Here is a 54,523-nt window from a genome sequence, read left to right as displayed (position 1 = left end):
TCACTTCATCGGCGGTGAGCGCCGTGCGGGCAGGCAGCGTATCTAAGCGCCCCTGCTGAATTTTTACATCGTCAGCGGTCAGCGCCGTGCCGCGCGGCACCTGGCGGGTCGCAACGAGATAGCTGCCGGTCACCTGCACCTCAACCTGAATGTAACGGCGATTCTGATCGCAGTTCGCCGCCACGCTCATCATGCCCCAGACGCGGCTGTTACCCGGCAGTGAAAACTGTGGGGCGGCGCAGGTTGGCCACTGTGAAGACGGCGACTTCACCACAACGTTCAGGGTATCGGCACGCAGACCGTTTTCACCATAGCGGTTTTTAAAAAATTGATTGAGTTGCCCGCTGAGATCGTCCGCGCTGACCGACATGGACGTCAGGCCTGCCACACAAAGCAGCAAGAAGGTGAACCCTCGCATATTTTCATCCCCTCTTAACATCATGGCAGCCATTCTATCTGACCCCTTCTCAGGTCAATGCGCAAATTAGCGACGTTTTTTAGCGCTATTCAGACAATCGCCACTTGCATTCTGCAATTAAGCTGACAGCACTGAATTCTTGTGAGTGGAGGAAACATGCTCGACAAACTGGACGCCGCATTGCGATTTAACACCGAGGCGCTGAACCTGCGGGCTCAGCGGCAGGAGGTGTTGGCATCTAACATCGCCAATGCGGATACCCCTGGCTATCAGGCGCGCGATATCGATTTCGCCAGCCAGCTGAGCAAGGTGATGGAGCAGGGGCGCGCGCAGGGATCGGGTATGTCGCTGGCGGTCACCTCGGCGCGCCATATTCCTGCGCAAACGTCACAACCTCCTTCTATTGATCTGATGTACCGCGTGCCGGATCAGCCTTCAATGGATGGCAACACGGTTGATATGGATCGCGAACGTACGCAGTTCGCGGACAACAGCCTGAAATACCAGACCGACCTGACCGTTATCAGCGGTCAGATCAAGAGCATGATGTCTGTGCTACAGGGGCAATAATTTATGGCTTTACTGAGTATTTTCGATATTGCCGGTTCGGCGATGAATGCGCAGTCGCAGCGTCTTAACGTCAGCGCCAGTAACCTGGCCAACGCCGACAGCGTGACCGGGCCTGATGGTCAGCCTTACGTGGCCAAGCAGGTGGTGTTTCAGACTGCCGCGCAGCCAGGCTCGCCAACCGGCGGCGTGCGTGTGGCGCAGGTGGTTGACGATCCCACGCCGGCCAAACTGGTTTACGAACCGGGTAATCCGATGGCGGACGCTAAAGGTTACGTGAAGATGCCAAACGTGGACGTGGTGAGCGAAACGGTAAACACCATGTCGGCTTCGCGCAGCTATCAGGCCAACGTTGAAGTGTTGAATACCGTCAAGCAATTGATGATGAAAACCCTGACATTGGGTCAATAAGGAGCACGCGGATGGGCATTGCAGTAGGCGTAAATGAGTCGTTAGACAACACGGCGATTACCTCGTCGTCTTCAACGACTGATAAAACGGCGGCGGATTTACAAAGTAACTTCCTGACGATGTTGGTGACCCAGTTAAAAAACCAGGACCCGACTAACCCGATGGACAACAACCAGTTGACCACCCAGCTGGCGCAGATCAATACCCTCAGCGGGATTGAAAAACTGAACACCACGCTGGGCTCTATTTCCGGCCAGATCAGCAGCGGACAGTCGTTGCAGGCTTCAACGCTGATCGGTCATGGCGTGATGGTGGATGGCAGTCAGGTTCTGGTAGGCAGCGGGCAGACCACGCCGTTCGGCGTCAGCCTGGAGCAGGCGTCAAGCGCCACTACCGCAACCATTACCGACGCATCGGGCAAAGTGGTGCAAACCATTAACCTGGGCGGCCTGAGTTCGGGCGTACATACCTTCTCCTGGGACGGTAGCACGCTGGATGGCACTACGGCAGCAGACGGTAAATACAAAGTTTCAATCAGCGCCAGCAATGCAGCCGGTCAGCTGGTTGCGCAGCCGCTGAACTATGCGTTGGTATCGGGTGTGACCAACAATAGCAGCGGCGCCCTGTTAGATCTGGGCACGATGGGATCGACTACCGTTGAGAAAGTTCGGCAGATTATTTAACACATTAACCTTTTTTCTGGAGTGAACACATGGCATTTTCACAGGCAGTCAGTGGCTTAAACGCCGCCGCCAGCAATCTCGACGTTATCGGCAACAACATCGCTAACTCTGCGACGGTGGGCTTTAAATCCGCTACCGTTTCCTTCGCTGACATGTTTGCCGACTCTAAAGTGGGCCTGGGCGTGAAAGTTGCAGCGGTAACGCAGGACTTTAACGACGGTACGACAACGTCGACCAGTCGTGGTCTGGACGTGGCAATCAGCCAGGCGGGGTTTTTCCGCATGACGGACACCAGCGGCGCGGTTTATTACAGCCGTAACGGCCAGTTCACCCTGGACCAGAACCGCAACATCGTTAACGCAAACGGCCTGCAACTGACTGGCTATCCGGCAACCGGTACGCCGCCAACGGTGCAAACCGGTGCTAACCCGGTTGCGCTGAGCGTGCCAACAACGGCGATGTCAGCCAAAGCCACCACCACGGCCGGGCTGGTAGCCAACCTGAACTCCACCGACAGCGTGCCTACCGTTACGCCGTTTGATTCCGCCAACGTCGACAGCTACAACAGCAAAGCGTCGATGACCACCTATGACTCACTGGGCAACGCGCACACGATTAACCTTTACTTCGTGAAGAATGCGTCGGATACCACCAACGCCGCTAATCCAACCACCACCTGGAACGTGCACGCCGTGGACTCCAGCACCGGTCAGAGCGCGGGCGACTTCGACATGACGTTCAACAGCAGCGGCCAGTTGACCTCTACCCCAGACCAGACGCTGAGCATGGCTTCACTGAACGGCAGCGCAGCGCAGACGTTCTCTCTGACCATGCTGAACAGCCAGCAGCAGAACACCGGCACCAGCACCTTTGGTAACCCGACGCAGGATGGTTACAAGCCGGGCGAACTGACCAGCTACCAGATCAATGACGACGGCACCGTGGTCGGCAACTACTCCAACGAGAAAACCCAGGTACTGGGACAGATCGCGCTGGCGAACTTCGCTAACCCGGAAGGCCTGAAGTCTGAAGGCAACAACGTCTGGTCCGCCACCAACTCTTCCGGCCAGGCGCTGGTTGGACTGGCCGGCACCGGTAACCTCGGCACCCTGACCGCAGGCGCGCTGGAGTCATCCAACGTGGATCTGAGTAAAGAGCTGGTCAATATGATCGTCGCGCAGCGTAACTATCAGTCCAACGCGCAGACCATCAAAACTCAGGACCAGATCCTCAATACCCTGGTCAACCTGCGCTAATACGGCTAACAGGATCGTCTTATGGATCACGCGATATATACCGCCATGGGGGCTGCCAGTCAGACCCTCGATCAGCAGGCAGTGACGGCCAGCAACCTGGCCAATGCCTCAACGCCGGGCTTCCGCGCGCAGCTTAACGCGCTGCGCGCCGTGCCGGTCGAAGGGCTTTCTCTGCCGACGCGCACGCTGGTAACGGCGTCGACGCCCGGTGCCGACATGACGCAGGGCGCACTTGATTACACCGAGCGTCCGCTGGATGTCGCGGTACGTGAAAACGGCTGGCTGGCCGTACGCGCACCGGACGGCACCGAAGCCTATACCCGCAACGGTAACATGCAGTTGGATTCAACCGGACAGCTCACCATCCAGGGAAACGTGGTGATGGGCGACGGCGGGCCGATTGCCGTGCCGCAGGGCGCAGAGGTAACCATTGCTGCTGATGGCTCCATTACCGCGCTGAACGCAGGCGATTCACCTAATGCCACCGTGCAGTTAGGTCGTCTGAAGCTGGTGAAAGCCATGGGTTCTGAAGTGACGCGCGGCGACGACGGCCTGTTCCGTCTGACTGCGAGTGCCCAGGCGCAGCGCGGCGCCGTGCTGCAAAACGATGCGACCATTCAGGTGATGCCTGGCGTGCTGGAGGGCAGCAACGTCAAGCCGGTCGATACCATGGTCGATATGATCGCCAACGCACGTCGCTTCGAGATGCAGATGAAGGTGATCTCCAGCGTCAATGAAAACGAACAGCGTGCTAACCAGCTCCTGTCAATGAGCTAAGCGCAGAGGAAACTACCATGATCCGTTCTTTATGGATTGCTAAAACCGGTCTTGATGCCCAGCAGACCAATATGGACGTCATCTCGAACAACCTGGCAAACGTCAGCACCAACGGCTTTAAACGCCAGCGCGCGGTGTTTGAGGATCTGATGTACCAGACCATCCGCCAGCCGGGTGCGCAGTCGTCCGAACAGAGCACGCTGCCGTCGGGTATGCAGTTAGGTACGGGTACGCGTCCGGTTGCCACCGAGCGCCTGCACACGCAGGGCAACCTGAACAAAACCGACTCGTCGAAAGACGTGGCGATCAGCGGTCAGGGTTACTTCCAGGTGCAGATGCCTGACGGTACGTTGGCTTATACCCGCGATGGCTCGTTTCAGACCGATCAGAACGGCCAGCTGGTGACCAACGCCGGTTTCCCGGTGCAGCCTGCGATCACCATTCCCGCTAACTCGCTGAGCATGACCATCGGTCGTGACGGCGTGGTCAGCGTCACCCAGCAGGGCCAGACGCAGCCGGTGCAGGTGGGACAACTGACCCTCAGCACCTTTATTAACGATGCGGGTCTTGAGAGCAAAGGCGAAAACCTGTACGCGGAGACGCAGTCATCCGGCGCGCCAACCGACAGCACGCCGGGCAACAACGGCGCGGGCCTGCTTTATCAGGGCTATGTCGAAACCTCCAACGTCAACGTGGCTGAGGAGCTGGTCAGCATGATCCAGACCCAGCGCGCTTACGAGATCAACAGCAAGGCAATCAGCACGTCCGATCAGATGCTGGCCAAGCTGACGCAGTTGTAATACGCGGTCTATGCCGTAGCGGCCGGGTTCGCCCGGCCCTGAATAAATAACGCTTAATGATAAAGGTCGTGATTCCATGGCGAAGCAAATCTCAATGCCTGGACGTTTGTTGGTGGCTTCAATGCTGCTGACGCTTAACGGTTGTGCTTTAGTTCCACGTACTCCGCTGGTTGATGGCTCGACAACGGCGCAGCCGCTGCCTGCTTCGCCGCCGGTGGTTAACGGCTCAGTTTTTCAGGGCGTGATGCCGATGAACTACGGCTATCAGCCGCTGTTTGAGGATCGACGTCCGCGTAATATCGGTGACACGCTCACCATCGTGCTACAGGAAAACGTCAGCGCCAGCAAAAGCTCTTCGGCTACCGCAGGACGCGACGGCAGCAGCACGCTGGGTCTGACCGCCGTCCCAAGCTCGCTGAATGGCCTGCTGGGCGGAGACAAAACCAATCTTGACGCCAGCGGCAAGACTGATTTTGCCGGTAAGGGCGGCGCCACGGCGAATAACACCTTCACCGGCACCATCACCGTCACCGTCAACCAGGTACTGCCGAACGGCAACCTGAAAGTGGTGGGTGAGAAGCAGATTGAGATCAACCAGGGAACCGAATTCATTCGCTTCTCCGGCGTGGTTAACCCGCGCACCATCAGCGGCAGCAATACCGTGATTTCGTCGCAGGTGGCGGACGCGCGCATTGAGTACGTCGGCAACGGCTACATCAATGAAGCGCAGACAATGGGCTGGCTGCAACGGTTCTTCCTGAACCTGTCACCGTTTTAAGAGGTTGTTATGCGTAAGATCATCATTCATTTTGCTCTGCTTCTGCTGGCCGGCGTCACCACGCTGGCCCAGGCGGATCGCATTCGTGACCTCACTACCGTGGGCGGCGTGCGCGACAACTCGCTGATCGGTTACGGACTGGTGGTCGGGCTGGATGGCTCGGGCGACCAGACCACGCAGACGCCGTTCACCACCCAGAGCCTGAATAACATGCTCTCTCAGTTGGGGATCACCGTACCGGCCGGCACCAATATGCAGTTGAAAAACGTCGCGGCGGTGATGGTGACCGGCAAGCTGCCCGCTTTTGGCCGCCAGGGGCAGGTGATTGACGTCGTCGTTTCCTCAATGGGTAACGCCAAAAGCCTGCGCGGCGGTACGCTGCTGATGACCCCGTTGAAGGGCGTGGACAACCAGGTTTACGCACTGGCGCAGGGTAATATTCTGGTTGGCGGCGCGGGCGCGTCGGCGGGCGGCAGCAGCGTTCAGGTCAATCAGGTCAACGGTGGACGCATCACCGGCGGCGCCACCATTGAGCGCGAACTGCCCAACAGCTTCGGCACCAGCAACGTCATTAATCTGTTCCTCAATCAAGAAGATTTCAGTATGGCGCAGCGTATCTCCGACGCGATCAACGCGCGTGGCGGCTACGGTGCTGCTCAGGCGCTGGATGGCCGCACTGTGCAGGTACAGGTTTCCGCCAACAGCAGTTCGCAGGTTCGCCTGCTGGCCGATATCCAGAATATCGATGTTTCCGTGCCGATTCAGGACGCGAAAGTGATTATTAACTCACGCACGGGTTCGGTGGTGATGAACCGCGAAGTGATGCTCAGCAGTTGTGCTATCGCGCAGGGCAACCTTTCGGTCACGGTGAACCAACAGCAGAACGTCAGCCAGCCGAACACGCCATTTGGCGGTGGTCAGACCGTCGTGACGCCACAGACTCAGATCGATCTTCGTCAGAGCGGCGGCGCGCTGCAAAGCGTCAACGCCAGCGCTAACCTGAACAGCGTTGTTCGTGCGCTGAACGCGTTGGGCGCCACGCCGATCGATCTGATGTCCATCCTGCAATCCATGCAGAGCGCAGGTTGCCTGCATGCAAAACTGGAAATTATCTGATGAGCGAGACTCCCTCTCTTTCTGGCGCGGCGTACGACAGCCGCTCACTGAACGACCTTAAGCGCCAGGTGAGCGGCGATCCCAAAGCTCACGCTAAAGAGGTTGCGAAACAGGTGGAAGGGATGTTCGTGCAGATGATGTTGAAAAGCATGCGTCAGGCGCTGCCGCAGGATGGCATGCTCAGCACCGAACAGACGCGCCTGTATACGTCGATGTACGACCAGCAGATCGGCCAGCAGATTGCCTCCAAAGGGCTGGGCCTTGCCGACATGATGGTTAAACAGATGGAGCAGGCGCAGCCGCCGGATGAGAGCGCCGGCACCGTGCCGATGATGCTGGACAAAAACTTCATCAATACGCTGCCGCCGCTGGCAATGGAGCAGATTGTGCGTCGCGCGGTGCCGCGCCTGCCGTCCTCTGACAATCCGCTCAGCGGCAGCAGCAGCGATTTCATCGCACAGCTTGCGCAGCCCGCAAAGGCGGCGAGTGCGGAGAGCGGCATTCCTCATCATCTGATCCTCGCTCAGGCAGCGCTGGAATCAGGATGGGGGCAGCGGCAAATCATGACGGCGGACGGCAGACCCAGCTACAACGTTTTCGGCATCAAGGCGAGCGGCAGCTGGCAGGGTAAAACCACCGAGATCACCACGACCGAATACGAAGGCGGCGTGGCGAAGAAAGTTAAAGCGAAATTCCGCGTTTACGACTCCTATTTCGATGCGCTGAATGACTACGTCAAGCTGATCGGCAATAACCCGCGGTATTCGGCCGTGACCACCGCAGCCAGCGCGGAGCAGGGCGCGAAAGCCCTTCAGGACGCGGGCTACGCGACCGATCCGAAATACGCACAGAAGTTAGTTGGCATGATCCAGCAATTTAAAAATATGGGTGAAAAAGTGGTGAAAGCCTACACCCAGGATATTGGCGATTTGTTCTGATTTTGGCTCAAGTTTATCGGACGTAAGCCGATAAATAGCAGAGGCCGGGGCTTCGTTAAAACGAACCGGCACCCTATTGATATCGACCCGCGCCGCGGCCTGGGTAACAAGGAACCGAGATGGCTAACTTAATTAACACCGCGATGTCCGGGTTAAGCGCTGCCCAGGCCGCGTTGAATACCACCAGCAACAACATCAGTAACTACAGCGTTGCCGGTTATTCGCGCCAGACCACTATCCTTAACCAGGCAAACAGCACTCTGGCCGGCGGCAGCTACGTGGGTAATGGTGTCTCGGTCTCGGGCGTTAATCGTGAATACGATGCGTTTATCACTAATCAGTTACGCAGCGCCAGCACGCAGTCCAGCGCGCTGTCTACGCAATACAGTCAGATTTCCAGCATTGATAATATGCTCTCCGGCACCACCAATACATTATCAACCAATATTCAGGACTTTTTCTCGTCGCTCCAGACATTGGTGAGTAACGCCTCCGATCCTTCCGCCCGCCAGACGGTGCTGGGCAAAGCCGATGGGTTGGTTAACCAGTTTCAGGTGACCGATACCTATCTGCGCAACCTTGACAGCAACCTCAACACCTCGGTCAGTTCCAGTGTTGATCAGATCAACAGCTATGCAACACAGATTGCTAACGTCAATCAGCAGATCGTGAAGCTTCAGGGCGCAGGCGGCGGCAATGCGCCGAATGACCTGCTCGATCAGCGCGATCAGTTGGTGAATCAGCTGAATACGCTGGTGGGCGTTACCGTCAGTCAGCAGGACGGGGGAAGTTACAATATCAGCATTGGTAACGGCATTTCGCTGGTGCAGGGTGACGCGGTAAACAAGCTTGCCGCCGTACCGGCTTCAAGCGATCCAACGCGTACCACTATCGCCAGCGTGGATTCAGCGACCGGCGCCAAAACCGAGATCCCGGAGAAGCTCATCACCACCGGTTCGCTGGGCGGCTTGCTGGCTTTCCGTAAAGATCTTGATTCTGCCCGTAACCAGCTTGGTCAAATGGCGATGGCGCTCGGCGACAGTTTTAACAAGCAGCATGAGGCGGGGTTTGATGCCGATGGCAATGCTGGCGAAGCCTTTTTCGCGCTGGGCAGCCCGTCGGTCACCGCCAATACCAAAAATGCCGGTACCGCTACCGTCAGTGCAGCATGGACGGACACCAGCAAGGTAGAAGCCTCAAACTATAAAGTGGACTATGACGGCACCAACTGGAGCGTGACGCGCCTCTCTGACAACGCTGCTATAACGCCGACTAAAGGTACTGATGCCAGCGGCAACGCCACGTTGAGTTTCGATGGGCTTCAGTTGAGCGTCGCCGGCACGCCGACGGCGCGTGACAGTTTTCTGGTCAAACCGGTCTCTGACGTTGTGGTTAATATGGATGTGAATATCACCGACGAGTCTAAAGTTGCGGCGGCCAGTGCCGATGATGGAGTAAGCAACAACCAGAATGCGCAGTCGCTGCTGGATTTGCAGACCAAAAAAGTGGTTTCCGGCGGCAGCACGCTGACGCAGGCCTATGCGAGCATGGTGGCAGACGTGGGTAACAAAACCAGCAGTTTGAAAACCACCAGCGCCACGCAAACTAACGTGGTAACGCAGTTAAGCAACCAGCAGCAGTCGATTTCCGGCGTAAACCTGGATGAAGAATATGGCAATCTGACGCGCTATCAGCAGTACTACATGGCAAACGCGCAGGTGCTTCAAACCGCCAGCAGTATATTTGATGCTCTTCTCAGCGCGGTGCGCTGATAACTGAATAAGGAACCTGTCATGCGTCTCAGCACTACCATGATGTACGAACAGCAGATGCGCGGCGTGACCAACTCCCAGGCGAGCTGGTTGAAGGCTGGTGAACAATTATCGTCAGGCAAGCGCGTTGTTAATCCTTCAGACGATCCGGTCGCAGCCGCGCAGGCGGTTGTGCTGGGCCAGGCTCAGTCGCAGACCAGCCAGTTTAAAACAGCGCGCACTTTTGCCACCAACAGCATTTCGCAGGAAGAAACTACGCTCCAGCAGGTAACCAGCGCCATCTCTTCAGCGCAAAGTACGCTGGTTGCCGCAGGCAGCGGCACGCTTTCAGACGATGACCGCGCTTCCTATGCTACGCAGTTAGAAGGGATCCGTGCTCAGCTCCTGAACCTTGCCAACTCAACGGATGGTAACGGACGCTACATCTTCGCAGGTTATAAAAGCGACAGCGCGCCGTTTACTGAAGATGCCAGTGGTGCAGTGGTTTATAACGGCGGCGATACCGCGATTACGCAAAAAGTGGACGCCAGCCGTACAATGGTTACCAGCCATACGGGCAGTGATATCTTTATGACGCTGACCAGCAATGCCAAGCCAGAGCCGGATGGTAGCGCCAGCGAAACAAACATTTTCAACACGCTTGATACCGCCATTGCCGCGCTCAAAACACCTGTTCAGGATGCTGATGACGCGACGAAAGCACAAGCTTCAGCAGCGTTGGATAAAACTAACCGTGGGCTTAGCAATTCCTATAACAATGTTCTGAAGGTGCGCTCTGAGCTGGGTACGCAGTTAGACGAACTGGATAAGCTTGATTCCAAAGGCGATGACACGGCATTAAATCAGGCGTCGCAGATGAGCGGGCTGGTTGATGTCGACTATACCAGCGCTATTTCCACCTATACGATGCAACAGGCGGCCCTACAGGCGTCATACAAAGTCTTTACCGATATGTCCAGCATGTCCTTGTTCAAACTGAATGCGTAAATAATTTTAAAATTTGAACGCGCTTAAACCGGGTGCGTTCAGTTTCTCCCGCTCTCAGCATTACCTGCTGATAGCGGGTTTTTTTTGCCCTGAATATACTCACCTGCGATGCTGATAGTGCCGTATAGCGGGCAATAAAAAAGCCCCGATAGCAATCGGGGCTTGTCGGAACAGCGTGGCTTACTCGCCGGGGCGGGTGGCCGGTGCCGTTGCCTGATGAGTCGCAGCGTGCCCACCGGCCGAGCCTTTGCCTTCAAAGTTGAAAGCAGGGCGCACCCAGTCGCTGTGACGTGCAGGCTCAGGCTGATACGCTGGCGCTGGCGCTTTAGTCATCGGCGCCGTAGCGTGATGTTTCCAGCGGCTTTCAGTCGATTTTGCCTCTGCAACTTCCGTTACCGGTACATCACGGGCCGGTACTGGCGCATGAGGCTCGGTGGTAGTCACCGGCGCTTCGGCGGCTTCAGGCGCGTTCAGTACTTCTTCAACCTGGCTGGCGGTTTCATCGCTGACGTCTGCCGCACTAAAGGTCGCCTGCTGGTTTACCTTATCGGCAATACGCTGCTCTTCAACCTGACGGGCTTCCTCGACGATCTCCTCAACGGCTTCAACAAAGGCTTCAACGGCCTGCCTGGGTTCTCCCGTTGGGGCAACGTCGGGATTTGCATCATCCATGGCCGCCGGTTCATCAGCTGCTACTTCTTTAGCAGGTACGGCCTCGCTGGCGACGACGTCGGCAATGGCTTCGTCAGCGGCGGAAACCACCGCAGGTTCTTCGTTGACCGGCGCCTCAATGGCGGAAACATCGTCGGCGATAACCGGCGTCGTCTCCGTTTCAGTCTGCGGCTCAGCAATCTGTACCGGCTGAGCTTCATCCTGCGCCGTTTCCGGCAGCGTATCAGCAGCGACGGCAATGGCCGCTGCTGTTTCGTGATGACCATAATCCGGCACGACGGACTCTTCAGGCTCCGCGTGCTCATCGGTAATCTGCGCCACCGGATAAGAGACCCAAACTTTGCCGGAGGCCATCTCTGGCGAGGCCGCTGCAAAGGTTAACGGCATAGGCGACTGATTTGGATAGCGTTCATCACGATAGCGACGACGGCGCTGTCCGCTTACGCGCAGATGGCGCGGCGAACGGCGTGAACGGCGCGGCATACTGTTGGTATCGCGCTCTTCCGTCTCTTCAGCTTCCGCGACAGGCGCGACGTCCTGCACCGGCTGCTCCGGCACCGCTTCCGGCTCGAAACGCCGTGCGGCGGTCTGTTCAGCCGTTTCAATGCGAACTTTTTGATTAAGCTGGCGCGGCTTGCGGCGCGGCATCACCTGCACGACTTCGTCGGCGTTTTCTGCAATATCCTGTTCAATCACGGCATCAGGAATTTTCTCTTCCTGCGGCACGCGTTTTTCATCAGGACGACGACGCGAGCGGCGTGGCTGCTGCTGTTCGCTGCGTGCTTCGTCAGTTGTCGTCAGCGTTTCTTCACGAATATCGCTCTGAGGCGCGTTATTGCGACGATTGCGGCGTGTGTCGTCGCGGCCTTCCTGCGTGGTGGTATCACGATCGCGCACCATGCGGTCGTTGCGATTGCTGTTGCGAACGCCACGGTCGTTATTTCGATCGCCACGCTCATTGCTGCGCTCGCCACGGTCGCTGCCGCGCTCATTACGTTCAGTATTGCGCGCGTTACGATCGTTATTACGATCGCTGCGGTCATTATTGTAATCACGACGATTGTTCTGGCGACGGTTGTTGCGTCGTTCGCCACGCGGTGGTGTGGCAGACGTGGCAGGCGTCGTAACGTCGGCGTCGGTTTTTTCTTCTTCAACCGCTGCTGGCTTCTCTTCGCTGGCGAAAAGATTTTTCAGGCCACGCACAAACCGTCCGAGCAGGCCTGTGCCGGAGGCGGCTGGCGCAGGCTGCTGTGGTGCAGGCGCCACGGCGACAGGTTCTTCAGCAGCGGGCTCCTGCGGTGCTGGCGGTGCGTCAGGCATGACGAAGGCCGCGAGCGCGGGTTGCTCAGGGCGTTTGCGCTCGGCGTTCTCTTCTTCAGACGGCAGCGCCATCTCCGCTTCATGCAGTTTCGGCAGATGATAGCTCAGCGTCTGCGTCTCTTCGCCGCTGCGAACGCGCAGTACGGAGTAGTGAGGCGTCTCCATGCGGTCGTCCGGCACAACGATCGCGCGGACGCCGCCCTGGCGTTTCTCGATAGCGTTTACCGCTTCGCGTTTTTCGTTAAGCAGATAGGAGGCGATCTGCACAGGGACAATCGCGTGAACTTCTTTCGTGTTTTCCTTCAGCGCTTCTTCTTCGATCAAACGCAGAATAGAAAGCGACAGCGATTCGTTATCACGGATAGTCCCGGTGCCGCTACAGCGCGGGCAGACGTGATGACTGGATTCGCCAAGGGAAGGGCTGAGACGCTGGCGTGACATCTCCAGCAGGCCAAAGCGTGAAATATGGCTGATCTGAATGCGGGCGCGATCCTGACGTACCGCTTCGCGCAGACGATTTTCAACCGCGCGCTGGTGACGTACCGGCGTCATATCGATAAAGTCGATAACGATCAGGCCGCCGAGGTCGCGCAGGCGCAACTGGCGAGCAATCTCATCGGCTGCTTCCAGGTTGGTATTGAATGCCGTCTCTTCAATATCGCCGCCGCGCGTCGCACGGGCGGAGTTGATATCGATGGCGGTCAGCGCCTCGGTGCTGTCAATGACAATTGAACCACCGGAGGGCAGACGGACTTCGCGCTGGAAAGCGGATTCAATTTGCGACTCAATTTGATAATGGCTGAACAGCGGAATTTCACCGGTGTAGAGCTTGATTTTACTGCTGAAATCGGGGCGGCCCAGCGCGGCGATATGCTGACGCGCCAGTTCCAGTACCTTTGGATTATCAATAAGTATCTCGCCGATATCCTGACGCAAATAGTCACGGAAGGCGCGGACGATAACGTTGCTCTCCTGATGGATCAGGAACGGAGCAGGGCGGTTTTCTGCCGCTTTCTTAATGGCTTCCCAGTGCTTCATGCGGAAGCTTAAATCCCACTGAAGCGCCTCTGCCGATTTACCGACGCCAGCGGTGCGGACGATCAGGCCCATGCCATCCGGCAGTTCAAGCGCAGAGAGCGCTTCTTTAAGTTCGGTGCGATCGTCGCCTTCGATACGGCGCGAAATACCGCCCGCGCGCGGGTTGTTCGGCATCAACACCAGATAGCTGCCGGCAAGGCTGATAAAGGTGGTTAACGCTGCGCCTTTGCTGCCACGCTCTTCTTTATCGATCTGGACAATAACTTCCTGTCCTTCACGCAGCACGTCTTTAATGTTCGGACGGCCATGAGAGGCGTAATTGGCGGGAAAGTATTCGCGGGAGATCTCTTTCAGAGGGAGGAAACCGTGCCTTTCGGCGCCATAGTCAACAAATGCGGCTTCGAGGCTGGGTTCAATACGGGTAATCTTGCCTTTATAAATATTCGCTTTTTTCTGCTCGTGCCCGGGGCTTTCGATGTCCAGGTCGTACAGACGCTGTCCATCCACAAGGGCAACACGCAACTCTTCCTGTTGAGTTGCGTTGATTAACATTCTTTTCATCGTAACTTACTCATTAATTTTTTCATTAGTGACAAAGCTACGGGCAATAGTAACGCTGGACGCGATCGACCGATGACCCCGTGTCTTATCGCAACGCCGTCAACCTCACGGTTGTCAGTTGCAGAAGGGGCGCAAAATCTCGGCAGCTTGTTTTACATTAGGCCAAACAACGCTTTTAAAAAGGGGAACCGTCAGTCAGTAACCAGAGTGAACCAATCCCGTCTTATCGTCCAGGCCGCAACCCGCAGCCCGCTAAATGCCTGATTGCACAATACGTCTTACGCCATTGCTGCGTGTATGAGCTATCCGGCAAAATCGTGTATTACTTTTCATTCTGCCTTACAAAAGCCATATGGCGTGGACTGTTTTCGTCCATCACCTGAAGAGGCTTTCTCCTGTACAGAACGTATTTCATGCTTCACACGTTATATACGTAGAACATTCGCATTATTCCATTGCTAAGCTTGTGATAGCAAGGTGACTTTTCCTGCTCTGTGAACTTTATTCCAGCTTTCGGCATAACCTGCGTTATCTGCAACCAAACTGCCTGAATATCGGACACAAAAAAGCATGAAAGCGCCATCGATAATCAGTTAAGCACATAAAAAGAAGTGGCGCTATGATAGCGCCCTATTTAGAATCGCCGACCATGAAAACCATGACTCCAGCCGTACGCACCGTTACCGTCACAGCCGATGAGGCCGGACAACGCATTGATAATTTTTTACGCACGCAGCTTAAAGGCGTGCCCAAGAGCATGATTTACCGTATTTTGCGCAAAGGCGAAGTGCGCGTAAATAAAGGGCGTATCAAGCCGGAATATAAGCTACAGGCCGGTGATGAAGTCCGCATTCCGCCCGTTCGCGTCGCCGAACGGGAAGACGCCGCCGTCTCGCCGAAGCTGGACAAAGTCGCCGCGCTGTCCGCAGCCATTCTCTATGAAGATGACTATCTGCTGGTGATGAATAAACCCTCCGGCACCGCGGTTCACGGCGGAAGCGGGCTGAGCTTTGGCGTCATTGAAGGACTGCGGGCGTTACGACCGGAGGCGCGCTTCCTTGAGCTGGTGCATCGTCTCGATCGCGATACCTCCGGCATTTTGCTGGTCGCAAAAAAGCGATCGGCGCTGCGCTCGCTGCATGAACAGCTGCGCGAAAAGGGCATGCAAAAGGATTATCTGGCGCTGGTGCGCGGGCAGTGGCCTTCGCATGTGAAAAGCGTTCAGGCGCCGCTGCTGAAAAACACGCTGCAAAGCGGCGAGCGGGTGGTGCGGGTGAGCAGCGAAGGCAAGCCTTCCGAGACGCGCTTCAAAGTCGAAGAGCGTTATGCGTTCGCCACGCTGGTCAAGGCCAGCCCGGTGACCGGCCGCACGCACCAGATTCGCGTGCATACCCTGCATGCCGGACATCCTATTGCTTATGACGATCGTTACGGCGAGCGCGATTTTGACGCGCAGCTGGCGGCGACCGGCCTGAAAAGACTCTTCCTGCATGCGGCGGCACTGACCTTTACCCATCCCGGCAGCGGCGAAGTCATGCGCGTTGAAGCACCGCTGGATGCCGGACTGAAGCGTTGTCTGGAAGCCTTGCGCAACGCTCAGGGAGGCTGAATGTCAGGGTGAGCTAAACGCCATACACAAGCGGATTAACCTCCCTTTCACGCAGCATCTCACCCAGAGCGATGAGGGGCAGGCCCACCAGCGCATTAGGATCACGCCCTGTCAGGCGTTCAAAAAGCATAATGCCCAATCCTTCGCTTTTGAAACTGCCCGCGCAGCCGAACGGCTTTTCTGCCGCAACGTAGCGGGCAATCTCCTGTTCGGTGAGAGGGCGAAAATCCACCTGGAAAGGCTCACAGGTCACGCTTAGCTGCTGCGTACGGCTGTCCAACAGCGCCAGACCGGTATAAAAGATAACGCTGTTGCCACTGGCGGCGCGCAGTTGCGCCCTTGCGTTCTCCTCATTATGGGGTTTGCCGGTAATATTACCGTTGAGCACGCATACCTGGTCAGAACCAATAATCAGATGATCCGGGAAGCGGTCGCGCAGCGCAGCTGCTTTCGCTGTCGCCAGGCGCCTGACCAGCGCCTCTGCGCTCTCGTGCGTCCTGGCGGACTCATCAACCTCGGGTGATGCGGTCACAAAAGGCATACCCAGTTTCTCCAGCAGCATCTTGCGGAAGGGCGAGGTAGAAGCCAGTACCAGTCGGGACATAAATTTTTCCAAATAGTGATAGCGAATTAATAACGTGCATTTTAAACTGTGCGCCGCATCGAATGCGAATAATGGGTGAAAGATGCCGTTTTCCGGCCTTTTTCTTTGACTCCATGTCGTTACAAAGTTAATATGCGCGCCCTATGCAAAAGGTAAAATTACCCTTAACTCTCGATCCGTTTCGCACCGCGCAGAAACGCCTGGACTATCAGGGCGTTTATCTGCCTGAACAGGTGGAACGCGTTGCCGAATCGGTCGTGAGTGTGGACAGTGATGTTGAGTGTTCGATGTCGTTCGCCATTGACAACCAGCGTTTAGCAGTACTGAACGGTACTGCGGCGGTTTCCGTGACGCTTAATTGTCAGCGCTGCGGCAAAGATTTCCCGCATCATGTCCAGGTGAAGTATTGCTTCAGTCCGGTCGCCAGTGACGACCAGGCAGAAGCGCTACCGGAAGCCTACGAGCCGGTCGACGTTAACGAATTCGGTGAAATCGATCTGCTGGCGGTGGTTGAAGATGAAATTATCCTCGCTCTGCCTGTAGTTCCGGTGCATGATTCTGAACACTGTGAAGTGTCCGAGGCGGACATGGTCTTTGGCAAATTGCCGCCTGAGGCGGAAAAACCAAACCCATTTGCCGTATTAGCCAGTTTAAAGCATAAGTAATAGGAGTAAGGTCCATGGCCGTACAACAGAATAAACCAACCCGTTCTAAACGTGGCATGCGTCGCTCTCACGATGCGCTGACCACCACCACTCTTTCCGTAGATAAAGTTTCTGGCGAAACGCATCTGCGTCACCACATCACTGCGGATGGTTACTACCGCGGTCGCAAGGTCATCACTAAGTAATTCCTGCGGAACAGCGCGGCAATACTTTGACAAGGTTGACCCTGGCGATTGATGCCATGGGCGGGGATTTCGGTCCCCGCATTACAGTGCCTGCTGCCTTGCAGGCACTGGCTTCGCATCCGCATCTGCAACTCCTTCTGGTCGGCGATCCCGACAAAATTACGTCATTTCTTGCAAAAGCTGATTCAGCGACTTTGGCACGTCTGGAAATTATCCCTGCCGAGTCAGTTATTGCCAGTGATGCTAAACCCTCGCAGGCCATTCGCCACAGCCGCGGCACGTCTATGCGTCTGGCGCTGGAGATGGTAAAAGAGGGGCGGGCGCAGTCCTGCATCAGCGCGGGCAATACCGGCGCGCTGATGGGGCTGTCCAAACTTTTATTGAAGCCGCTTGCGGGCATTGAGCGTCCGGCCTTGATGACCGTACTGCCGCATCAGCAAAAGGGTAAAACGGTCGTGCTGGATTTAGGCGCGAACGTGCAGGCGGATAGCGCTATGCTGGTACAGTTCGCCGTGATGGGCGCGGTGATGGCCGAAGAAGTACTGACCATCAGCCAGCCCCGTGTCGCGCTGCTGAATATTGGTCACGAAGAGACCAAAGGCGTAAGCAGTATCCATGATGCGGCGGCAGTGCTGCGAGAATCACCTGAAATTAACTATATTGGATACCTTGAAGGCAACGATCTTCTTACCGGTAAAACGGACGTGCTCGTGTGTGACGGTTTCAGCGGCAATGTGGCGCTGAAAACGATGGAGGGAGTGGTAAGAATGTTTCTTTCGCTGCTGAAATCGCAGAGTGAAGGGAAAAAAAGGGCATGGTGGCTGTCGATGCTGGGGCGTGTGATAAAAAAACGCCTTAACAAACGCTTCGGTCACCTTAATCCCGACCAGTATAACGGGGCCTGCCTGTTAGGATTACGCGATACCGTGATAAAAAGTCACGGCGCGGCCAATGAGCGCGCTTTTTTGGCCGCCATAGAACAGGCAGAGCAGGCGGTGCGGCGGCAGGTTCCTGAGCGAATTGCCGCCCGCCTTCAGGCTGTATTACCTAAAAGTGACTAAGCGTACATGTATACGAAAATTCTCGGTACGGGCAGCTATTTGCCCGAACAGGTGCGGACTAACGCCGATCTGGAAAAAATGGTAGAGACATCGGACGAGTGGATTGTCACCCGAACCGGCATTCGTGAACGCCGCATCGCCGCGCCAGAGGAAACGGTCGCGTCAATGGGGTTCCGCGCCGCTGAGAAAGCGCTGGAAATGTCCGCCGTTGATAAAAACGATATCGGGCTGATCATCGTTGCCACCACTTCATCCAGCCATGCGTTCCCCAGCTCGGCCTGCATGGTTCAGCATCTGCTGGGCATCAAAGATGCAATCTCCTTCGATCTTGCTGCGGCCTGCGCCGGTTTTACCTACGCGCTTAGCGTGGCCGATCAGTACATTAAAAATGGCGTGGTAAAAAACGCGCTGGTGGTGGGTTCAGACGTGTTGGCGAGGATGCTTGACCCGGAAGATCGCGGCACAATCATTCTGTTTGGCGATGCCGCAGGAGCCGCAGTATTGGGCGCCAGCGAAGAGCAGGGTATTATCTCCACGCATCTTCACGCCGACGGCAGCTACGGCCAACTTCTCACCCTCAGCTATCAGGATCGTCAGAATCAGGCGCAGCCTTCTTACGTCACCATGGCGGGTAATGAAGTCTTTAAAGTGGCGGTAACAGAGCTTGCCCATATCGTCGAAGAAACCCTTCAGGCGAATAATCTTGAGCGCGAGGCGATTGACTGGCTGGTGCCGCATCAGGCGAACCTGCGCATTATCAGCGCCACGGCACGCAAGCTGGGCATGGAGATGGATAAAGTGGTGGTGACGCTTGATCGTCACGGTAACACCTCTGCCGCTTCCGTTCCCTGCGCGCTGGATGAAGCGGTGCGCGACGGACGCATTCAGCGCGGTCAGCTGCTGCTGCTTGAAGCGTTTGGCGGTGGCTTCACCTGGGGATCGGCGCTGGTTCGTTTTTGATTCAAAGGAAAAAACAATGACGCAATTTGCAATGGTTTTCCCCGGACAGGGCTCGCAGACGGTGGGCATGCTGGCCGAGCTGGCGAAAGAGTACTCGTTGGTTGAAAAAACGTTCGCTGAGGCTTCTGACGCGCTGGGTTATGATCTCTGGGCGCTGGTGCAGAACGGCCCGACAGAAGAGCTGAATAAAACCTGGCAGACCCAGCCTGCGCTGCTCGCCGCCTCTGTTGCTATTTTCCGCGTTTGGCAGGAAAAAGGCGGCAAAGCGCCGGCAATGCTGGCAGGTCACAGCCTGGGCGAGTATAGTGCGCTGGTTTGCGCTGGCGTCCTCGATTTTACCGATGCCGTTAAACTGGTTGAACTGCGTGGCAAACTGATGCAGGAAGCGGTGCCGGAAGGAACGGGCGCCATGCAGGCCATTATTGGTCTTGACGATGACGCCATCGCCAAAGCGTGCGAAGACGCCGCGCAGGGCGAGGTGGTTTCGCCGGTGAATTACAACTCGCCGGGTCAGGTGGTGATCGCAGGTAACAAAGAAGCCGTTGAGCGTGCGGGCGCGGCGTGTAAAGCCGCAGGCGCTAAACGTGCGCTGCCGCTGCCGGTGAGCGTGCCTTCTCATTGCGCGCTCATGAAGCCCGCAGCGGATAAGCTGGCGAAGGCGCTTGAAGAACTGACCTTCAATGCACCGGCTATTCCGGTGGTCAACAACGTTGACGTCAAATGCGAAACCTCTGCGGAAGCCATTCGCAGCGCGTTAATCCGCCAGCTTTATAGTCCTGTTCGCTGGACGGGATGCGTGGAATACATGGCTGCGCAGGGCGTCACATCGCTGTTAGAAGTTGGGCCGGGTAAGGTTCTGACCGGACTGACTAAACGTATCGTCGACAGCCTGACCGCCAGTGCCGTTAACGATCCGGTCAGCCTGTCTGCGGCGCTTTAACTGTCAGAAGAGGATGAAGGATGAGCTTTGAAGGAAAAATCGCGCTGGTTACCGGCGCAAGCCGTGGGATCGGCCGTGCTATCGCTGAAACACTGGTGGCGCGCGGCGCAAAAGTGATCGGTACAGCGACCAGCCAGAGCGGCGCTGATGCGATTAGCGCTTATCTCGGCGACCGCGGTAAAGGGATGTTGCTGAACGTCACCGACGCGGCGTCTATTGAGAGCGTGCTTACCACCCTTCGCGCCGAATTTGGCGAAGTGGACATTTTAGTGAATAATGCCGGCATCACGCGTGATAATCTGCTGATGCGCATGAAAGACGATGAGTGGGAGGATATCCTTAACACTAATCTGACTTCCGTTTTCCGCCTGTCAAAAGCGGTAATGCGCGCTATGATGAAAAAACGCGTGGGCCGAATTATTACCATCGGTTCCGTTGTAGGAACCATGGGTAATGCGGGGCAGGCAAACTACGCGGCAGCAAAAGCGGGTTTGATTGGCTTCAGCAAGTCACTGGCGCGCGAAGTTGCGTCACGTGGTATTACCGTTAACGTTGTGGCGCCTGGTTTCATTGAAACCGACATGACGCGTGCGCTGAATGAAGATCAGCGTACGGCCATTCTGGCGGAAGTGCCAGCGGGTCGCCTCGGCGATGCGCAGGAAATCGCCAACGCCGTAGCATTTTTAGCCTCTGACGAGGCAGCGTACATCACTGGTGAGACGCTGCATGTCAACGGCGGAATGTATATGGTCTGACGATCGCGAAAATAATTTGCGTTATTTGCGGTAAAACCCGCAAAATAGCGTAAAATCGTGGTTCGACCAGCGGGTATTTAGTTGCATCTTTTTCAACATTTTATACACTACGAAAACCATCGCGAAAGCGAGTTTTGATAGGAAATTTAATAGTATGAGCACTATCGAAGAACGCGTTAAGAAAATCATTGGTGAGCAGCTTGGCGTTAAGCAGGAAGAAGTTGTTAACACTGCTTCTTTTGTAGAAGATCTGGGCGCTGATTCTCTTGATACCGTTGAGCTGGTAATGGCTCTGGAAGAAGAGTTCGACACTGAGATTCCAGACGAAGAAGCTGAGAAAATCACTACCGTTCAGGCAGCGATTGACTACATCAATGGTCATCAGGCTTAAGTGAACATCTCCAGGCGGTCGCCCGACCGCCTGCGTTTTTTTTGATTGCACCGTACCAATTTCCCTCTCTCTGGAGGACGAACGTGTCTAAGCGTCGTGTAGTTGTGACTGGTCTTGGCATGTTGTCTCCTGTCGGCAATACCGTAGAGTCTACATGGACTGCTCTTCTTGCCGGTCAGAGTGGCATCAGCCCGATTGAATATTTTGATACCAGCGCCTACGCAACGCGTTTCGCTGGCTTAGTAAAAGATTTTGACTGTGAAGAGTACATTTCGCGCAAAGATCAGCGCAAAATGGATCTCTTTATTCAGTATGGAGTTGTCGCTGGCATTCAGGCCATGCGGGATTCTGGCCTGGTCATTACCGACGAAAACGCCGATCGCATCGGCGCCGCGATTGGTTCCGGCATTGGCGGTTTAGGTCTTATTGAGGAAAACAACGCAGCGCTGGTAAACGGCGGGCCGCGTAAAATCAGCCCATTCTTCGTTCCTTCTACCATTGTGAACATGATTGCCGGACATCTGACAATTATGTACGGCATGAAGGGGCCCAGCATTGCCATCTCGACCGCCTGTACCACCGGCGTACACAATATCGGCCAGGCAGCGCGTATGATCGCCTATGACGATGCCGATGTGATGCTGGCAGGCGGCGCGGAAAAAGGCAGTACCCCACTGGGTATTGGCGGCTTTGGCGCAGCGCGCGCCCTCTCAACGCGTAACGATAATCCGCAGGCGGCGAGCCGTCCGTGGGATAAAGATCGTGACGGCTTTGTGTTGGGCGATGGCGCAGGGATCGTGGTGCTTGAAGAGTACGAGCATGCTAAAAGGCGCGGTGCGAAAATTTATGCCGAGCTGGTTGGTTTTGGCATGAGCAGCGATGCTTACCATATGACTTCGCCACCGGAAAACGGTGCGGGCGCGGCTCTGGCGATGGTCAATGCCCTGAAGGACGCCCGGCTTTCGCCAGAAAAAATCGGCTATATTAACGCGCATGGTACTTCGACGCCTGCCGGTGACAAAGCTGAAACCCAGGCGGTTAAAGCGGTATTTGGCGCCAGCGCAATGGACGTTATGGTGAGTTCCACGAAATCGATGACCGGTCACCTGCTGGGTGCCGCTGGCGCGGTTGAGGCGATCTACTCCATTCTGGCGCTGCGTGACCAGGCGATCCCGCCGACGATCAACCTGGACAATCCGGATGAAGGTTGCGATCTGGATTTCGTGCCGCATACGGCGCGTCAGGTCAGCGGTCTGGAGTACACGCTCTGTAACTCCTTTGGCTTCGGCGGCACAAACGGATCGTTGATTTTCCGTAAAGTCTGAGTTCTGCGCCGTTGCCACTCAAGGCCCGCCCTTCGCGGGCCTTTTTCATATTCACCGTTTAACTTCACCGCAGCATGAAGCTCTTAAGGCGCCAGACAAACTCAGCATCACAGGGAATACGCTTCCCGGTAGGTAAAATTTCAGGGAGAAAAAATGGCCTGGATCAATGGTAAGTCTCAGGACTGGCTCACGGCATCCGATCGCGCCGTACAGTTTGGTGATGGCTGTTTCACCACGGCACGCGTCCTTAACGGTGCCATTATTGCTCTTGACGCGCATCTGGTGCGGCTACAGGCAGGCTGTCAGCGCCTGCGCATCGCGGACGTGGACTGGTCAACGCTGCAAAAAGAGATGCGCGAGGTCGCCGCGCCGTGCAGCGATGGCGTAATAAAAGTCATCATCTCGCGCGGGCAGGGCGGCAGAGGTTACAGCCCGGCAGGTTGCCGGCAACCCACGCGTCTCCTCTCCCTCTCTCCCTATCCTGCACATTATCATACGCTCAGGCAGCGAGGCTGCCGGCTGGCATTGAGTTCGGTGCGGCTGGCGCGCACTCCGCTGCTGGCGGGGATCAAACATCTCAACCGGCTTGAACAGGTTTTGATCCGCGCAGAGCTTGAACAGAGCGATGCCGACGAGGCGCTGGTGCTTGACACTGAAGGTTCGCTGGTGGAATGCTGTGCCGCGAACCTGTTCTGGCGTCGGAACAATGACGTTTTTACGCCGGATCTCAGCCATTCAGGCGTTGAGGGCATTCAGCGACAGCAGGTAATACGGCTGCTGAAAGCGCAGGGCGTGACCACGCATATCGTCACTGCGCCGCCTGAAATTCTTGCTGATGCGGACGAAGTAATCATAACCAATGCACTCATGCCCGTGCTGCCGGTTAATCAGATTGAAACGTGGCGTTACAGTAGTCGCCAGCTATTCGATCAACTTGCCGCCACTGCGAATAACATGGATATTTCATGACATCACAGCGAAAATTTATTATCGGAACGATCTTTATCGTACTGGCCGTTATTGCCTTTAGCGCGTGGCAAATTCGACAGCTTGCCGGTTCCCCACTCGCCATAACGAAAGAGACGATCTTTACGCTGCCTGCCGGTTCTGGCCGCGTAGTGCTGGAGGCAGAGCTTAACCGGCAGCATATTATTCCGCAGACCATCTGGTTTGGCTGGCTGCTCAGGATGGAACCGGAACTGGCAAAATTCAAAGCGGGTACCTATCGTTTCACGCCGGGCATGACCGTGCGTCAGATGCTGATGCTGTTGGCCAGCGGCAGAGAGGCACAGTTCCCGGTGCGCTTTATCGAAGGATCGCGGATGCGCGACTGGCTGGCGACGCTGCGATCTGCGCCTTACGTTCGCCACACTTTGCCGGATGATCAACTGCGTTCCGTCGCCGAAGCGTTAAAGCTTGATGAGGCGGACGTAGAAGGCTGGTTTTATCCCGATACCTACTCGTACACCGCCAATACCACTGATGTTGCGCTCCTGAAGCGGGCGAACGAGCGCATGGTAAAAATGGTTGACGGCTTGTGGCAGCAGAAGGCGGAAGGCCTGCCTTATAAAGACAAAAACGATCTGGTCACCATGGCCTCAATTGTTGAAAAAGAGACGGCGCTGGCGGAGGAACGCAGTAAAGTCGCCTCGGTGTTTATTAATCGCCTGCGGCTTGGCATGCGTCTTCAGACCGACCCGACGGTGATTTATGGTATGGGCGAAAACTATACCGGCACGCTTGTGCGCAAAGATCTGGAGACGTCGAGCGCCTATAATACCTATATTATTGCTGGCCTGCCGCCGGGCCCGATAGCGATGCCAGGCAAGGCTTCGCTGGAAGCCGCAGCGCACCCGCTCAAAACGGATTTCCTTTACTTTGTCGCTAACGGCGAAGGCGGACATACATTTACGACCAATCTCGCCAGCCATAATCGTGCGGTACAGGCATGGCGGCAGGCCGTCAGGGAAAAAAATGAACGGTAAATTTATTGTTATCGAAGGGCTGGAAGGCGCGGGTAAAACCACCGCTCGCGATCGGGTAGTGGATGCGCTTCATCTGCATGGTATTCACGATATTGTCTATACCAGAGAGCCGGGCGGTACGCCGCTGGCGGAAAAACTGCGCGATCTGATTAAACAGGGCATCGCCGATGAGCAGGTCACGGACAAGGCGGAACTGCTGATGCTGTACGCGGCGCGCGTGCAGTTGGTTGAAAACGTGATCAAACCCGCCCTCAATCGCGGGGCGTGGGTGGTTGGCGACAGGCACGATCTCTCCTCGCAGGCCTATCAGGGCGGCGGGCGAGGCATGGATACCGAACTGATGCATCAGCTCAGACAAAGCGTACTGGGCGATTTTTCACCCGATCTGACGCTCTATCTCGACGTCACACCGGAGATCGGTCTTCGGCGCGCCCGCGAGCGCGGTGAACTTGACCGCATTGAGCAGGAGTCGCTGAACTTCTTTATACGTACGCGCGAGCGCTATCTCGCCCTCGCCGCAGACGACGCCCGCATAAAAACCATTGACGCCACGCAGCCGCTGGAGAGCGTCGCCGCTGCAATAGCAGAGACGCTCTCTGCCTGGCTGCGGGAACAGGCATGAACTGGTATCCCTGGCTTAACCAGCCTTACCGGCAGCTCATCGGCCAGCATCAGGCAGGACGAGGGCACCATGCTGTATTGATCCACGCGCTGCCCGGTATGGGCGACGCCTCGCTGGTGTGGGGGATCGGCCGCTGGCTGATGTGCCAGCAGCGTGACGGCCTGAAAAGCTGTGGACGCTGTCACGCCTGTCAGCTTATGCAGGCGCATACCCATCCAGACTGGTATGCGCTTTCGCCGGAAAAAGGCAAAAGTGCGCTGGGTATTGATGCGGTGCGTAGCGTGACCGAAAAGCTGTATCACCATGCACAGCAGGGCGGAGCAAAAGTGGTCTGGTTGCCGGATGCCGGACAGCTGACAGAAGCGGCGGCAAACGCACTGCTGAAAACGCTGGAAGAGCCGCCAAAAAATACCTGGTTTATGCTGTGTAGTGCTCAGCCTGCCGCGCTGTTGGCAACGATACGCAGCCGCTGTCAGAATCTGCATCTGGCGCCTCCGGCAGAGAATCAAAGCCTGCTCTGGCTGCAAAAACAGTTGAGCGGCGCCGTTGAGACGGATTGCATCACGGCGTTGCGTCTGAGCGGCGGCGCGCCTGCGGCAGCGCTGGCATTACTGGATGAAAAAAGCTGGAACGCGCGGAAGGCGCTGTGCGATGCGCTGCCCGACGCGCTTCGGGGCGATATACTCGGCCTGATGCCTGTTCTTAATCATGATGATGCAGCGCAGCGCGTCGGCTGGCTCTGTGCGCTGCTGGTTGATGCGCTTAAGTGGCAGCAGGGCGGTGGACAATTTATTACTAACGTTGATCGGCAGGCGCTGATTGCTGATATGGCGATGCGGCTGCCGGGCAGCGCATTAGATGAAAGCGTGCGTGGCTGGATGACCTGCCGCCATCGCCTGCTTACCGTGATAGCGGTTAATCGCGAACTGCTTCTGACCGATCGGCTGCTGGCGTGGGAGCAGATGCTGCACGCCTCTTCAGTGATCTAAACGATTCCGGGAATTATTATGTTTTTAGTCGATTCACACTGCCATCTTGATGGCCTGGATTATGAAACGCAGCATAAGGATGTGGCTGATGTGCTGGCAAAGGCTGCTGCGCGTGATGTGAAATTTATGCTTGCGGTGGCAACGACGCTGCCCGGTTATCGCGCCATGACGCAGCTTCTGGCAGATTATGACAATGTTGCCTGGTCATGCGGCGTGCATCCGCTCAATCAGGATGCACCTTACGATTTTGCCGAGTTACGGCAGCTTGCTGCGGACGATCGCGTGGTTGCGCTGGGAGAAACCGGGCTGGATTATCACTATCAGCCAGAGACGAAGGCGCAGCAGCAGGCTTCTTTCCGTGAGCATATTCGCACGGGACGCGCGCTCAATAAGCCGGTAATTGTGCACACGCGGGAGGCACGTGAAGATACGCTGGCCATCCTGAAAGAGGAGCAGGTTGAAGGGTGCGGCGGCGTGCTGCACTGCTTTACGGAAGATCGTGCTACGGCAGAAAAACTGCTTGATTACGGCATGTATATCTCTTTCTCCGGTATTGTTACCTTTCGCAATGCGGAAACCATTCGCGACGCCGCGCGCTATGTGCCACTGGACAGAATTCTGATAGAGACCGATTCACCTTATCTGGCGCCGGTGCCAAACCGTGGCAAGCCGAATCAGCCTGCCTGGACGCGTGACGTCGCAGAGTATATGGCCGTCCTTAAAGGCGTTTCCGTTGAGGAGCTGGCGCAAACGACCACCCGGAACTTCTCGCAGCTTTTTCATGTCCCGATGGACAGGTTAACCGAACGCTAATAATTTTATTACTCGTAATAATCTCTTTTAACGCATAGAGTGCATCGCCGCAATCATGGCGCGATGCGCTTTTCTGCGGTTGGAATTGGCGCTTTTCGCCGGTTAATTACGCAGGCGAGCAGGATCAGCGAAGGAAACGTGATTGTTGTCAAACTAATTGCAGGCTATTTATTTTAGACTTCGTAATAAATACCGAGAGCGCATCAGCGCTCCATCGGCGTCGGGTCTCCCCCTGACGCCGCGCGCATCGCGCGTTAAAACGCATTCATACTCAGGAGTTTCTCATTATGTTTAAAAACGCATTTGCAAACCTGCAAAAGGTCGGTAAATCGCTGATGCTGCCGGTATCGGTTCTGCCGATTGCCGGTATTTTACTGGGCGTAGGTTCCGCTAATTTTAGCTGGCTGCCGCTGGTTGTTTCGCATGTCATGGCCGAGGCGGGTGGGTCGGTCTTCGCCAATATGCCGCTGATCTTTGCTATCGGCGTGGCACTGGGCTTTACCAATAACGACGGGGTTTCGGCGCTGGCAGCCGTGGTAGCTTACGGCATCATGGTGAAAACCATGGCAGTCGTTGCGCCGCTGGTGCTGCACATCACGGCCGCCGAAATTGAAGCCAAACATCTGGCGGATACCGGCGTGCTGGGCGGCATTATCGCAGGTTCCATCGCAGCATATATGTTCAACCGTTTTTACCGCATCAGGCTGCCTGAATACATGGGCTTTTTTGCCGGTAAACGCTTCGTGCCGATTATTTCAGGCCTGGCCGCCATCTTTTTGGGCGTGATCCTCTCCTTTGTGTGGCCGCCGATTGGCACCGCCATTCAGGAATTTTCCCAGTGGGCAGCCTATCAGAATCCGGTAGTGGCTTTTGGCCTGTATGGTCTGATTGAACGTTCGCTGGTGCCCTTCGGTCTGCATCACATCTGGAATGTGCCTTTCCAGATGCAGATTGGCGAGTTCACCAACGCGGCGGGTCAGGTTTTCCACGGTGATATTCCTCGCTATATGGCAGGCGATCCTACCGCAGGCAAACTGTCCGGCGGCTTCCTGTTTAAAATGTACGGTCTGCCAGCGGCTGCTATTGCTATCTGGCACTCTGCAAAGCCGGAAAACCGCGCCAAAGTGGGCGGTATCATGATCTCCGCAGCGCTGACCGCTTTCCTGACCGGCATCACTGAGCCGATTGAGTTCTCATTTATGTTTGTGGCGCCGGTGCTCTATGCCATCCACATTTTGCTGGCGGGTCTGGCGTTCCCCATCTGTATTCTGCTGGGCATGCGTGACGGCACCAGCTTCTCGCATGGCCTGATCGACTTTGTGGTACTGAGCGGTAACAGCAGTAAAATCTGGCTGTTCCCGATTGTCGGTATCCTGTATGGGCTGATTTACTACAGCCTGTTCCGTCTGGTCATCGTTAAATTCAACCTGAAAACACCGGGTCGGGAAGAGACGAGCAGTGCGCAGACCACCGGTTCTTCTAATGAAATGGCAGGCAACCTGGTGGCCGCCTTCGGTGGAAAAGAGAACATCACCAATCTTGATGCCTGCATTACGCGTCTGCGCGTCAGCGTGGCGGACGTGACTAAAGTGGATCAGGCTGGCCTGAAACAGCTTGGTGCGGCGGGCGTTGTCGTGGCGGGCTCCGGCGTTCAGGCGATTTTCGGGACCAAATCCGATAACCTGAAAACGGATATGGATGACTATATCCGCAACAGCTGATCGCCATTGCTGAAATGAAAGGGGACGCCGGGCGTCCCTTTTTTATTGGGGGCGCCTCGCAGGCCGTAAAAGAAAAATGACGGTAAGGTTGAAAGAAAACAAATTTCTCGCTCATACTGCCACTACATAAATTGCCGCTAAAGGACATGCATCATGGCTGAAGAAACGCTGTTCAGTAAAATTATCCGTCGCGAGATCCCGGCCGACATCGTCTACCAGGATGAACTGGTTACTGCCTTCAGAGATATCGCCCCAAAAGCGCCTACCCACATTCTAATCGTGCCGAATATCCTGATCCCTACCGCCAATGATGCGGTGGCGGGTCACGAAGCGGCGCTGGGTCGTATGATTACCGTGGCAGCAAAGATCGCCAAAGATGAGGGCATTGCAGAGGATGGCTATCGTTTAATCATCAACTGTAACCAGCACGGCGGGCAGGAGGTCTATCATATTCACCTGCACCTGGTGGGCGGACGTCCTTTAGGCCCAATGATTGCTCATTAAGCGCAGCACGGACACAACATTTATGATGCGGACTACCGTTGCGGTCATCGCCTGTACACTGCTGCTCAGCGGATGCAGCAGCGACGTTACCACTATTAATACGTCGCAGGCGCTGATCATGGAATCGTCTGTGCTCTCCGCAGGCATTACCACCAATCAGCCGGTGCTTTCGGAAAACCGGGGGCAGCAGCGCGCGTCAACGGTGCTCAATAATCAGCAGGAAAAAGCCGTGACGCTGCACTATCGTTTCTACTGGTATGACGACAGAGGGTTGGAGATCCTGCCCTTTGAACGCCCGCGCACCATTTCGGTTCCGGCGCATGGCGATGTTGAAATATCGTCGCAAACGGGTAACCTGACCGCCAGCAAGGTCAGACTTTATTTGTATCTGTAAGAGGTTAATACGTGACAAGGAATATCAAACTCTCCGGCGTCTTTGCCCTGGCGCTGATGCTCAGCGGCTGTATCACGCCACAGCAGCAGGAGGAGCCGCAGCAGCCTGCGCCCGTTGAACCCGCTCAGCCGACCCAGCCTGAACCGATCCCGGCTCCTGTTCCGACGCCGGGCGAAACGGTGCCGCAGCCGCCGAAGATGAAGTCGATCAACTGGGATGCCAGCGTCACGCCGCCGATCGCGCAGATGCTGAAGGCTGATGGCGTCACGCCGGGCAGCGTATTGCTGGTGGACAGAGTGAAAAACAGCACCAACGGCAGCCTGCAAACGTCAAAAGCCACTGCGGCATTAAACAACGCGTTGGCGAATAACACCCAGTTCACGCTGGTGACGCCGCAACAGCTCTCGACCGCAAGACAAACGCTGGGGCTTTCCGCCGAAGACAGCCTGACAACCCGCAGCAAAGCGATCGGCCTGGCGCGCTACGTCAACGCGCAGTATGTGCTGTACAGCAACGTGACGGGCGACGTGAAATCCCCGGAGCTGCAAATGCAGCTGATGCTGGTGCAGACGGGTGAAATTATCTGGTCAGGCAACGGTGTCGTCCAGCACTGATGACGCGCTGAACAGGCTGATTGCGCGACAATTTCCGGCGGCCTCCGCCGCCGGTTCTTTTTCCAGGCTGGATGGACTCACCGGCCAGGCGGTTAAAGTTGAACTGAACGACCGGACGCTGCTCGCGCGCGCCCGGATGCCTGGCAATCCTATACCCGGCGTGGACAGACGACGCGAACACGCTATTCTGCGCAAGCTGGCCGGCAGCGGTCTGGCGCCTGACGTCTGCGGCTACAACGCCGACTGGCTGCTGCTGGCATGGCAGCCGGGTGAGACGTTAAGCAGCGATGAGTTTGAAAAACGTTTGCCAATGCTGGCGGAGCGTCTCGTCCGGCTCCACCAGCAGCCACCCAGCGGCTACCGGTTACGGCTGCTGCCCTTGCTGGAACGTTACTGGCAGCTCAGCGATCCGATGCGGCGGCACATTGCCTGGCACCGCGCGCTGCGACGCTGTCGTCAACAAGGCGAGCCGCATCCTCTCCGGCTGGCGCTGCTGCATCTGGATATTCATGCAGGTAACCTGATCGCGCATCGTGGCGATATTCATCTGATCGATTGGGAATATGCCAGCGATGGCGATGTGGCGCTGGAGCTGGCGGCAATCGTGGCGGGGAATGGGCTGGCAGAAAGCTACCGCACGCAGCTCACGCTGCGCTATGCCACGCTGGCAAATATGGATACGCACAGATTGCATCAGCAAACAGAACGCTGGTTGCCATGGGTGCGGTTGCTGATGGCGAGTTGGTATGAACGACGCTGGCAACACAGCGGCGACGAAACATTTTATACGCTGGCGGCGGAGGCCTGGCAGCGGGTGTAGTCTGAAACGAGGTGAAAGTGGGACCGGTAATGTTAGACGTGCTCGGTTACGAGCTGGATGCAGTCGATCGCGAAATTCTTGACCATCCGCTGGTGGGTGGATTAATTCTTTTTACCCGCAACTATCACGATCCTGAGCAGCTGCGGGAGCTGGTCAGGCAGATCCGCGCGGCGTCTCGCCATCGCCTGGTGGTGGCGGTGGATCAGGAGGGGGGACGCGTTCAGCGCTTTCGTGAAGGCTTTACCTGCCTGCCGCCGATGCAATCCTTCGCTGAACTCAACAACCAGGCCGACGCGCAGCGTCTGGCACAGCAGGCTGGCTGGCTGATGGCGTCAGAGATGATTGCGATGGATATTGATATCAGCTTCGCGCCGGTACTGGATATTGGTCACAGCAGCGCCGCCATCGGCGAGCGAAGTTTTCATCAGGACCCGGCCATTGCGCTGACCCTGGCGCGACACTTTATTGACGGCATGCACAGCGCGGGCATGAAAACCACCGGCAAGCACTTTCCCGGCCACGGCGCGGTCGCGGCCGATTCACACAAAGAGACGCCGCAGGACAATCGCAGCGAAGCGGAAATTCGCCAGCACGATATGCAAATTTTTAAGCAGCTCATTGCTGAGAGCGCGCTGGACGCGATCATGCCCGCCCACGTTATCTATAATCAAATCGATCCCCGACCGGCAAGCGGATCGCCGCACTGGCTTAAACGCGTTTTGCGAGAGGAGCTGGGCTTTGAGGGCGTGATTTTTTCCGACGATCTCTCAATGGAAGGCGCCGCCGTAATGGGTACGATGCCGCAGCGCGCGCAGGCGTCGCTGGAGGCCGGTTGCGATATGATTCTGGTCTGCAACGATCGCGCAGGCGCGGTCAGCGTGCTGGATAATCTGTCGCCGATCAATGCAGAGCGGGCGACATCGCTCTATCATCGGGGAACCTTTACCCGCCAGCAGCTGTCTGGCTCATCACGCTGGAAGGAGGCGAGTCAGGCGTTGACCACGCTTCAGGCACGCTGGCTGGCGCATCAGCGCCGCTGACAGGCAAGCACCCTACAGGATGGCAAGCAATGATTATCTATCTGCACGGTTTTGATTCAACCAGCCCCGGAAATCATGAAAAAGTACTGCAATTGCAGTTTATCGATCCGGATGTACGTCTGCTGAGCTACAGCACGCTGCATCCCAGGCATGATATGCAGTTTTTGCTGAAGGAAACGGACAAGCTTATTCGCAGCGGCGACGACGAGAGGCCGCTGATCTGCGGCGTCGGCCTTGGCGGATTCTGGGCCGAACGCATCGGCTTTCTCAGCGATATCCGTCAGGTCATGTTCAATCCGAATCTCTGGCCGGAAGAGAAGATGGTGGGCAAAATCAACCGTCCGGAAGAGTACGTGGATATCGCGACCAAATGCGTTGAAAACTTTCGCGAAAAAAACCGCGATCGCTGCCTGACCATCCTCTCCCGGCGTGATGAAGCGCTGGATAACCGCCGTTCGGCTGATGCGCTTGGCAGCTTTTACGAAATCATCTGGGACGAGACGGAAAGCCATAAATTCAAAAATATCGCTCCCCATCTTGAACGCATTAAGGCGTTTAAAACCCTCGGTTAACCGCTTTACAGGACGCGGCAGCGATTTTCGGCTGCCCGTCCGATGCCCGCTGTTTGCCTGAAGTTTCCGGCTTTGTCTGATAAAAATTGACCTGCATCAATTTCTACGCGACCACTCATTTCCTCCATGCTATTCTGACCGCAGATAGCGAATTAATATCGCCAACCCTATGTTAATTAAGGATATTTATTTAACCTTTAATTAACGATTGGTTCACATTTTGAGGGGGTCTTTTGACTACACCAATTAAGAAAATTGTTATCGTCGGTGGCGGTGCCGGCGGGCTGGAGCTTGCCACGCAGCTTGGCCGCAAGCTGGGGCGCCGAAAAAAAGCAGAAATCATCCTGGTGGATCGCAATCACAGCCACCTCTGGAAACCGCTGCTGCATGAAGTGGCGACCGGTTCGCTGGACGAGGGCATTGACGGGCTGAGCTACCTTGCCCACGCGCGCAATCACCATTTTCAGTTCCAACTGGGCACGCTGACCGAACTCGATCGCGAAGGCAAGCGGCTGCATCTGGCTGAAATCCGCGATGCGCAGGGCGAGCTGCTGGTGCCGGAGCGCGCGCTGGCCTACGACACGCTGGTGATGGCGCTGGGCAGCACCTCCAACGATTTCGGCACGCCGGGCGTCAAAGACAACTGTATTTTCCTTGATAATCCGCACCAGGCGCATCGCTTTCACAACGAGATGCTCAATCTGTTCCTGAAGTTTTCCGCCACGGAGAACCCGCAGAGCAAGGTGAATATTGCCATTGTGGGCGGTGGCGCAACCGGCGTGGAGCTCTCCGCCGAACTGCATAATGCCGTAAAACAGCTGCACAGCTATGGTTATAAAGGCTTAAACAATCAGGCGTTAAATGTCACTCTGGTTGAAGCGGGTGAACGCATTCTGCCTGCGCTGCCGCCGCGCATTTCCGCTGCGGCACACCAGGAACTGAGCAAGCTTGGCGTCAGAGTGCTGACGCAAACGATGGTAACCAGCGCTGATGACCATGGCCTGAATACCAAATCGGGCGAGGCGATCGCCGCCGATCTGATGGTATGGGCAGCAGGGATTAAAGCGCCAGATTTTATGAAAGATATTGGCGGCCTCGAAACCAATCGCATCAATCAGCTGGTCGTGGGATCCACACTGCAAACCACACGCGACCCGGCCATCTACGCCATCGGCGACTGCGCATCCTGCGCGCTGCCATCGGGCGGATTTGTGCCTCCGCGCGCTCAGTCAGCGCATCAGATGGCATCGTTGGTGCTGAACAACATTCTGGCGGAGATGAAGGGTAAATCGCTTAAGCCTTACGTTTATAAAGATCATGGTTCGCTGGTGTCGCTGTCACGCTTCAGTACCGTGGGCAGCCTGATGGGTAACCTGATGCGTGGCTCAATGATGGTGGAAGGGCGAATTGCTCGCATGGTGTATATTTCTCTTTACCGCATGCATCAGGTGGCGCTGCATGGTTATTTCAAAACCGCGCTGATGATGCTGGTCGGCAGTATTAACCGCGTCATTCGCCCGCGTATGAAACTGCACTAAATCGATTCAACACCGGCGGTTACTTGACTCCATCGCCTGTTTTTCGGCCCGTCTGGCGCATTGCCGCTGCGGGCCTTTTTGCTCTCAGCCCCCGCCACAGCGTGCTTCAGAACTCTCTTAAAAGCATTCTCTTATGACCCGGCAACGCTATTTCTTCCTGTTTTCTTATTGTCACATTTGGGCCTGTTGCGCAAAATCTGTTTCATCTAAACGGCGCGTCGCGCACGCCGATTATAAGCCTCCGCACAGGGACAATGCAGCAGGCAATAATGCGCGGTAACAATTCAGGAGGTTTTCCTGTGAATAAATCAATGTTGGCAGGTATTGGGATTGGCGTCGCTTCAGCGCTGGGCGTAGCGGCCGTAGCAGGTATGAACGTCTTTGACCGCGGGCCGCAATATGCGCAGGTCATCTCGGCAACGCCTATTAAGGAAACGACTAAAAACCCACGTCGCGAATGCCGTAATGTCACTCTGACGCACCGTCGCGCCGTACAGGATGAAAATCGTATTACCGGTTCCGTACTGGGCGCGGTAGCTGGTGGCGTTCTGGGCCATCAGTTTGGCGGCGGACGTGGACGCGATGTGGCGACGGTTGCCGGTGCGCTGGCGGGTGGCTACGGCGGCCATCAGGTTCAGGGCGCGATGCAGGATAATGATACCTACACCACGACCGAGCAGCGCTGCAAAACGGTGTACGAGAAGCAGGAAAAAATGCTGGGCTATGACGTCACCTATAAAATTGGCGACCAGCAGGGGAAAATTCGCATGGATAACGATCCCGGCACCCGCATTCCCGTCGACAGCAACGGCCAACTGGTGCTGAATAACCAGGCATAAATTAAATAACAAAAAACGAACGGCTTAATTTTTAAGCCGTTCGTTTTTTTGTTTCACCGAAAAGAATTCCGCTGGTTTGTTTATTTAACTTTCTGACGCTTAACGTCTGAACATACAGCGCTGAGCAAAAAAAGAGGCACCGGCGTGCCTCTTTTGAATAAATGAATAGCCAACCAACCTATGCCGCATTCGCCACGATCTGCGCCAGAAAATCCCGCACCCAACCGATTCGCGCTTTGCGATCGGCCATGTCACGAATAAAGCGCAGCTTTGTCGGGCCATCAAGCCGCCAGTGCTGCGGCTCCTTTTGTAACAACCCGATCAGCCAGCCCGGATCGGCTTTGTTCTTCTCGGCAAACTCAATAAAGCCGCCTTTTTCGCTGGCTTCAATGCGCCGGATGCCAATAGTCTTCGCGGTCAGGCGCAGCGCGGCGGTATCCAGCAGATTGCGCGCCGCATCTGGCAGCAGACCGAAACGGTCAATCAGCTCGGCTTTCAAATCGTCCAGTTCGCCTTCTGCCTGCGCGCTGGCAATGCGCTTATAAAACGACAGGCGCGTGTTGACGTCAGGAATAAAGTCGTCCGGCAGCAGCGACGGCATTCGCAGTTCAATATCGGTCTGGCTGCTGGTCAAATCCTCCAGCGACGGTTCACGGCCCTCTTTCAGCGCATCAACGGCGTTTTCCAGCAACTCCATATAGAGTGAGAAGCCGATGGTTTCCATCTGCCCACTTTGATCTTCACCAAGAAGCTCCCCGGCGCCGCGGATCTCCAGGTCATGGGTCGCCAGCGCGAAGCCCGCGCCCAAATCTTCCAGCGACGCAATCGCCTCCAGACGCTTATGCGCATCTTTGCTCATCGCTTTAGGATGCGGCGTCAGCAGCCAGGCATAGGCCTGGTGATGCGAACGGCCTACGCGACCGCGCAGCTGGTGCAGCTGAGCAAGGCCAAAGTGGTCGGCGCGCTCAATGATAATGGTATTGGCGGTAGGAATATCGATACCGGTTTCAATGATGGTGGTGCAGACCAGCACGTTGAAACGTTGATGGTGAAAGTCGTTCATCACCCGTTCCAGATCGCGTTCGCGCATCTGGCCGTGACCAATCGCCACGCGCGCTTCCGGCACCAGCTCCGCCAGGCGACCGGCCGCCTTTTCGATATTTTCCACGTCATTGTAGAGATAATAGACCTGGCCGCCGCGCAGCACTTCGCGCAGTACCGCCTCGCGGATCACCAGGCTGTCGAACTGGCGAACAAAAGTTTTGACCGCCAGACGACGCGCAGGCGGCGTCGCGATAATCGACAGATCGCGCATGCCGCTCATCGCCATGTTCAGCGTGCGTGGGATCGGCGTGGCGGTCAGCGTCAGAATATCCACATCGGCACGCATGGCTTTAATGCGCTCTTTATGACGCACGCCAAAGCGGTGCTCTTCATCAACGATCAGCAGCCCCAGATCGCGCCATTTGATCTCGTCCGCCAGCAGCTTGTGTGTGCCAACAAGGATATCGATTTTGCCTTCGCGTGCGTCGTTAAGGATTTGCGTTTGCTCTTTCGCGCTGCGAAAGCGCGAGATCATCTCAATACGTACCGGCCAGTTGGCGAAGCGATCGCGGAAGTTGTCGTAATGCTGTTGGGCGAGCAGGGTGGTCGGCACCAGCACCGCCACCTGCTTGTGGTTTTCCACCGCCAGAAAGGCCGCTCGCATGGCCACTTCGGTTTTACCGAAGCCAACGTCGCCGCAGACCAGACGATCCATCGCCAGCGGCTGGCACATATCGCTCAGTACGGCATTGATGGCCTGCGCCTGGTCGGGCGTGGTTTCGAACGGAAAGCTTTCGCAGAAAAGCTGATACTGTTCACGATCGTGCTTAAAGGCAAAACCGGCTTTGGCCGCGCGCTGTGCGTAGATGTCCAGCAGTTCCGCCGCCACGTCGCGCACTTTCTCCGCCGCTTTCTGTCGCGCGCGCGACCACGCGTCGCTGCCAAGCTTGTGCAGCGGCGCGTTTTCATCGGCGCCGCCTGCGTAACGGCTGATCAGATGCAGCGACGAAACGGGCACGTACAGCTTTGCGTCTCCGGCGTAGGTGAGCATCAGGTATTCCGCCGTAATACCGCCGGTTTCCAGCGTGGTCATGCCCATATAGCGGCCAACGCCATGCTCCAGATGCACTACCGGCTGGCCGGGATGCAGCTCCGCCAGGTTGCGGATCAGCACGTCCGGGTTGATGGTGCGGCGGTTGTCCTGACGGCGATGGCTGACGCGCTCACCCAGCAGATCGCTTTCGCAAATCAGCGCGCGCTGACGCGGCTCGTCGATAAAGCCACGCTCGCTGGCGCCAATCATCAAATAGTGCCCCGATTCTGCCGCATCGCTGAGGGCGCGAATCGGCTTCGGTATAATTTTAATGCGCGCCAGCAGTTCCTGTAGCGCTTCACGTCGGCCTTCACTTTCAACGGAGAAGACGATGGCGCCGGAAAAATTTTCGCTAAAGCGGCGTAGCGCGTCGAGCGGCGCTTTAGCCTGCGCCTGCACGGCGATGTCCGGCAGTGCCTGATAGCCAAGGTTGGTGTTGACGGCTTTGTCGGCAAGCAGGTCGGTCTTTAACTGCACGCGCGACCAGCGCTTTAACTCGCTAAACAGCGCGTCGGTTCGCAGCCAGAGCGTTTCCGGCGGTAAAAGCGGGCGCATCGGATCAACGCGGCGGCTGTCAAAACGCGACGTCACCTCCTGCCAGAATCGTTCGGCGCCGCCTTCGAGATCGCCGGTGCTCACCAGCAGCGCGTTGTCCGGCAGGTAGCTGAACAGCGGCGGCAGCGGCTGCGAGAAAAAGAGCGGCTGCCAGTATTCAATACCGGCGGGCAGCGTGCCCTTGCTCACCTGTTGATAGATATGCTCCGCTTCGCGCCGCACGTCAAAGTGTTCGCGCCACTGGCTGCGAAACAGCTCAATCGCGGTTTTATCGGTCGGGAATTCATGCGCGGGAAGCAGGTTAATGGCCTCGACTTCTTCCAGCGTGCGCTGGCTGTCGGGATCGAACAGTCGCAGGCTGTCTGTCTCATCATCGAAGAAGTCAATGCGATACGGCTGCTCGCTACCCATCGGGAAGAGATCCAGCAGCGCGCCGCGCGTGGCGTATTCGCCGTGCTCCATCACCTGATCGACATGGCGATAGCCCGCCTGTTCAAGCTGCGTGCGCAGCGTATCGCGCGAAAGCAACTGGCCTTTCTGCATCACCAGCGCATGACCGTGCAGGAAACTGTGCGGGCAAACGCGCTGCATCAGCGTATTCACCGGCAGGATCAGTACGCCTTGCGTCATGGACGGCAGACGATAGAGCGTGGAAAGACGCGCTGAAATAATATCCTGATGCGGAGAAAAACTGTCGAAAGGCAGGGTTTCCCAGTCGTTCAGGCGGCTGACCGGCCGATCGGTGAACTGTTTGATCTCGTCGTGCAGCCGGAGCGCGTGCTGCATGTCGGCGACGATCAGCACCACCGGGCCGCTGTGACGCTCAATAATTTCCGCGCATTCAACCGCGCAGGCGGCGCCGGTAAGCTGTCCCAACTGCCGCTGGTCACCGGGTTTTAAGGGCAGGGTATATCGACTCTTTTCAGGCATAATCAGTCAGAGGATCTCTTTGCTGCGGGTAGAACAGGACACCCACGGTCCCGTTTTGGCTCATCGGAGTATACCGCTATTTTGGCGATTGTTGAGTGTAGTGCATTCTGGGTCGGTCAATGTTTGCCCAGACGAGCTCTTTTTCGCCGTGATAGCTGTGATTGCCGTCATCCCACTTCACGTAATAGCCTGCTGGCGCATCGCCCGGTTCGAACACGTTAATCACCATTCCTTTAATGTCGCCGGTTTTATGCCTGACAATACTGCCTTTTGGAAATTTTGGCATCGTGCTTCTCCTGTACGCGTTTCCCGTTTTAATTGTAGGGTTTAAACACGCTTCTGCCGTCTTATAGTGAAGAATTTCGCCGGGCTGCGCTAAATTTAATCAACATGCATTTTTTCCGCCACGATGTCATGCCTGCTGACAAAACTAAGCAGAATAGTCAGCGGGTTATGGTTCCATAACGTTCCGCTAACCTTTATTATCTTCGATCACTTTTGCTAACGCTTCGCTACAAGACGGATCCTATGTATCAACCTGTCGCGTTATTTATTGGTCTGCGCTACATGCGTGGACGCGCGTCGGACCGCTTCGGGCGGTTCGTCTCCTGGCTCTCCGCCATCGGTATCACGCTGGGCGTGCTGGCGCTGGTGACCGTTCTGTCGGTTATGAACGGCTTCGAACATGAACTGGAAAAAAGCACCCTGAATTTGATGCCACAGGCGCTGATCACCAGTGAGAAAGGCTCAATCAATCCGCAACAGACGCCCGCAGCGTCGCTTAAGGTGCACGGCGCCAGTAACATTACGCCGCTGACCACCGGCGACGTGGTGCTTCAGAGCGCGCGCAGCGTTGGCGTGGGCGTAATGTTGGGCATCAATCCGGACGAGCCGGATCCGCTGTCGCCTTTTTTGGTTAACGTCGAGCAGGGCGATCTTCAGTCCGGCAAATACAATGTGATTATGGGCGAGCAGCTTGCGGCCCAGCTTGGCGTGAAGCGCGGTGAGCAGATCCGCCTGATGGTGCCGTCCGCCAGCCAGTTCACGCCGATGGGCCGTCTGCCCAGCCAGCGCCTGTTTACCGTGATTGGCACCTTTGCCGCCAACAGCGAGGTCGACGGCTATCAAATTCTTACCAATCAGCAGGATGCATCAAAGCTGATGCGCTATCCGCCGGGCAATATCACCGGCTGGCGACTGTGGCTGGATAAGCCGCTTCAGGTCGATACGCTCAGTAAACAGACGCTGCCGGACGGTCTGGTATGGAAAGACTGGCGCGAGCGCAAGGGCGAACTTTTCCAGGCGGTGCGCATGGAAAAAAACATGATGGGCCTGCTGCTCAGCCTGATCGTCGCGGTGGCGGCGTTTAATATTATTACCTCGCTTGGCCTGCTGATTATGGAGAAGCAGGGCGAAGTGGCTATTCTGCAAACCCAGGGACTGACGCGGCGGCAAATCGTGATGGTGTTTATGGTACAGGGCGCGACGGCGGGCATTGTCGGATCGCTGCTGGGCGCGCTGCTCGGCCTGTTGCTGGCCAGCCAGCTCAATAATCTGATGCCGCTGATTGGCGCCTTCCTTGACGGCGCGGCGCTGCCGGTTGAGATTTCTCTGCCGCAGGTGGCGACCATCACCCTTATTGCGATGGTCGTTGCGCTGCTTTCAACGCTTTATCCTTCCTGGCGCGCTGCCGCCGTTCAACCCGCTGAGGCTTTACGTTATGAGTAGTTCGATTCTGTTGCAGTGCGACAACCTGTGCAAACGCTATCAGGAAGGCAGCGTGCAGACCGATGTCCTGCGCAACGTCTCTTTTAACGTGGCGCCGGGCGAAATGATGGCCATCGTCGGCAGTTCCGGCTCCGGTAAAAGTACGCTGATGCATCTGCTGGGCGGGCTTGATACGCCAACCTCCGGCGATGTGATATTTAGTGGCAAGTCGCTGAACGGCATGTCCCAGGCGGCAAAAGCCGACATGCGCAACCGCGAACTGGGCTTTATTTATCAGTTTCACCATCTCCTGCCGGACTTCAGCGCGCTGGAAAACGTTGCCATGCCGCTGCTCATCGGGAAAAAAAACAAGGCGGAAGCGGAAGCAAAAGCGCGCGAAATGCTGGCGGCGGTGGGGTTAGAGAAACGCGCCGCACATCGTCCCGCTGAGCTTTCCGGCGGCGAACGTCAACGCGTGGCGATAGCCCGTGCACTGGTGAACACGCCGCGTCTGGTACTGGCCGATGAGCCGACCGGGAACCTTGACGCGCGCAACGCCGACGCCATTTTCGATCTGCTCGGCGAGTTGAACGTGCGACAGGGCACGGCGTTTCTGGTGGTGACGCACGATCTGCATCTGGCGAAGCGGCTGACGCGGCAGATGGAGATGCGCGACGGCCAGCTGACTTCCCCGACAGGGGCACGATAATGGCTGGTTCGCTCTCACTTTTACTGGGCCTGCGCTTCAGTCGTGGGCGTCGACGCAGCGGCATGGTTTCGCTGATCTCCATTATCTCAACCGTTGGCATCGCGCTGGGCGTGGCGGTGCTGATCGTCGGCCTCAGTGCGATGAACGGCTTTGAACGGGAGTTGAATAACCGCATTCTGGCGGTGGTGCCGCACGGCGAAATCGAGCCGGTCAACCAGCCGTTCAGCGGCTGGCAGGCGTTACTGCCGAAAGTCGCGAAGGTGCCGGGCATCGCTGCTGCCGCGCCCTATATCAATTTTACCGGCCTGATTGAGAGCGGCGCGAAGCTCCAGGCGGTGCAGGTGAAAGGCGTTGATCCTCAGCAGGAGACAAAACTGAGCGCGCTGCCTTCCTGGGTGCAAAACGGCGCCTGGCAACGTTTTGGCGCAGGCAAGCAGCAAATTATTTTAGGTCAGGGCGTGGCGAACAGCCTGAAAGTGAAAGAGGGCGACTGGCTCACCATCCTGATCCCCAACAGCGATCCTGAGCATAAACTGTTGCAGCCGCAGCGCGTACGGCTTCAGGTCAGCGGCATTCTGGCGCTGAGCGGCATGCTCGATCACAGCCTCGCGCTGGTGCCGCTGAAAGATGCGCAGCAGTATCTCAATATGGGTGACAACGTCACGGGCATTGCGATGAAAATGAATAACCCGTTTCTTGCGCAGAAACTGGTTCGCGATGCGGGCGAGGTGACGCAGTCGTACGTTTATATCCGTAGCTGGATTGGCACCTACGGCTATATGTACCGTGACATTCAGATGATCCGCGCCATTATGTATCTGGCGATGGTGCTGGTGATCGGCGTGGCCTGTTTCAATATTGTCTCCACGCTGGTGATGGCGGTCAAAGACAAGAGTGGCGATATCGCGGTGCTGCGCACGCTGGGCGCGGGCGACGGCCTGATCCGCGCTATTTTTATCTGGTACGGCCTGCTGGCCGGTTTGGTGGGTAGCATCAGCGGCGTGGTGGTCGGCGTGCTCGCCGCCTTTAACCTCTCACCGATCATTCGTGGCATCGAGTCGCTAACCGGCTCACACTTTCTGTCGGGCGATATCTATTTTATCGATTTCCTGCCGTCGGAAGTGCACTGGCTGGACGTCGCCATCGTACTGGGAACGTCGCTGGTGCTGAGTCTGGTTGCCAGTTGGTATCCGGCAAGACGCGCCAGCCGCATCGATCCTGCGCGTGTACTGAGCGGGCAGTAAACGATGTATTACGGCTTTGATATTGGCGGGAGCAAAATCGCGCTGGGCGTTTATAACCGGCAACGGCGGCAGGTGTGGACTAAACGCATCGCTACGCCGAAAGAAGATTATGCGGCGTTACTGGATGCGCTGACTTTGCTGACGCAGGAAGCTGACGCGTTTTGCGGCGAGCGTGGCAGCGTGGGCATTGGCGTGCCGGGGTTGCCGGTGCCCGATGACGGCACGCTTTTTACCGCCAATATTCCCGCCGCGCGCGGCAAAACGCTACAGGCCGATCTCAGCAGGCGGCTGTCGCGCGAGGTGCGCATTGATAACGATGCAAACTGCTTCGCGCTCTCTGAAGCCTGGGATGATGAGTTTCAGGTCTACCCGGTGGTGCTGGGGTTAATACTCGGCACGGGCGTCGGCGGAGGTCTGATCGTTGATGGCAAGCCGGTGACCGGCCGAAATTATATTGTGGGTGAGGTGGGACACATGCGCCTGCCGGTGGATGCGCTGGAGATCCTCGGACGCGACGTCACCCTGCCGCTGTGCGGCTGCGGAAAACGTGGCTGTATTGAAACCTGGCTCTCCGGGCCGGGTTTTTCCCGCCTGTGGCAGCAGCATAATCAGTGCGCTCTCAGTGCGCCTGAAATCATTGCCCGCTATTATCAGGGAGACGAACGGGCCATTGCCCACACTGCGCGCTTCAGGGCGCTGTTGGCGATCTGCCTGGGCAACCTGCTGACGGTGCTGGATCCGCATCTGGTGGTGCTGGGCGGTGGCCTTTCAAATTTCGACGCGCTTTATGAGGGGCTGGCTGAAAGCGTTACGCCGCATCTTTTGTCGGTTGCCAAAGCGCCCCGCTTTGAGAAAGCGCGTCACGGAGACGCGGGAGGAATGCGCGGTGCCGCCTTCCTGCATGTTGAGGATAGTCTATGATTCGTACGCCCCGTCGCCGCCTGCGGTTGGCACGTTATAAAAAAAATCGTCGTCAGGTCCATCAACGCTTTCGTCAGCGTATTTTTGAGCGCGATCGTAATCTGGAGATCGCCCGCAACCCGCTGCCGCGTGTGGTGGTGCTGACCGGCGCAGGCATCTCGGCGGAGTCGGGCATTCGTACCTTCCGCGCCGCTGATGGTCTGTGGGAAGATCATAAAGTGGAGGAGGTGGCGACGCCGGAAGGCTTCGCCCGCGATCCTGCTAAAGTTCAGGCATTCTACAACGCCCGCCGTCGTCAGCTCCAGCAGCCGGAAATCCAGCCCAATGCTGCGCATCTGGCACTGGCTGAGCTGGAGTCGATGCTCGGCGATCGTTTTTTACTGGTGACGCAGAATATCGATAACCTGCATGAGCGCGCCGGCAACCGTAACGTCATCCATATGCATGGCGAGCTGCTGAAAGTACGCTGCGCCAACAGCGGGCAAATCCTGCACTGGACGGAAGACGTCGGGCCCGACGATCGCTGCCACTGCTGCCAGTTTCCTTCCGCACTGCGGCCGCATGTTGTGTGGTTTGGCGAAATGCCGTTGCAGATGGATGAGATCTACGACGCGCTCGCGCAGGCGGAGTATTTTATTGCTATCGGTACCTCCGGGCATGTCTATCCAGCGGCGGGCTTCGTGCATGAGGCAAAATTACACGGCGCACATACCGTTGAATTGAATCTGGAGCCCAGCCAGGTCGGCAGCCAGTTTGAGGATGTGAAGTACGGACTGGCAAGCGAAATTGTACCGGCGTTTGTGCAGGGCCTGCTGCAAAAAGTTGGCCGTTAGGCCGCTTCTGTTATCATAAAAGCGATCGCATGACGATCGCTCTCTCACTTGACAGTAATAAACTCAACAACCCCGGTATATTTATTACTACGCCTGTTACGTTAATTTATTACTTTTCTTTGTGATAAGGGGTTATTTTAATAATACCCTTCTCTATTTTATTTATCGTTTATGTAACATTAACGTTTAATAAACCATTACTGTTTTATTGTGTTTTATGAAATACCTTGATTTTTATTTTCATATAATGAAAATTGAGGTTATTCTATTGATGTCATGGAGGCTGTTAATAAAATAAGCAGAAATTATTAACGCAATAACTCTCTAATAAACAGTTGTATTTAATATATTAAGGACGATAAGTATTTATGAAATACGCTATTTTAGCTGCCGGACTTTTTGCTGTTACCCTTACACCTTGCGCAACCTTCGCCGGAGACCATACCGTCACGCTCGGTTATTCACACATTAAAGCGAGCAATTTGCCTGCAACGAAAGGCGCTACGGTGAAATATCGCTATGAATGGGACTCGCCGATAAGCGTGATCGGTTCACTTACCTATGCACGTGGAGATGATGAACAGCGCTATGGGTATGACAACACCGCTTATGCAAAAGACAAAGTAACCTACGCTTCTCTGATGATGGGGCCTGCGTGGCGCGTGAATGATTATGTCAGTCTGTACGGTCTTGTTGGTGTAGCGCGTGCAAAAGAGCAATTCAGTTATAAAGAAACCTATTATGGATCGCATGTTGCTTATAACGCTACCGCCACAGAAACGAAAGCGGCCTGGGGCCTCGGCGTGCAGATTAACCCGTGGGAAAATGTCGCTATCGATATCGGCTACGAAGGGGCGAAATTTGAACAGGTTAAAGCCAACGGTTTCAACGTTGGTGTAGGCTACCGTTTCTGACGTTTCTTTTGTCTGTCAGGTGGGCAGCGTCCCACCTGTATTGCCTCCCTACGATTGATAACGAAGATCCCGTCAACTTTCAGCGAACATCCGTCTTTATAACAACCGCTTTTTCCTCTCCGGAAGCCCCAGCGCCAGATGCGCTATCACACCGCCCAACACGCCCCAAAACGCTGCGCCAACGCCGAGCAGGCTGAGTCCTGAAGCGGTAATCAGAAAGGTGATAACCGCTGCATCACGCTGTGACTCGTCCGCCAGCGCGCGTTGCAGGCTGCCCGCAATCGTCCCCAGCAGCGCCAGCCCGGCAAGAGTATGAATTAACGCTGGCGGAACGGCGTTGAAAAGCTGCACTACCGCAGCACCAAAAATACCCGCAACCAGATAGAAAAAACCCGCGCAGACGGCGCCCCAGTAGCGGCGTTGCGGATCGGGGTGCACTTCCGGCCCCATGCAAATGGCGGCGGTAATGGCCGCGATGCAGACGGAAAATACGCCAAAAGGCGCGAGCAGCAGCGCAGCCAGGCCGGTCCAGCTCATCAGTGAAGAAACCGGGGTGGGATAACCTGCCGCCCTGAGCGTGGCGATGCCCGGTGCGTTTTGCGAAGCCATGGTAACAATAAAAAACGGCAGGCCGATGCCCAGCAGCGTCGCAAACGTAAAGTGCGGCGCGGTGTACGATGGCAGAGAAAAACGCAGCGGCTCATCGCTGAAATGAATGCTGCCGCTCAGTGCCGCCGCCAGCAGACCGGTCAGCAGGGCAATAACAACGGCGTAACGCGGCAGATAGCGTCGACACAGCAGCCAGGCCAGACACATGCTGCCCGCCAGCGGAAAGTCGAGCGATAAGGAAGTAAATGCATCCATGCCGAAGCGCAGCAGAATACCGGCCAGCATCGCGGCAGAGATCGCCTGAGGAATATGATTCATCAGGCGGGCAAACAGGCCGGTGACGCCACACAGCAGGATCAGCGCGGAGGCGAATATAAATACGCCGACCGCCTCAGCGACGGACGTTCCCGGCAGGCTGGTTGCCAGCAATGCTGCGCCTGGCGTAGACCAGGCGGTGAGGACAGGCGTGCGATACCAGAGCGACAGGCCGATTGAGGTCACGCCCATCGCCAGGCCAAGCATGGTCAGCCAGCCACCAGTTTGTAGAGCGGATGCCCCGGCGGCCTCTGCCGCCTGGAAGATCAGCGCGGCGGAGCTGGCATAGCCCACCAGCACCGCCACCAGACCAGCAGTGATGGCAGGAAAAGTCAGATGACGTAGCGAGGGGGGAGAGAGCATAATAAACCGGCTGTTGTGCGTTATAACGTCCAATGTAGCATTGTGCGTTATAACGCACAAACTGAATCTTGTCAGGGAGCCGCCATGAGTGATTTACCGCCCGATCCGGGATCAACGCTGAAAGCGCTGCGCGCCGCGCGCGCCTGGAGCCTGAGCCAGACTGCCGCGCAAACCGGCGTCAGTAAAGCGATGCTGGGGCAAATCGAGCGAGGAGAATCCAGCCCGACGGTCGCCACGCTGTGGAAAATCGCCACGGGTTTTAACGTGCCGTTTTCGCTGTTTATCACTTCGCGGTTACCTGATGCCCCTTGCAAAGCGACGCCTGGCGCACCGCAGCCGGTCTGGCAGCAGCACAGCGCCGCCATGCGCGCGGCGTCAATGTTTCCCTTTGATGACGAGCTGCGCGTCGACATGCTGATCGTTGAGCTGGCTGCCGGGCAATGCAGCGTGTCCTCGGCGCATGAACGCGGCGTCATTGAACACGTTATCGTGATCGAGGGCCAGCTGATGCTGAAGGTCAGTGACCAGTGGCATACGCTTGAGGCAGAGCAGGGGCTGCGTTTTCAGGCCGATCAACCGCATACGTATCGTAATGATGGCAGCCAGACGGCGCGCTTTTACAGTCTCATTCACTACGGCGCGCAGAAAATATGGCCCGACGATGCCACAAGCCGCTAAAGTTAACAGTGCATGGATTTTTCGCTGCGGAAGTGACCTGACGCAAAACTCCGGGGCGCTGAGATGTTAATAATATGTGCTCGTATTCAGAGGGACGACAGATGAACAAATTACTCGATCGCTTCTTAAACTATGTTTCTTACGACACGCAGTCCAAAAGTAATGTGCGGCAGGTGCCAAGCACGGAGGGGCAGTGGACGCTGGCTCGCGTGCTCAAAGCGGAGCTTGAAGCGCTGGGGCTGTCAGACGTTACGCTAAGCGATCACGGAATTGTTATGGCGACGCTGCCTTCCACCGTAGCGTGGCCGGTGCCGACCATTGGATTTATCGCCCACATGGATACGTCGCCAGACTTCACGGCAAAGCATGTGACGCCACAGATTGTTGAAAACTATCGCGGCGGCGACATCGCTTTAGGCATGGGCGATGAAATTCTCTCGCCGGTGATGTTTCCGGTGCTGCACAGTCTGACCGGGCATACGCTGATCACCACCGACGGCAAAACCCTGCTGGGCGCGGATGATAAAGCCGGCGTGGCGGAAATTATGACTGCGCTGGCGCGTTTAAAAGGTGAAAACATTGCGCATGGCGACATTCGCATCGCTTTCACGCCGGATGAAGAGGTAGGACGCGGCACCCGCAGCTTTGACGTCAACGCGTTTGGCGCGTCGTGGGCCTACACCGTTGACGGCGGCGGCATGGGCGAGTTTGAATATGAAAACTTCAATGCCGCCTCGGTGACCGTTAAGATCACGGGTAATAACGTTCATCCGGGCACGGCGAAGGGCGTGATGGTTAACGCGCTGGATCTGGCGATGCGTTTTCATGCGGCGATGCCAGAGAAAGAGGTACCGGAGCAGACGTCAGGCTATGAAGGCTTTTATCATCTGCACGGCATCAAGGGCGTGGTTGATAAGGCGGAGCTGCACTACATTATTCGCGATTTTGACCGTGACAGTTTTGCGGCGCGCAAACAGACCATGCAGAATATTGCTGCATCGCTGTCAAAAGGGCTCCATGCCGACTGCTCAATTGAGGTGCAGATCGACGACAGCTACTTCAATATGAAAGAAAAAATTGAGGCGCATCCACATATTATTGATATTGCGCTTCAGGCGATGCGGGATCTGGATATTGAACCGGACGTGAAGCCCATTCGCGGCGGAACCGACGGCGCGGCGCTCTCATTTATGGGGCTGCCGTGTCCAAATTTGTTTACCGGCGGCTACAACTATCACGGTAAGCATGAGTTTGCTTCGCTGGACAACATGGAAAAAGCGGTGGCGACCATTACGCGCATCGCCGCGTTAACCGCCGAGCGCGCCCGCAAGCAATAAACATCCGGCCCGTTCAGGGCCGGAGAGTATTACTCTTCTTCGCTAAAAAACCAGTAACCGCAGTTGACCAGTGCGGTGAGCTGCGTCAGGAAAGAGGGATCGTCCAGCGCCACACCCAGCGCTTCAGCATTCAGAACCTGCTGGTTCGCCATGCTCATCAGCGCAGCGTGCTGTGAAGATTCCACCTGCTCGCCATTAACAAAAACGGTCTGCCCAATTTGCAGTACGCGCAGGCCGCCCAGGCGGGTCAGTGAGTCACCTTCGTGCAGCGCATCATATATTTCATCCGGCTGATAAGGCGGCTCCGGCGGCGCGGCATCCAGCTCGTGGCGTGACTGAGAGATAAACTCGCCGAACCACTGGTTAAACTGTTCCGGCTGATTCACCACCTCAAGCATCATGGCGCGAATGCCGTCGATCTCCTGTGGCAGGATCTCGGCCGGGTTGTCGCGCGGTTGAATATCCGGATCGGCAAAGCGATAGCTGCCCAGCTCGCGTGACAACACATAGTCGGCGAAGCCGCTGATCAGCTCGCGTCCGCTCGGCGCACGGAAGCCAACGGAGTAGTTGATGGCATTTTCCAGCGAATAACCTTCATGCGGGAAGCCCGGCGGAATATAGAGGATGTCGCCTGGTTCCAGCTCTTCGTCAATGATCGCTTCAAAAGGATCGACCTGTAACAAATCGGGGTGCGGGCAGTGCTGTTTCATCGGCACTTTTTCGCCCACGCGCCAGCGGCGACGGCCGGTCCCCTGAATGATGAAGACATCATATTGATCGAGATGCGGCCCGACGCCGCCGCCCGGCACCGCGAAGGAGATCATCAGATCGTCGATGCGCCAGTCCGGCAGGAAGCGAAACGGTCGCATCAGCGCGGCAGAAGCCTCATGCCAGTGATCGACCGCCTGTACCAGCAGCGACCAGTTATTCTCACCAAGGTGATCGTAGCTTTCAAACGGGCCGTGGCTGACCTGCCACTTGCCGTCCTGATGGCTGACCAGGCGGCTGTCCACTTCGTTCTCCATCGCCAGCCCGGCCAGTTCATCCGGCGAGATGGGATCGACAAAGTCTTTAAATCCGCGCTTGAGCACTACCGGACGTTTCTGCCAGTAGCGCTGAATGAAGTCGGGCCAGTTGAGATCGAGCTGATAATCCATGAGCAATTTTCCTGTGACGCTGAATTTAGCCGAGTATAACAGCACTGTGAGCGCCAGGCATTTGCCGCATGCTCAGGGATCGTCGTGCAGCACGCCCTGACGGCGAAAAACCACCTCCATCTTTGCGCCGCCGAGCGGGCTGGTCGTCGCAATAATATCGCCGGTGTACTGTTCCAGAATATCGCGGGCAACCGACAGTCCCAAACCCTGACCCGGTCTCAGCGTGTCGGCGCGCTGTCCGCGAATAAAAATCATATCCCGCTTGCTTTCCGGGATGCCCGGGCCATCGTCCTCGACGATCAGATGCAGCTGATCGTCCGTCTGTCTCGCGCTGATCTCTACAAATTCAAGGCAGTATTTGCAGGCGTTATCCAGCACGTTGCCCATCACTTCCATAAAGTCATTTTGATCGCCGATGAAGGTCAGTTCAGGAGAAATATCCAGCGTGAGCGTCACGCCTTTGTGTTGATAAACTTTATTCAGCGCCGAGCAGAGGCTGTCGAGCAGGGCAGGCACCGAATGAAGATCACGCTTAAGCACGTTGTGATCCGCCTCCATGCTGGCGCGATGCAGATAGTAGCCAATTTGCTGCGAAATACGACTGATCTGCTCTAACATGATTGGTTCTGCCTGTTCAATCGGCAGCGTGCCGCGCAGCGATCGCAAGGTGGTTTGCAGCACCGCCAGCGGCGTTTTCAGGCTGTGGGTGAGGTCGCTCAGCGTGGTGCGATAGCGCGTATGGCGCTGATGTTCGTTATCCAGCAGCAGATTGAGATTGCGTACCAGGCTGCGCAACTCCTGCGGTGGGTGCGGCTCAAGCGTGTCGCGGCTGCCGCTCTCCAGCTCGCGAACCTGGCCGGCCAGCGTGCCGATCGGACGCAGGCTCCAGTGCGCCGCCAGCCACAGCAACGGAATAACCAGCAGCAGATTGACCAGCAGCACATAGCTGAACCACGACCACACCACGTCGGCGTGCTGAAGCTGTTGCGGAATGGTATCGACCACGACGATGGTGAGCGCGGGCAGCGAGGCAGTCGCCGTATAGCGATTGACCGCGACAGAGTGCGTGAACGTGTCGTTATTGTCATCGTCATAGGCGGTGAGTCGGTTCTGCGCTTCCTGATCGTTACCCAGCGCCTGGCGGCTGGTGCTGTTATCGGTATCGATTTCATAAAAATCGGCGTGCTTCAGCCAGTTCTTTTTGATTTTTTTGCGGATTTCCGGCACGTCGCGTAGTTGCCACAGCAGCTTGCCTTTATCGTTATAGATAAACACCAGCGTGGGGAAATTAAGCGAGACGCGCTCTGGTTTAGCGATAGTCAACCGATCGTCCTGCCACTGTGCGAGGGTAAAGAACAGATTGCTTTCGCCGCGCATCACCCGATAGCTGTTTTTATCGAAACTGACCACGTAGCCGAAGACCGCCACCATGCCCCAGGAGAGCGACAGGATCAGCACCACGGCGGCGGTAGCCAGCAGAAAACGGGCGCGCAGCGAGAAGGGGCGGGCAGAGCGAAAGCGCTTCATCGATCAGAGATCAAACCGGTAGCCCTGACCACGCACGGTCGTTATCACGTCGCCCGGATGCTCGGCCAGCATCTTTTTACGCAGCCGGCCCATCAGTACATCAATGGTATGGCTTTCGCGCAGTTCCGCGTCCGGGTAAAGCTGAAGCATCAGGGAATCTTTGCTGACCACCTTGCCTGCGTTGCGGATCAGCGTTTCGATAATGGTGTATTCAAAGGCGGTGAGTTTAATTTGCTGCTCGCTGATTTTGAGTTCCCGGCGCGAAAGGTCAATCTGAAATGCGCCCAGCGTGACCACCTGCGAGGCGAGGCCGCTGTTGCGGCGCATCAGCGCCTGCATGCGTGCGACCACTTCCTCAATGTGAAAAGGTTTGGTGACGTAGTCGTCGGCACCGGCTTCCAGCGCTTCAACTTTCGCCTGCCAGCCGTCCCGCGCAGTCAGCACCAGGATCGGCTGTTTCGCCGCCTGTGCGCGCCAGCGGCGGATCAGCGTCATGCCGTCTTCATCAGGCAGGCCTAAATCAACCAGCGTAATATCCGGCGTATGTTCGCTGAGGTAATAGTCCGCTTCTTTGGCGTCCTCCGCAGCATCAACCTGATGGCCCATCTCGCGCAGTTGCACGGCAAGATGGTGGCGGAGCACAGAATTATCTTCCACAATCAGTACACGCATATCAATACTCTTAAACAAGGTGATCCGGCTGAGTATAGAGTAAAAGAGCTAAACCATGCGTTAACGCGGGCCGGGGAAACCGGCCCGGCGGGGGTTACTTCAGATCGTCAACCATCTGCACGGCGCGGCCGAGATAGTTGGCCGGCGTCATCTGCTTCAGCCGGGTTTTTTCTTCTTCCGGCAGCGCCAGACCGTCGATAAAGGCCTTCATGCCTTCCGCGTCCACGCGTTTGCCGCGCGTCAGCTCTTTCAGCTTCTCATAAGGTTTTTCGATGCCGTAACGGCGCATCACGGTCTGGACAGGCTCTGCCAGCACTTCCCAGTTATGATCCAGCTCGTCAAGCAGGCGGTCGCGGTTCACTTCCAATTTGGAGATGCCCTTCAGCGTGGCCTGATAGGCGATGATCGCATAACCGACGCCGACGCCGAGGTTGCGCAGCACCGTCGAATCGGTCAGGTCACGCTGCCAGCGGGACACCGGCAGCTTGCTCGCCAGATGTTGCATCACCGCATTCGCCAGGCCCAGATTGCCTTCTGAGTTTTCAAAGTCGATCGGGTTGACTTTATGCGGCATGGTCGAAGAGCCGATCTCGCCGGCAATGGTTTTCTGTTTGAAGTGGTTAAGCGCCACGTAGCCCCAGATATCGCGATCGAAATCGATCAGGATGGTGTTGAAGCGAGCGATGCAGTCGAACAGTTCTGCAATGTAATCGTGCGGCTCAATCTGCGTGGTGTAAGGGTTCCAGGTGATCCCCAGCGAGGTCACAAAGCTTTCGCTCAGCTGATGCCAGTCCACGTCCGGGTAGGCGGCGATGTGCGCATTATAGTTACCCACCGCGCCGTTAATTTTGCCCAGTATTTCAACGCGCTCAAGTTGACGCAGCTGGCGTTCGAAACGGTAAGCCACGTTCGCCATCTCTTTGCCGAGCGTTGATGGCGTGGCGGGCTGACCGTGGGTGCGTGAGAGCAGGGGAATGTCGCGATACTGTATGGCAAGCGCCTTCACCGCACCGATGATCTGCTGCCAGTAAGGCAGGATCACCTCACGGCGGGCCGTTTCCAGCATCAGGGCATGCGACAGATTATTGATATCTTCAGAGGTACAGGCGAAGTGAATAAATTCAGACACGGCGTGCAGCGCCGGAACGTTCGCAACTTTTTCCTTCAGGAAATATTCGACGGCCTTCACATCATGATTGGTGGTGCGCTCAATGGTTTTAATACGTGCGGCGTCTTCCTGATTAAAATCAGCGACAATGGCATCAAGGAAAGCGTTTGCGTCGGCGTCAAATGCAGGAACTTCCCCGATCTCTGCGCAGGCGGCCAGCTTTTGTAACCAGCGAACCTCAACCTCCACGCGAAACTTCAGCAGGCCATATTCGCTGAAGATGCCGCGTAGCGGGCTGACTTTGTCGCCATAGCGGCCGTCAACGGGTGATACAGCGGTCAGAGAGGATAATTCCATCAGTGCGACTCCTGGACAATTAAGTTTAAAGTGAAGGCCCGGACATGCGGGACAGCATTTGCTTTGCTTCTCTGGCAAGGCGGTTGCGCGAAAACATCAGTTGCAGGCGGCCGCCGCCAACCTGATGCCACAGCACCGCGGCGCGAATACCGGCCAGCAGCGTGGCGCGAACTTTGCTCTGGATCTGGCTGTTTTGCAGCACGGCGGGCGAACCGGTCACCTGAATACGCGGGCCGAGCGGGCTGATCACGTCAACATAAATGGCCGCCATGGCGCCCAGTAGCGTATCGGAATTCAGATCGTAGTGCGCCAGCTGGCGATCCAACTGCGCAATGCGCTCCGCCAGCGTATTGAGAGCGGTTTTACTGGCGCTCAGCTTACGCTCCAGCACCATCAGGCTGAGGGTATAGCGCGTCAGTTCTGCCCCGGCACCGCGTCGGCTGCTGCTGTTCAACATGCCTAAAAGCGCCTCCAGTCCGGGCCGCAGATTGCTTTCATCATTACCAAAAACCGCCAGCGTGGAGGGCGGATTCAGATCGATAACGCTTTTCAACGAGGTATCCAGCGCCTCGCCGGCGCAGTGCCCCTGATGCGCAAGCTGCTGCACCAGATGGGCCGACTGACAAATCCCGGCCAGCGCCAGCGTGATGTCATAATAATTTTTAGCCACGGTTACTCCTGTAAAACCGGCACGCCTGAGACGTCGCGCGGCAGCGGTAAATCAGATTAACGGCAAACGCGCTTCGATTATGCCGCCGCCGAGACAAATTTCATCAAGATAAAATACCGCTGACTGGCCGGGCGTAACGGCGGTAACCGGTTCATCGAAGCGTACTTCAATACGATCGTCGGATTCCGGGTGAAGCGTGCAGGGAATGTCCGTCTGACGATAGCGCGTTTTCACCGTGCAGCGCAGCGGTTCGCGCAGCGCCTCGCGATCGACCCAGTGAAGCTGCTGCGCGATAAGGCCAACCGACATCAGGCGCGGATGCGTGGGCCCCTGTGCTACCACCAGCAGGTTGTTTGCCACATCCTTATCAACCACGTACCACGGATCTTCGCTGCCTTCTTTGGTGCCGCCGATACCAAGCCCTTTGCGCTGACCAAGCGTATGATACATCAGCCCCTGATGCTCGCCGACGGTTTCACCGTCGGTATTCACAATCAGGCCGGGCCGCGCGGGCAGATAGCGCCCAAGGAAGTCGCGGAATTTGCGTTCGCCGATAAAGCAGATGCCGGTAGAGTCTTTTTTCGTGGCGGTAGCCAGTTCCAGCTCTTCTGCCAGACGGCGCACCTCCGGTTTGGCGAGTTCGCCCACGGGAAACAGACTCCGGGCAATTTGCTCATGGCTCAGCGTATAGAGGAAGTAGCTCTGGTCTTTGTTATCGTCCAGACCGCGCAGCAAACGGC

At 56.5% G+C, this 54,523-nt stretch carries 54 protein-coding genes (1 of these 54 running past the window's edge); 42 read left to right on the top strand and 12 right to left on the bottom strand.

Annotated features, from left to right (window positions below):
* Positions 1–418 (bottom strand): SAF domain-containing protein (locus GS12_RS04130; RefSeq protein WP_034944184.1); only part of this gene is annotated, 418 nt, incomplete at its 3' end.
* Between the two features lie 156 nt (positions 419–574).
* On the opposite strand from GS12_RS04130, the gene flgB reads away from it, so the two are divergent.
* The 11 genes from flgB to flgL all read left to right on the top strand — a co-directional run bounded on the left by flgB (position 575) and on the right by flgL (position 10,503).
* Entirely contained in the window at positions 575–988 is a 414-nt protein-coding gene (flgB, locus tag GS12_RS04125) for a flagellar basal body rod protein FlgB (protein WP_034914056.1), read from the top strand.
* Positions 989–991: 3 nt separating this feature from the next.
* A complete protein-coding gene (flgC, locus tag GS12_RS04120; protein ID WP_034914058.1) occupies positions 992–1,396 on the top strand; it encodes a flagellar basal body rod protein FlgC in 405 nt (134 codons plus the stop codon).
* Positions 1,397–1,407: 11 nt separating this feature from the next.
* A complete protein-coding gene (gene flgD, locus GS12_RS04115) occupies positions 1,408–2,079 on the top strand; it encodes a flagellar hook assembly protein FlgD (RefSeq protein WP_034914059.1) in 672 nt (223 codons plus the stop codon).
* Positions 2,080–2,108: 29 nt separating this feature from the next.
* Positions 2,109–3,335: a flagellar hook protein FlgE gene (gene flgE / locus GS12_RS04110; protein ID WP_034914060.1), complete on the top strand. Its 1,227-nt coding sequence runs from the start codon at positions 2,109–2,111 to the stop codon at positions 3,333–3,335.
* 21 nt (positions 3,336–3,356) lie between these two features.
* Positions 3,357–4,112 carry a flagellar basal body rod protein FlgF gene (locus GS12_RS04105; protein ID WP_034914061.1) on the top strand — a complete coding sequence of 252 codons (756 nt, stop codon included), beginning with the start codon at positions 3,357–3,359 and terminating at the stop codon, positions 4,110–4,112.
* Positions 4,113–4,129: 17 nt separating this feature from the next.
* Positions 4,130–4,912, top strand: coding sequence for a flagellar basal-body rod protein FlgG (flgG, locus tag GS12_RS04100; RefSeq protein ID WP_034914063.1), 783 nt, complete (start codon positions 4,130–4,132; stop codon positions 4,910–4,912).
* Between the two features lie 76 nt (positions 4,913–4,988).
* Positions 4,989–5,690, top strand: coding sequence for a flagellar basal body L-ring protein FlgH (locus GS12_RS04095; RefSeq protein ID WP_034914064.1), 702 nt, complete (start codon positions 4,989–4,991; stop codon positions 5,688–5,690).
* A gap of 9 nt (positions 5,691–5,699) precedes the next feature.
* Positions 5,700–6,806, top strand: a complete 1,107-nt coding sequence (locus tag GS12_RS04090; protein WP_034914067.1) for a flagellar basal body P-ring protein FlgI — start codon at positions 5,700–5,702, stop codon at positions 6,804–6,806.
* Entirely contained in the window at positions 6,806–7,744 is a 939-nt protein-coding gene (gene flgJ, locus GS12_RS04085; RefSeq protein WP_034914068.1) for a flagellar assembly peptidoglycan hydrolase FlgJ, read from the top strand. The genes GS12_RS04090 and flgJ overlap by 1 nt, the downstream gene beginning before the upstream one ends.
* Before the next feature lie 119 nt (positions 7,745–7,863).
* Positions 7,864–9,516, top strand: coding sequence for a flagellar hook-associated protein FlgK (gene flgK / locus GS12_RS04080; protein ID WP_034944165.1), 1,653 nt, complete (start codon positions 7,864–7,866; stop codon positions 9,514–9,516).
* Positions 9,517–9,537: 21 nt separating this feature from the next.
* Entirely contained in the window at positions 9,538–10,503 is a 966-nt protein-coding gene (gene flgL / locus GS12_RS04075; protein ID WP_034914072.1) for a flagellar hook-associated protein FlgL, read from the top strand.
* A 180-nt stretch (positions 10,504–10,683) separates the two neighbouring features.
* Here flgL and rne read toward each other — a convergent pair whose 3' ends face one another.
* Positions 10,684–14,094: a ribonuclease E gene (rne, locus tag GS12_RS04070; protein ID WP_034944162.1), complete on the bottom strand. Its 3,411-nt coding sequence runs from the start codon at positions 14,092–14,094 to the stop codon at positions 10,684–10,686.
* 649 nt (positions 14,095–14,743) lie between these two features.
* Between rne and rluC the strand changes: the two genes are divergently transcribed.
* Entirely contained in the window at positions 14,744–15,703 is a 960-nt protein-coding gene (rluC, locus tag GS12_RS04065) for a 23S rRNA pseudouridine(955/2504/2580) synthase RluC (protein WP_034944182.1), read from the top strand.
* Between the two features lie 13 nt (positions 15,704–15,716).
* On the opposite strand, the gene GS12_RS04060 is transcribed toward rluC, so the two are convergent.
* Entirely contained in the window at positions 15,717–16,307 is a 591-nt protein-coding gene (locus GS12_RS04060; RefSeq protein ID WP_034944159.1) for a Maf family protein, read from the bottom strand.
* Between the two features lie 143 nt (positions 16,308–16,450).
* Between GS12_RS04060 and yceD the strand changes: the two genes are divergently transcribed.
* The 22 genes from yceD (at position 16,451) to GS12_RS03950 (ending at position 35,040) form a co-directional block, all read left to right on the top strand.
* Entirely contained in the window at positions 16,451–16,972 is a 522-nt protein-coding gene (gene yceD, locus GS12_RS04055; RefSeq protein ID WP_034914079.1) for a 23S rRNA accumulation protein YceD, read from the top strand.
* Positions 16,973–16,986: 14 nt separating this feature from the next.
* A complete protein-coding gene (rpmF, locus tag GS12_RS04050) occupies positions 16,987–17,157 on the top strand; it encodes a 50S ribosomal protein L32 (protein WP_016192161.1) in 171 nt (56 codons plus the stop codon).
* 26 nt (positions 17,158–17,183) lie between these two features.
* A complete protein-coding gene (gene plsX / locus GS12_RS04045; protein ID WP_034914083.1) occupies positions 17,184–18,218 on the top strand; it encodes a phosphate acyltransferase PlsX in 1,035 nt (344 codons plus the stop codon).
* Positions 18,219–18,224: 6 nt separating this feature from the next.
* On the top strand, positions 18,225–19,178 hold the full coding sequence (locus GS12_RS04040) for a beta-ketoacyl-ACP synthase III (protein WP_034914086.1): 954 nt from the start codon (positions 18,225–18,227) through the stop codon (positions 19,176–19,178).
* A 16-nt stretch (positions 19,179–19,194) separates the two neighbouring features.
* A complete protein-coding gene (gene fabD, locus GS12_RS04035) occupies positions 19,195–20,118 on the top strand; it encodes an ACP S-malonyltransferase (protein ID WP_034914087.1) in 924 nt (307 codons plus the stop codon).
* 20 nt (positions 20,119–20,138) lie between these two features.
* Positions 20,139–20,873, top strand: coding sequence for a 3-oxoacyl-ACP reductase FabG (gene fabG, locus GS12_RS04030; RefSeq protein WP_034914089.1), 735 nt, complete (start codon positions 20,139–20,141; stop codon positions 20,871–20,873).
* A 154-nt stretch (positions 20,874–21,027) separates the two neighbouring features.
* Positions 21,028–21,264, top strand: a complete 237-nt coding sequence (gene acpP, locus GS12_RS04025; RefSeq protein WP_004157115.1) for an acyl carrier protein — start codon at positions 21,028–21,030, stop codon at positions 21,262–21,264.
* Between the two features lie 83 nt (positions 21,265–21,347).
* Complete coding sequence (gene fabF, locus GS12_RS04020) at positions 21,348–22,589, top strand: beta-ketoacyl-ACP synthase II (protein WP_034914090.1); 1,242 nt, start codon at positions 21,348–21,350, stop codon at positions 22,587–22,589.
* A gap of 153 nt (positions 22,590–22,742) precedes the next feature.
* Positions 22,743–23,558: an aminodeoxychorismate lyase gene (pabC, locus tag GS12_RS04015; RefSeq protein ID WP_034944156.1), complete on the top strand. Its 816-nt coding sequence runs from the start codon at positions 22,743–22,745 to the stop codon at positions 23,556–23,558.
* The gene (gene mltG, locus GS12_RS04010) at positions 23,555–24,574 is read left to right on the top strand and encodes an endolytic transglycosylase MltG (protein WP_034944153.1); all 1,020 of its coding nucleotides are present in this window, start codon (positions 23,555–23,557) and stop codon (positions 24,572–24,574) included. Before pabC ends, mltG begins: the two co-directional genes overlap by 4 nt.
* Complete coding sequence (gene tmk, locus GS12_RS04005; RefSeq protein ID WP_034944150.1) at positions 24,564–25,196, top strand: dTMP kinase; 633 nt, start codon at positions 24,564–24,566, stop codon at positions 25,194–25,196. The genes mltG and tmk overlap by 11 nt, the downstream gene beginning before the upstream one ends.
* Positions 25,193–26,185: a DNA polymerase III subunit delta' gene (gene holB, locus GS12_RS04000; RefSeq protein ID WP_034944147.1), complete on the top strand. Its 993-nt coding sequence runs from the start codon at positions 25,193–25,195 to the stop codon at positions 26,183–26,185. Before tmk ends, holB begins: the two co-directional genes overlap by 4 nt.
* An 18-nt stretch (positions 26,186–26,203) precedes the next feature.
* Entirely contained in the window at positions 26,204–26,998 is a 795-nt protein-coding gene (locus tag GS12_RS03995) for a metal-dependent hydrolase (protein ID WP_034944144.1), read from the top strand.
* Between the two features lie 287 nt (positions 26,999–27,285).
* A complete protein-coding gene (gene ptsG, locus GS12_RS03990; protein ID WP_034944141.1) occupies positions 27,286–28,719 on the top strand; it encodes a PTS glucose transporter subunit IIBC in 1,434 nt (477 codons plus the stop codon).
* 153 nt (positions 28,720–28,872) lie between these two features.
* Positions 28,873–29,223, top strand: a complete 351-nt coding sequence (gene hinT, locus GS12_RS03985; protein ID WP_034944138.1) for a purine nucleoside phosphoramidase — start codon at positions 28,873–28,875, stop codon at positions 29,221–29,223.
* A 25-nt stretch (positions 29,224–29,248) separates the two neighbouring features.
* A complete protein-coding gene (locus tag GS12_RS03980) occupies positions 29,249–29,617 on the top strand; it encodes a YcfL family protein (RefSeq protein WP_034919076.1) in 369 nt (122 codons plus the stop codon).
* A gap of 11 nt (positions 29,618–29,628) precedes the next feature.
* Positions 29,629–30,231, top strand: coding sequence for a penicillin-binding protein activator LpoB (lpoB, locus tag GS12_RS03975; RefSeq protein WP_034944135.1), 603 nt, complete (start codon positions 29,629–29,631; stop codon positions 30,229–30,231).
* Positions 30,191–31,051 carry a thiamine kinase gene (gene thiK, locus GS12_RS03970; RefSeq protein ID WP_235421066.1) on the top strand — a complete coding sequence of 287 codons (861 nt, stop codon included), beginning with the start codon at positions 30,191–30,193 and terminating at the stop codon, positions 31,049–31,051. The genes lpoB and thiK overlap by 41 nt, the downstream gene beginning before the upstream one ends.
* A 29-nt stretch (positions 31,052–31,080) precedes the next feature.
* Positions 31,081–32,091: a beta-N-acetylhexosaminidase gene (gene nagZ, locus GS12_RS03965; protein WP_200884502.1), complete on the top strand. Its 1,011-nt coding sequence runs from the start codon at positions 31,081–31,083 to the stop codon at positions 32,089–32,091.
* A gap of 29 nt (positions 32,092–32,120) precedes the next feature.
* The gene (gene ycfP / locus GS12_RS03960; RefSeq protein ID WP_034944129.1) at positions 32,121–32,663 is read left to right on the top strand and encodes an alpha/beta hydrolase YcfP; all 543 of its coding nucleotides are present in this window, start codon (positions 32,121–32,123) and stop codon (positions 32,661–32,663) included.
* A 233-nt stretch (positions 32,664–32,896) separates the two neighbouring features.
* Positions 32,897–34,201 carry an NAD(P)/FAD-dependent oxidoreductase gene (locus GS12_RS03955; protein ID WP_034944126.1) on the top strand — a complete coding sequence of 435 codons (1,305 nt, stop codon included), beginning with the start codon at positions 32,897–32,899 and terminating at the stop codon, positions 34,199–34,201.
* Between the two features lie 299 nt (positions 34,202–34,500).
* Entirely contained in the window at positions 34,501–35,040 is a 540-nt protein-coding gene (locus GS12_RS03950; protein WP_034919080.1) for a glycine zipper 2TM domain-containing protein, read from the top strand.
* Between the two features lie 178 nt (positions 35,041–35,218).
* Here GS12_RS03950 and mfd read toward each other — a convergent pair whose 3' ends face one another.
* Positions 35,219–38,662, bottom strand: coding sequence for a transcription-repair coupling factor (gene mfd / locus GS12_RS03945; RefSeq protein ID WP_034944124.1), 3,444 nt, complete (start codon positions 38,660–38,662; stop codon positions 35,219–35,221).
* Between the two features lie 76 nt (positions 38,663–38,738).
* A complete protein-coding gene (locus GS12_RS03940) occupies positions 38,739–38,948 on the bottom strand; it encodes a hypothetical protein (protein WP_034914124.1) in 210 nt (69 codons plus the stop codon).
* Between the two features lie 242 nt (positions 38,949–39,190).
* Here GS12_RS03940 and lolC point away from each other — a divergent pair, with 242 nt between their 5' ends.
* The 6 genes from lolC to GS12_RS03910 all read left to right on the top strand — a co-directional run bounded on the left by lolC (position 39,191) and on the right by GS12_RS03910 (position 44,990).
* Positions 39,191–40,390 carry a lipoprotein-releasing ABC transporter permease subunit LolC gene (gene lolC / locus GS12_RS03935; RefSeq protein ID WP_034914125.1) on the top strand — a complete coding sequence of 400 codons (1,200 nt, stop codon included), beginning with the start codon at positions 39,191–39,193 and terminating at the stop codon, positions 40,388–40,390.
* The gene (gene lolD / locus GS12_RS03930; protein ID WP_034944122.1) at positions 40,383–41,078 is read left to right on the top strand and encodes a lipoprotein-releasing ABC transporter ATP-binding protein LolD; all 696 of its coding nucleotides are present in this window, start codon (positions 40,383–40,385) and stop codon (positions 41,076–41,078) included. The genes lolC and lolD overlap by 8 nt, the downstream gene beginning before the upstream one ends.
* On the top strand, positions 41,078–42,322 hold the full coding sequence (lolE, locus tag GS12_RS03925; protein ID WP_034944119.1) for a lipoprotein-releasing ABC transporter permease subunit LolE: 1,245 nt from the start codon (positions 41,078–41,080) through the stop codon (positions 42,320–42,322). Before lolD ends, lolE begins: the two co-directional genes overlap by 1 nt.
* Positions 42,323–42,325: 3 nt before the next feature.
* A complete protein-coding gene (nagK, locus tag GS12_RS03920; RefSeq protein WP_034914131.1) occupies positions 42,326–43,243 on the top strand; it encodes an N-acetylglucosamine kinase in 918 nt (305 codons plus the stop codon).
* The gene (gene cobB, locus GS12_RS03915; protein WP_034914133.1) at positions 43,240–44,076 is read left to right on the top strand and encodes a Sir2 family NAD+-dependent deacetylase; all 837 of its coding nucleotides are present in this window, start codon (positions 43,240–43,242) and stop codon (positions 44,074–44,076) included. Before nagK ends, cobB begins: the two co-directional genes overlap by 4 nt.
* Before the next feature lie 368 nt (positions 44,077–44,444).
* A complete protein-coding gene (locus GS12_RS03910) occupies positions 44,445–44,990 on the top strand; it encodes an Ail/Lom family outer membrane beta-barrel protein (protein WP_034944118.1) in 546 nt (181 codons plus the stop codon).
* A gap of 96 nt (positions 44,991–45,086) precedes the next feature.
* Here GS12_RS03910 and GS12_RS03905 read toward each other — a convergent pair whose 3' ends face one another.
* Positions 45,087–46,277 carry a benzoate/H(+) symporter BenE family transporter gene (locus GS12_RS03905; protein WP_034944116.1) on the bottom strand — a complete coding sequence of 397 codons (1,191 nt, stop codon included), beginning with the start codon at positions 46,275–46,277 and terminating at the stop codon, positions 45,087–45,089.
* Positions 46,278–46,361: 84 nt separating this feature from the next.
* On the opposite strand from GS12_RS03905, the gene GS12_RS03900 reads away from it, so the two are divergent.
* Together GS12_RS03900 and pepT are read left to right on the top strand one after the other, a co-directional pair.
* Positions 46,362–46,955, top strand: a complete 594-nt coding sequence (locus GS12_RS03900) for a helix-turn-helix domain-containing protein (RefSeq protein ID WP_034944114.1) — start codon at positions 46,362–46,364, stop codon at positions 46,953–46,955.
* 101 nt (positions 46,956–47,056) lie between these two features.
* Positions 47,057–48,292: a peptidase T gene (pepT, locus tag GS12_RS03895; RefSeq protein WP_034944112.1), complete on the top strand. Its 1,236-nt coding sequence runs from the start codon at positions 47,057–47,059 to the stop codon at positions 48,290–48,292.
* A gap of 29 nt (positions 48,293–48,321) precedes the next feature.
* Here the strand turns inward: pepT and GS12_RS03890 are convergent, their stop codons facing one another.
* The 6 genes from GS12_RS03890 to mnmA all read right to left on the bottom strand — a co-directional run.
* Positions 48,322–49,449, bottom strand: a complete 1,128-nt coding sequence (locus GS12_RS03890; protein WP_034944111.1) for a ribosomal protein uL16 3-hydroxylase — start codon at positions 49,447–49,449, stop codon at positions 48,322–48,324.
* A gap of 72 nt (positions 49,450–49,521) precedes the next feature.
* The gene (phoQ, locus tag GS12_RS03885) at positions 49,522–50,976 is read right to left on the bottom strand and encodes a two-component system sensor histidine kinase PhoQ (RefSeq protein WP_034914146.1); all 1,455 of its coding nucleotides are present in this window, start codon (positions 50,974–50,976) and stop codon (positions 49,522–49,524) included.
* Positions 50,977–50,979: 3 nt separating this feature from the next.
* Positions 50,980–51,648: a two-component system response regulator PhoP gene (phoP, locus tag GS12_RS03880; RefSeq protein WP_034914148.1), complete on the bottom strand. Its 669-nt coding sequence runs from the start codon at positions 51,646–51,648 to the stop codon at positions 50,980–50,982.
* A gap of 94 nt (positions 51,649–51,742) precedes the next feature.
* Positions 51,743–53,113 carry an adenylosuccinate lyase gene (gene purB, locus GS12_RS03875; protein ID WP_034944109.1) on the bottom strand — a complete coding sequence of 457 codons (1,371 nt, stop codon included), beginning with the start codon at positions 53,111–53,113 and terminating at the stop codon, positions 51,743–51,745.
* Positions 53,114–53,138: 25 nt separating this feature from the next.
* A complete protein-coding gene (gene hflD / locus GS12_RS03870; RefSeq protein ID WP_034944107.1) occupies positions 53,139–53,783 on the bottom strand; it encodes a high frequency lysogenization protein HflD in 645 nt (214 codons plus the stop codon).
* Positions 53,784–53,834: 51 nt separating this feature from the next.
* On the bottom strand, positions 53,835–54,523 hold the 3' portion of the coding sequence (gene mnmA / locus GS12_RS03865) for a tRNA 2-thiouridine(34) synthase MnmA (RefSeq protein ID WP_034944104.1). It continues 415 nt past the right edge of the window; 689 of the gene's 1,104 nt are visible here — the last part of the coding sequence; the start codon falls outside the window, past its right edge; its stop codon occupies positions 53,835–53,837.

The sequence above is a fragment of the Erwinia oleae genome (genome assembly GCF_000770305.1).
Lineage (GTDB): Bacteria > Pseudomonadota > Gammaproteobacteria > Enterobacterales > Enterobacteriaceae > Erwinia > Erwinia oleae.
This window is presented reverse-complemented; position numbering and strand designations above follow the sequence as displayed.

What these genes read in the sequence shown, in the direction of transcription:
- flgJ (WP_034914068.1), top strand. Translation starts at nt 6,806, where the DNA reads ATGAGCGAGACTCCCTCTCTTTCTGGCGCGGCGTACGACAGCCGCTCA.
- mfd (WP_034944124.1), bottom strand. Translation starts at nt 38,662, where the DNA reads ATGCCTGAAAAGAGTCGATATACCCTGCCCTTAAAACCCGGTGACCAG.
- pabC (WP_034944156.1), top strand. Translation starts at nt 22,743, where the DNA reads ATGGCCTGGATCAATGGTAAGTCTCAGGACTGGCTCACGGCATCCGAT.
- ycfP (WP_034944129.1), top strand. Translation starts at nt 32,121, where the DNA reads ATGATTATCTATCTGCACGGTTTTGATTCAACCAGCCCCGGAAATCAT.
- rpmF (WP_016192161.1), top strand. Translation starts at nt 16,987, where the DNA reads ATGGCCGTACAACAGAATAAACCAACCCGTTCTAAACGTGGCATGCGT.
- flgE (WP_034914060.1), top strand. Translation starts at nt 2,109, where the DNA reads ATGGCATTTTCACAGGCAGTCAGTGGCTTAAACGCCGCCGCCAGCAAT.
- flgB (WP_034914056.1), top strand. Translation starts at nt 575, where the DNA reads ATGCTCGACAAACTGGACGCCGCATTGCGATTTAACACCGAGGCGCTG.
- tmk (WP_034944150.1), top strand. Translation starts at nt 24,564, where the DNA reads ATGAACGGTAAATTTATTGTTATCGAAGGGCTGGAAGGCGCGGGTAAA.
- hinT (WP_034944138.1), top strand. Translation starts at nt 28,873, where the DNA reads ATGGCTGAAGAAACGCTGTTCAGTAAAATTATCCGTCGCGAGATCCCG.
- phoP (WP_034914148.1), bottom strand. Translation starts at nt 51,648, where the DNA reads ATGCGTGTACTGATTGTGGAAGATAATTCTGTGCTCCGCCACCATCTT.
- holB (WP_034944147.1), top strand. Translation starts at nt 25,193, where the DNA reads ATGAACTGGTATCCCTGGCTTAACCAGCCTTACCGGCAGCTCATCGGC.
- nagK (WP_034914131.1), top strand. Translation starts at nt 42,326, where the DNA reads ATGTATTACGGCTTTGATATTGGCGGGAGCAAAATCGCGCTGGGCGTT.
- rne (WP_034944162.1), bottom strand. Translation starts at nt 14,094, where the DNA reads ATGAAAAGAATGTTAATCAACGCAACTCAACAGGAAGAGTTGCGTGTT.
- GS12_RS03900 (WP_034944114.1), top strand. Translation starts at nt 46,362, where the DNA reads ATGAGTGATTTACCGCCCGATCCGGGATCAACGCTGAAAGCGCTGCGC.
- pepT (WP_034944112.1), top strand. Translation starts at nt 47,057, where the DNA reads ATGAACAAATTACTCGATCGCTTCTTAAACTATGTTTCTTACGACACG.
- lolC (WP_034914125.1), top strand. Translation starts at nt 39,191, where the DNA reads ATGTATCAACCTGTCGCGTTATTTATTGGTCTGCGCTACATGCGTGGA.
- fabG (WP_034914089.1), top strand. Translation starts at nt 20,139, where the DNA reads ATGAGCTTTGAAGGAAAAATCGCGCTGGTTACCGGCGCAAGCCGTGGG.
- GS12_RS03980 (WP_034919076.1), top strand. Translation starts at nt 29,249, where the DNA reads ATGCGGACTACCGTTGCGGTCATCGCCTGTACACTGCTGCTCAGCGGA.
- ptsG (WP_034944141.1), top strand. Translation starts at nt 27,286, where the DNA reads ATGTTTAAAAACGCATTTGCAAACCTGCAAAAGGTCGGTAAATCGCTG.
- GS12_RS04095 (WP_034914064.1), top strand. Translation starts at nt 4,989, where the DNA reads ATGGCGAAGCAAATCTCAATGCCTGGACGTTTGTTGGTGGCTTCAATG.
- phoQ (WP_034914146.1), bottom strand. Translation starts at nt 50,976, where the DNA reads ATGAAGCGCTTTCGCTCTGCCCGCCCCTTCTCGCTGCGCGCCCGTTTT.
- fabD (WP_034914087.1), top strand. Translation starts at nt 19,195, where the DNA reads ATGACGCAATTTGCAATGGTTTTCCCCGGACAGGGCTCGCAGACGGTG.
- purB (WP_034944109.1), bottom strand. Translation starts at nt 53,113, where the DNA reads ATGGAATTATCCTCTCTGACCGCTGTATCACCCGTTGACGGCCGCTAT.
- cobB (WP_034914133.1), top strand. Translation starts at nt 43,240, where the DNA reads ATGATTCGTACGCCCCGTCGCCGCCTGCGGTTGGCACGTTATAAAAAA.
- GS12_RS04105 (WP_034914061.1), top strand. Translation starts at nt 3,357, where the DNA reads ATGGATCACGCGATATATACCGCCATGGGGGCTGCCAGTCAGACCCTC.
- lolD (WP_034944122.1), top strand. Translation starts at nt 40,383, where the DNA reads ATGAGTAGTTCGATTCTGTTGCAGTGCGACAACCTGTGCAAACGCTAT.
- acpP (WP_004157115.1), top strand. Translation starts at nt 21,028, where the DNA reads ATGAGCACTATCGAAGAACGCGTTAAGAAAATCATTGGTGAGCAGCTT.
- GS12_RS04040 (WP_034914086.1), top strand. Translation starts at nt 18,225, where the DNA reads ATGTATACGAAAATTCTCGGTACGGGCAGCTATTTGCCCGAACAGGTG.
- GS12_RS04090 (WP_034914067.1), top strand. Translation starts at nt 5,700, where the DNA reads ATGCGTAAGATCATCATTCATTTTGCTCTGCTTCTGCTGGCCGGCGTC.
- flgD (WP_034914059.1), top strand. Translation starts at nt 1,408, where the DNA reads ATGGGCATTGCAGTAGGCGTAAATGAGTCGTTAGACAACACGGCGATT.
- GS12_RS03890 (WP_034944111.1), bottom strand. Translation starts at nt 49,449, where the DNA reads ATGGATTATCAGCTCGATCTCAACTGGCCCGACTTCATTCAGCGCTAC.
- GS12_RS03910 (WP_034944118.1), top strand. Translation starts at nt 44,445, where the DNA reads ATGAAATACGCTATTTTAGCTGCCGGACTTTTTGCTGTTACCCTTACA.
- GS12_RS03940 (WP_034914124.1), bottom strand. Translation starts at nt 38,948, where the DNA reads ATGCCAAAATTTCCAAAAGGCAGTATTGTCAGGCATAAAACCGGCGAC.
- GS12_RS04060 (WP_034944159.1), bottom strand. Translation starts at nt 16,307, where the DNA reads ATGTCCCGACTGGTACTGGCTTCTACCTCGCCCTTCCGCAAGATGCTG.
- lolE (WP_034944119.1), top strand. Translation starts at nt 41,078, where the DNA reads ATGGCTGGTTCGCTCTCACTTTTACTGGGCCTGCGCTTCAGTCGTGGG.
- yceD (WP_034914079.1), top strand. Translation starts at nt 16,451, where the DNA reads ATGCAAAAGGTAAAATTACCCTTAACTCTCGATCCGTTTCGCACCGCG.
- flgC (WP_034914058.1), top strand. Translation starts at nt 992, where the DNA reads ATGGCTTTACTGAGTATTTTCGATATTGCCGGTTCGGCGATGAATGCG.
- GS12_RS03905 (WP_034944116.1), bottom strand. Translation starts at nt 46,277, where the DNA reads ATGCTCTCTCCCCCCTCGCTACGTCATCTGACTTTTCCTGCCATCACT.
- flgG (WP_034914063.1), top strand. Translation starts at nt 4,130, where the DNA reads ATGATCCGTTCTTTATGGATTGCTAAAACCGGTCTTGATGCCCAGCAG.
- mltG (WP_034944153.1), top strand. Translation starts at nt 23,555, where the DNA reads ATGACATCACAGCGAAAATTTATTATCGGAACGATCTTTATCGTACTG.
- flgK (WP_034944165.1), top strand. Translation starts at nt 7,864, where the DNA reads ATGGCTAACTTAATTAACACCGCGATGTCCGGGTTAAGCGCTGCCCAG.
- rluC (WP_034944182.1), top strand. Translation starts at nt 14,744, where the DNA reads ATGAAAACCATGACTCCAGCCGTACGCACCGTTACCGTCACAGCCGAT.
- flgL (WP_034914072.1), top strand. Translation starts at nt 9,538, where the DNA reads ATGCGTCTCAGCACTACCATGATGTACGAACAGCAGATGCGCGGCGTG.
- GS12_RS03995 (WP_034944144.1), top strand. Translation starts at nt 26,204, where the DNA reads ATGTTTTTAGTCGATTCACACTGCCATCTTGATGGCCTGGATTATGAA.
- nagZ (WP_200884502.1), top strand. Translation starts at nt 31,081, where the DNA reads ATGTTAGACGTGCTCGGTTACGAGCTGGATGCAGTCGATCGCGAAATT.